This is a genomic window from Rhizobium sp. 10N414, assembly GCF_056394785.1.
The window spans coordinates 1-56,944 of record NZ_JBFTIN010000028.1 but is presented as its reverse complement, the minus strand read 5'-3'; the positions used below and the strand labels follow the sequence as shown (position 1 = coordinate 56,944).

Below are 56,944 nucleotides of genomic sequence, written 5' to 3'. Positions count from 1 at the left end.
CGCCAGATTGCTTAGACGGGCGCGACCAACGGAGGCGAGCATGGGCGAGAATCCTGAAGCCGTTCGGGTGAGGATATCCGGCCTCGTCCAGGGCGTCAGTTTTCGCGTTTGGACGCGGGCACGGGCTAAGGAGTTCGGCCTTGCGGGCTGGGTCCGCAACGAGACCGATGGATCCGTGACGGCGCTTATTGCGGGACCGGAGACGGCCGTCTCGGCGATGCTGAAGGAATTTTGGAAAGGGCCGCCCGGCGCGTCGGTGCAAGCTGTCGAGGCCGAACCGGTATCCCCGGACAGCGTCCCCTCAGGATTTCGGATAACGGCATAGCGCGGATTGGGAGGAACCGCGAGTTCCTCGCCGAACCGGAACGCGTCTATGGGCAACAGCCAATTGTTGTCCTCTTTCAACAGTCTCGCCTTAACGCGACCTCGTCCTGCATTTCTGATGACCGAAAACACATTTCAGCCACGGTATGAGCGAGTAGGGATGTCTTGCCTGACTGAAACATGAATCGGAATCTTTGAAATTGCATGCCACGTCCATGATCCGACCGCTGTTGGCAGCGGCCGGCGCCTTGCTTCTTGCGGCTTGTACGCAACTCCCCGCAGAACGAATTGTCGCAACTGCCGAAGCCCCTGCGATGGAGGCAGTCACGCCTGTGCCGGAGCCGGAGCCCCAGATCCCGCCGATGGAGCGGGCTTCCGAGAAGCCGGACTACTCCCTCGCTTATGCCGAAGTCGACGAGGGAGAGTTTCGCTGGCCGCCGATAAATTACACAGCGGTCCATCCCGACTATTTGCGCCAGGAAGTCGATTATGCGACGGACGAGCCGCCGGGCACCATCGTGGTTGAGACCGAGAAAAAATTTCTCTACCTGGTGCTGAAGGATGGACGAGCCATTCGCTACGGTGTGAGCCTCGGTGCCCAGGGCCGGGCATGGAAGGGGCGTGCAATCATTCAGTGGAAGCGAAAGTATCCGACATGGACACCGACACCGTCGATGATCAGTCGCAATCCGAAACTCGAACAGTGGAAGCAAGGCATGCAGCCCGGCGTGAACAATCCCCTCGGGGCACGCGCGCTATACATCTTTCAGGACGGCCAGGACACGCTCTATCGCATCCACGGCTCTCCGGAATGGCAAACGATCGGCAAGAACGCCTCGTCTGGCTGCGTACGGATGTTCAATCAGGACGTCATCGACCTCTACGAACGTGTGAGAGGCAAGGCGCCACTGCTTGTGAAGTGAACACCGCCTGACGCAGGCGGTGTTCGCCATTACGACGCTGGATCGCTCGAACGATCATGATCCCACCCGGCGCCGACAGCGGCGTCGACCTCGCAGATGACGCCGGCTGGGTCGTAGCTGATCGTTACGTCACCCTTCAACTCGGCCGCCAGCAGGTTTTCGATCAGGCGCGAGCCGAAGCCCTTTCGCGACGGAGGAGTAACGGCCGGCCCCCCCATTTCCTGCCAGCGCAACCTCAGCCTGTTATCGCCGCCAAGCGACCATTCAATCGTAACGTGGCCTTCCGGTGCGGACAAGGCACCATACTTGGCTGCATTCGTCGCCAATTCATGCAGAGCCAGCGAGATTGACACAACCGCCCGCGGCGCCAGTTGGATGCTCGGGCCCGAGATCGAAAACCTGTCACGCTGATAGTGAGACAGAGACTGCTTGATGACGGCTTCCAGTTCGGCCTGCTCCCAGTTGCCATGTGTCAGGAGATCATGTGCCTTGGCCATCGAGGCCAGTCTGGCCTCGAAAGCGTCCACGCCGGCCCGGGTTGCTTCCTCGCGTCCGAGCGTCTGTCGCGCAATCGCCATCACGGTCGCGAGCACGTTCTTCACACGATGGTTCAGTTCGCCCACGAGAACGGTCTGGAGCCGCTCGGCCTCCTTTCGGGCGCTGATGTCGTGCGCTATTTTTGAGGCCCCGACAATCCTGCCATAGGCGTCGAAAATAGGCGAAACACTGAGCAGGACGTCGACAAGCCCGCCATCCTTGCGGCGGCGCTTGGTCTCATAAGGCTCTACCTTCCGGCCGGCACTGACCTGCCTGATGATCGCAGGCTCCTCTTCAATCCTGTCATCCGGAACCAGAATGATGACCGAGCGACCGATCGCTTCCTCAGCTGAATAGCCATAGAGCTTCTCCGCTCCGATATTCCAGCTCGTGATCCTCATGTTCAGGTCGGTGCCGAGAATGGCATCGTCGGACGAAGCAATGATCGCGGCAAGCCGGCGTTCGACTTCCTGCGCCCGCTTGCGTTCAGTGATATCGACGACAACCGCTGCGGTTTGCCGTATGTCGCCGTTCTTGTCGCGAAGAGGCGAGACGGAACTCGCCACCCAAACGAGGCTGCCATCCTTGCGAACGTAGCGTTTCTCGATGTCGAAGCTTTCGCCTGTTTCCACCATCCTCCTGAACGATTGGACATAGTTGTCCAGATCCTTGGGAAAGGTGATGTCCTGCACTCGCATCTTCAGAAGCTCGGCTTCCGTGTATCCGACGATGTCGCAGAAACGGCTGTTGACCAAGAGCAGACGGCCCGCGAGATCAGACTGGCCTATGCCTGCGGCCGTTTGTGAGAATATGGCACGAAACCGCTCCTCGCTCTCCCGCAACGCGGTCTCGAACCTGACGCGTTCAGTGGTCTCGCTGACGATGCAGAAGACGCCGCCGACCTTTCCCGCTTCGTCCCTGATCGGTGAATAGGAGATGTCGAAGTGAACAGTCTCAGGATAGCCGTGTCGCTCGATATAGAATGGGCGGTCCTTGGCAACCACTGTCTCTCCGTGATCAAGAACACGTCGCAGGAGCGGTTCCAGATCGCTCCACAATTCGCTCCAGTGCTCGCGGGCGGGGCGGCCGAGCGCCTGAGGATGCTTGCGCCCGATTGTAGGGGCATAGGCGTCATTATAGAGAGCGATGAAATCCCGGCCCCAGAATATGACGATCTGCGCCTTGGCGGGCAGCATGATGTCGACGGCCGATTTCAGTCCGGCCGGCCACGAGGAAAAGGGGCCGATGCCGCTTGCTTCCCAGTCGCGGTCGTAAATGCGACCGGCCATCTCGCCTGATCCGGAATATGTGTCGCTGCTGCGCAGGAGTTTGTCCTCTCTAGAGTGCCCTTGTAATTCAAAGGTTTGGCGCGCAGACGTCAAGAGGCAATGCAAGAGGGCAGTCAGTTATCGTTCGACATGGCACCAGGCGGCCAGAAGCGGACGTGCGGTGCACCGCATCGCGACATTGTGCCCCGCTTCGTTGAAAAAAATCGAACCGATGGAACCGCGCTGCCAGCCCTTGTCATCGCAGGAGAACTCGCAGTCGGATAGCGCCAGAAAAACGCGGGAGCGATACTGTATGTGGTCAGGGAAACGGCTGTAAGGCGCCATGATGGTGAGGCCGAGAGCCACGTCGCTTCGCTCTTCCACGCCGGATATGCCGGCCACGACCGCATGCGCATGCGTATGTTCTATGTTGATACTGGCAAACGGGCCGGTTTTGCTCGCAACCCATTCGAGGCTCTTGGCGATGTCATTGATGGCCGCAGCGACCTCTGCGAAAGGTTCACCCCTCAAAGTCAAATTGCGCAGGGCAAACTGCAATTGCGGAGCCAGGGGCAGCGAGGTGGCCGGTTTGTTTGCGATGGCGCCCGGTTCCTGGAGCAGGTGGAATACTTTCCCCGCGACAAATTTCTCCATGAATGGAGCAGCGTCGGACAGCATGATGTTTCCCAACGCGCCGATCAGGCGTTGCACGGCGACAGGCCTACGGGCGCGGCTCACTGGATAGTCGCCGCTGGCAGCCCTGGTCCCACGATGCAGAAGGAGATCTGCTTCCCTTCTCAACCGGGATTTCGACATTGATATGGAACGCTCCTTGATCACATGAGGCGATCCTTATCCCGGCCGGATCAAAAAGCAAACTGTTCGAAGCGCCTTTTGCGACCATGCTGACCGCGGCTGGATGCGGTTGCCAGGGATCCTTTGCTCGAAGGCTTTGAGTTTCTGTTTGGCGGTTGACCGCCAAACAGAAACGACGCCGCGCCGATCCTTTATTCTGCCCGTTTCAGTGCATCTCCCAGAACCGAGACGATCTTCCAGATCTCGTCGCTCTCAATGATCAGCGGCGGAGAAAGTGCGATCGTATCCCCCGTGACACGGATCAACAGCCCCTTCTGGAAGCAGTCGACGAAGACGTCATAGGCACGCGCACCTGGCGCGCCGTCGCGTGAGGCAAGCTCGATTGCACCGACGAGCCCGAGGTTGCGGATGTCGATGACATGCCTCAGCCCCTTCAAGGAGTGAAGGGCGTCCTGCCAGGTGTCGGTCAAGGAGGCGGCACGGGTCAGCAAGCCTTCCTCCTCGTAGATCTCAAGCGTAGCAATGCCTGCAGCACTGGCAACCGGGTGGCCGGAATAGGTATAGCCGTGGAAGAGTTCGATCTGGCTCTCGGGTCCCGCCATCAAGGCGTCGTACACTTTACGGCGCGCAAAGACCGCTCCCATCGGAATGGCGCCGTTCGTCAGACCCTTGGCTGTCGTGACGAGATCGGGAACAACACCGAAATAGTCGGTCGCAAATGGCGTCCCAAGCCGGCCAAAGCCGGTGATGACCTCGTCGAAGATCAGGAGGATGCCATGCTTGTCGGCAATAGCGCGCAGACGCTCCAGATATCCCTTCGGCGGCAGGATGACGCCAGCGGATCCAGACATCGGCTCGACGATGACGGCGGCGATCGTTTCTGCGCCATGCAGCGCAACCAGCCGCTCCAGATCGTCGGCCAGCTCGACCCCATGCTGCGGGAGCCCCTTGGAGAAACCATTTCGCTCGATGTCGAGGGTATGGCGCATATGGTCGGCCGGTATCTGCGGGAAGACGCGCCGGTTGTTGACAAGACCGCCGACCGAAATGCCGCCGAAGCCGACGCCGTGATATCCCTTCTCGCGACCGATGATGCGGGTGCGGGTGCCCTGGCCGATGGCGCGCTGGTAGGCGATCGCAATCTTCAACGCCGTATCGACCGATTCCGAGCCGGAGCCGGTGAAGAACACGCGATCGAGTTTTGCGCTTAAGCCGCCCGGCGCGATCCTTGCGAGCCTTTCGGCAAAGTCGAAGGCGACGGAATGGCCCATCTGAAAGGTCGGGGCAAAGTCCATCGTCTGCAGCTGGCGAGCAACGGCATCCGCGATGCGCTGGCGACCGTGGCCGGCATTGACGCACCAGAGGCCAGCCGTGCCGTCCAGCACCTTGTTGCCGTCAATATCTCGGTAATACATGCCTTCGGCTGAGGCGAGCAGCCGGGGTGCGGCCTTGAATTGGCGGTTTGCCGTAAACGGCATCCAGAAATGATCGAGGGAAGGCCGGTTGGAAATGCTGATCTGGTCCACCGCTATAGTCTCCATTGTGCGTGGCGACATGTTGGGTGATTTGCGTCAAGGGACAAGTCCTTTTCTTTGCGTGTGTAAGCACTTGAAATGTATAGCCACGAGTTGAATATGTTCGATATTCGCAACAGGTGAAACGCGCCCCATGTCCGTCGATATCGGCAACCGCCTTCGTCATCTGAGGATGATGCACAATCTCTCTCAACGCGAACTGGCCAAGCGCGCCGGTGTCACGAATTCAACGATCTCGCTGATCGAGTCGAACACCTCCAACCCTTCCGTCGGGGCGCTGAAGCGCATACTTGACGGCATCCCCATCGGTCTTGCGGAATTCTTTGCCTTCGAACCGGAGCGGCCACGAAAGGCATTCTATGCAGCCGAGGAGCTCGTCGAGATCGGCAAGGGGCCAATCTCCTATCGGCAGGTTGGAGAAAGCCTGTTTGGGCGAAGCCTGCAGATCCTGAAGGAGTGCTACCAGCCAGGCTCCGACACCGGCAAGGTCCTCCTCGTTCACGAGGGAGAAGAGGGCGGTATCGTTCTCTCCGGGCGGCTCGAAGTGACGGTTGACGACGAGCGTCGGATCCTTGGGCCGGGCGATGCCTATTATTTCGAAAGCCGGCGACCGCACCGGTTCCGATGCGTCGGGCCGATTGCATGCGAGGTCATCAGCGCCTGCACACCGCCGACATTCTAGACCTTTCAGGCTTTGGCGCCCTGTATCCTCGCCAGGACGCGGTCAAGCGCCGAGATCAGGGCATCGCGCCCGCCGTTTTTCTCGAAGTCGGACAGCACCTGTTCGTTGAGGCCGCCCTTCGTCGCAAACTCGCTGCTGAGTTCTTTGAGCGGAACGGTTTTCGAGCGCAGCGCAGTCTGCGTGAGATTGGTAAACAGCGGCGCGATATAGGCGCGTCCCTTGCCTTTGGTGAGGCCACGTTGTTCCAGCCACGCAGCCGAAATGTCCATGATTCCCAGGACGGTCGACATCAGGGAGCTGGCCGCCGCCAAGAGGTCGTACTCCTCCTTGGTCTCGCATTCGACCGCGGTACCCATAACAGAAAAGAGCGCCGCAATGCGAGAATCCGGCGGAAAAACGGCCGTCACGCCTTCGCGGTCGGCCACAAAAGGCAGTGGAATGGCCTGGACGAGGTGAACATCAGCCCCGATCCATTCAAGAAGTGTCTTGCGATCGGTGGCTGCAATGACGCTGAGAACGGATTGACCCTTTCGGAACGTCAGTCCGCCGAGAACCTCCTTCGCAATTTGCGGGCGCACCGCCAGGACAATCACGTCGCTCGCGTCGATGACGGCCTGATTGTCGGCGGCAATCGAGACTTCCGCAAAGTCCGCAGCCAATTTTTGGGCGATCGCGGCGTTGCGAGGCGAAATGGTCACCTGCGCGACGGCGGCTGGCTTCGTCAACAGGCCCCTGACCATGGCGTCGCTGATTGCCCCGGTCCCGATGAAGCCGATTTTCTCTGTCTGCATGCCACTCTCCCCACGCTGCGCGGTCAAGCCGGACATCGCCCGCACCGCGAAATAGCGTTCCGCGCGCCATGTGGCAAGGCAGGCGGGCCGCTCGGACGATCGACCCGCAAACCGAAATGACTACTCCCGCGCCCGCATGGGTGCCAGCGACATGGAATGTGAATAGGCCTGCGGCGATCTGTTTCCGGGCATGTTTTCATCGAGTACGAGCGCCTGGAGATCGTCCGTCTTGACATCGAGCGTGACCGCACTTTGTCTTTTGTCCAATTGCCAGACGTGGTAGCCAAGCGCCGGCGAGTAACCGCAGTCACAGCCGCAATCGTCCCATGCGATCGTCTTTGGCATCTCCGGCAGCAGCATGATCACCGGTTTCGGCATCTTGTAGCAATGCCCTTCGTAAGCGTAGCCGTAGATAACGCCGATGCTCTTGAGATAGCCTTGGCATCCGTCTCCAAAGCCGCGCCACGGCAGCCCTATCGCTATCGGCAGGCATATTGTCTTTTGGCAATACTGCAGCGAAATGTTCACGCTCGGCGCGCTTTTGCTCTTGTCGGTGCAGTCCGTCCCCTCGTCAGGAGAAGGATCTTCAGGGACCTCTACTTTGGTGCAGTCGGTTGCAGGACGTCCGTATAGTCGCACCTCACTCGGGTCGTACGGGCCAGACTTTCCGACGTCTGGATTTCTGCAGCAGTCGCTCATTGCCCTCTCCTTTCGGGTTGCTTCAATAGATGATTTCACGCCATGCAAAATTTGCTCTGAGAGCTTCCGCAACGGCACCGTCGGCGGCGTCAACGATCGACCTTGCGGCTCGGTTGAATGTCAAATTCCGAGCGTCAAGTGTCTTTAGCGAAGCGCCGAGCGCACGTCCCACGTCGTCGCGTGCCTTCTCCAAGGCCAGCTGGAAGAACAGGGGTCTTGTACGAAAGGACTGCATCGTCAGCGCGCGGAAGCGATCAAATTCGTCGAGGGCCAGATTTCGCAAATCGTCGTGGAGAAGGCGCGGTTCGGCAGAACCGTTGGCCACAAGATTGCGATGATAAAGCTCAACGATGGTGTCGAACATGGCCCCGACGAAAGGTAGCGCCCGGTCATGCGGGTCGCGTGTGACTTCCGACATCCGCCTGAAGTTGGTCGCGAGGCGGATCTGGGTTTCCGGGCTGGTTTCGGCGAAACGATTGAGCTCGTTGTAGAGCAGCAAATTGCCCTGTGTCCTTCGCAAAAGACGGTCGATAGCGGAATCGAAGGAGAGAAAGGTGATCAGCGATACACAGTCGGAAAAGCCCTCAGAGAAGGGAAAGAAATCGCTCTCGCGGGAGGCTCCGACCGGAATGCCTATTTCCGAAAAGATGATCAGGTGGCCGACTTCATGGGCGATCGCATCGAAATTCAGCGCGTAGGGTCTGGGTGTTCCACCGGCATCAGAGCGTCCGAGTTCCAGAAAGCCATAGCCTGCCTGGGCGTTGTCCCAGTCGACCAAAGGGATGATCTCCAGTCTGGGAAGCGTGGCATCGAAAAACCATTGAACTGGATGGCCGAGGTAACTCTGCCAGATCTCGAGAACACGGTGAATGCAGGCATAGGCATGTACGCCGAGATAGGGCCGCGATAGTGGATCGAGACTGTCGAAATTACCGTCAGGGCCGGCATGCACTGGTGGACGCCTGATACCGTCAAACGGTGGCAGGCGCGAATAGCCGTAGGGCTGCTTGCTGTAGAGCGGATCGGCCACATACATGCGGGCATCGCTCGGCCCAGGGAAAATCTCGTTGGGTAGAATCGACAGCCAGACGCGATCTGGCTGCTCGTAGCCAGGGATGAACGGAGGCTGAGGAAAAATCCAGAATCGAGTTCCTGTGCCGGCCTCGGTAGAGGCCGCCATAACATGCGGGTGCAAATCCATGTTGGTCTCGCCCCATATGTAAAAGCAACTTTACGTTTATTTAGTAAATATTAATTAGATCAGTGTCAATATTGGTTGCTTCGAGATCGCGAATGAAAGTATTCGTTGCAACCCAGGCTTCAGCTGGGCGCCGGCCGGAAAATCTCTCAGACAACTCTGGCGCGAATTTGAGTGCCGCTAGTGCGTCAAGACCCTTCTGTCGGACGAATTGATGACGCAAGCGGCCGATTTCTTCTCGCGGCCACCCCTCTGCGCGAAGTATCTTCTCAATGGATCGATCGCGAAAATTCATTCGCCGGGCAGTTTCGGTAAGGCTGTCGCGTTGAGCGGCGCTTATATGGCCGAGCCGCATCAGATGGGAAAACGTTCTTTGCAGATCGATCAATGCATCTGTCACCGGCGGGAAGCCCAATTCGGCCGGCCCCGACTGAACGGCGACGGCATCGTCTGGGGTCAGCACCCAGCGCCTGTACCACCGGAAAATCAATCCGACGCCGATCATGCCGTATGGACCCAACTCCGCAGCCCGAAGCGCTCCCATGCTTGCTGCTCCGATCACGACGATCCCTTGCGCCAGCGCCCATAAAATCTCCTTGTGCCGGACCGATGGGCGGTCTTCGAACTGCCCGTCGATGATGACCATCGCTCTTGGACGAAATGCATGGGCGGCAAGCAAAATGTCGCCCTGTGCCACCGGCTGCAGGTAAACGGCGTCAAGTGCCGCCTGAGCCTCAGGCAGTCGCAGTGTCGGCCCCAGAAAAACCAGTATCGGTCCGGCTAGATCTGCCGCACTCATTTTGACCTCCTAGCGCACGACGTTGAACGGGCGGGCTCGGGGCATCAGCATCCTGACGCAACGAACGGGCCCGCCTGGATGTGATCCCAAGGGAACCGCAAGAACGGGTCCAAGCTCGGCGTCTTCGATGCGGTCGAGCAGATCCTGGAGGCTCGAAATAGGAGGGGCGTCAACGATTTGCGTGAAAGAAACTGGATTGAGGATGAGCTGCCGGGCCTTTGCAACAATGCTGTCGACTCGCTTGTGATAGTGTCGCGTCGTCTGATCGTCGCGAGCGCCTGAGATGGCTCCGGCACGGGCCGCCAGCGCCTCGCACAAGGCATTTTCTGCCGCCTGGGCGAGGTCTTGCCCAGCCGAATAACCTTCCGTCGGCAATGCGAGCAGGGGATGGCCGCCACCGAGCTCGATCGTCTGGCACCAGACGACGGTAACGCCAGTCGGGGAGGGGGCATGCCAGAACCCGGCCGATATATTGTGTTCCCCAAGAAGACCGGTCAGGTGATCGACGGCGGGACCGAGGCTCTCGGGGGAAAGCCGGTATCTGTCGAAGAAGCCGTGCGTGTCAAACGCCCGGGCAATTGCGTCGCGTTCTATACATTCGAAGAGCGCATGCACAGTCGCTTGATGCCAGGTTGAATGGCAGGCAAGCCCGGTGGTGGTACGCAGGAAGAGCCCGTCGAAATCCGGGGGCGGATCCGTATAGCGTGTGTGCACGAGTTCAAGAGGAACCATTTGGGTGTGTCGGAGGCAAAGGTCATAGCCCATGATCCAGAGGGTTGGTTTCGACCGCCAGGCCGATGTTGCGTGGTCGTCAAGCTGACGATCGAAGAGGCCCTCCGGGATGGCGAGCTCATCGGCGCTTCCAAGGACCGCGCTTGTGGCGGGAACCAACTCGGCGTAATGGCGCTCAAGTGTCTCCATGATCGCGCCGATGGCGGCATGAGCCATGGATCGGCCGCGGCCAAGCGAGGTCACCTCGGAAAGGGCAGCCGGACGGATTGCCTGGACTGTGGGAAGCCCCAACCGGTCAAGGCCGGTGAGGTCTGCGACGCGTGTTATTCCTGCATGCCGGCAGATTGGTAGGAGCCTTCGCAGGTAATCATCTGGCGGATCGACCTCGGCCGTGCCCAACGATGCCCCCCGATTGGCGGTGACCTCTGCCGCAAACTCGTCGAAGAGGTCGCCCCCTGAAATGGCGCCGTTGGGTTCATCGGTCGACAACAAGGCCAAGCTCCTCGAGCGACTGCCTTATTCTGTCCTGGAGTGCGGCCGCCCCCTGCGTTTGGGCGATCTCTGCAGCAAGACGCAAATCTTCCATGACGAGCTCGCGCATCGCGCCGGAGCGGGCGCGCAGCATGGCCCGAACGCGGTACAATTCCGCAAGCCAATAGGCGTGACCGGTTTCCCTTGCTTTGACGATCGCCTGGCTGGCGACCTCGATCGCGCGATCGACCTTGCCGTCAAGGCCGAGCATTGCGGCCTGCATCGAGAGATAGATCGGCAGATCGATGACCGTGCCGAGCTCTCCCAAAAGGTCAAATCCCTTGCAGAATCTCTCATAACCGCCTGCGACGTTTCCAAGATGCGCTTCGGCCCATCCGCCGAAAAGGAGCGAAAGTCCGGCCAAAGATTGCATTTCATTCTGTCTGGAAAACTCAGACATCTCTTCCGAGATGGCTGTCAAGCGTTTGTAATCATTGCGATAGAATGCCGCGACAGCCTCCACGTCGAGAGAGTGTGCTTTGCTCGGCAGGTGGGAAATGCCATTCACGAACTGGATCATCTCTTTTAGTACGCGGTCTGATTCATGCGTTTGGCCTGTCAGCCACAGCGAGTGGGCCAGTTGGCCCAGGCCACAAGCACAGGCATCGTGCCCACCGTAGATGGTTCGCGCTTCGGTCGCCCTTTGTGCGTCGTAGAGAGCCAGGCCTTCCCGCACAGCTCTCTGCGTTTCCCTGTGACGTCCGAGGTTGAAGTCGATCGCCCAGATGCAGTGGTTCATCTGCAGGCGTACCTCCGGGTCCCGGATGCCTGCCAGCATGACCTGAACCTCCATGGCGCGTTCGTGCATCGTCAAAAAATCGGAACCCGTCAGCCACCAACCCCAGTAGATTGGAAACCATCGCGACTTCTCTTCCAGCGGTTGTCGATTGGCGATTTCCACCCCATCTTCGTAAAGCTTTCGCGCTGGCGGCGAATTCAGGCCGATTGTCCCGGTAAGCACTGGTCCCAATGCAATGACGGCCGATAGCCGCAGCCGATCGACCCGCTCGTCCATGCCGAGCTCGTCGCAGATTGAGAGGCCATGCTCGAGATGATGGCGAGCTTCGACCAGGGCCGACCGACGGGCCGCCTCCTGGCCGGCCGTAATGAACAATTCCACGGCGGTCTCCTTGAGACCCGCACGTTCCGCATGCTCCGCACGCGCACCGCCATCGATCCACGGTGCGATCGCGGGGTCTTCGGTCAGTGCGTCGAAGAGGCGGCGGTGAAGCGCCTGGCTTTGTCGCCGCAGCAGCAGTTTGTATATCGTCTCCTGGATCAGTGAATGGCGAAAGCCATAGGTAACCGTTCCGCCGGCTCGCACATGCGTTACGAAGCCGGTGTTACACAGTGTATCCGCCGCGTTTGCCAGCGCCTTCCTGTCATAGTCCGGAAGCAGAGTCTGAAGAAGCGACAAGGTAAAGCGGGAGCCAGCAACGGCTCCGGCGCGTGCCACGTCTCTAATTGGGCCGAGATTGCCGAGCCGTGCTTCGAGGATCTCTTCAAATGTCGAGATATGCGCCGACGCTCCGCTTTCCGGGATCGTGACACCCGTAATCGTGGTCTCGGACATCCATTGGCATATCTGCTCGATGAAAAGCGGCACGCCGCCCGAAATCCGCTCGGTTACCTCAACCAGGTCTTCAAACTCCGCCGCTCTGTGCTGTGGCCAGTTGCGCTCGATCGCAAGCCTCGTCTGGTCTGCATCGAGAGGGTTTAGAGGCAGTCGCGATGGACGGGCGTCCTCTGGCCATTCCATGGTCGCCTCAGGGCGTGTGGTCGCAATCAGGAGGATCGGTAGCCCCAGGATGGCGCGGGCCGCCTCAATCAAAAACTCTCGAGAAGTCGGATCTATCCAGTGAACGTCCTCGACGACAAAGAGAAGGGGCCCGTTTTCACAGAGTGCCTGCATCGCTTTCGGGATTGCCTGTCGCGCTCTCTCCCGGATCAGTCTGGGATTGCTGCCGGCGAGGTTTTCGCTGCGCCCCTCGGCTCCGAGCAGATAGGAGAAGAGCTCGGCGATGTCATTGTCCCGTATGCCGTGGCGGCGAAACCGGCTGGCGACTGCGGATGCCGTCAATTTCGTCTGCCCACCCGTCTCGGGCATGCCGGTAAGGCTGTTGGCCAAAGGATGCAGCGTCGAGTGAAAGCCGCCGGGCACGCATTGGAAGAAGAAGGATTTCGATCGCTCTGCACGGGTCAGTCTGCGGAACTCATGCAGAAGGCGTGATTTTCCAATGCCGGCGTCCCCCTCGATAATGACCGTCTGTCCGTTCCCGGCAACGACGCTTTTCCACGCTTTCGATAGCGTGCCGAGCTCCTCTACGCGGCCCACGAAAGGATTGCCGAGCCTCCCGAAGGCATAGAACCTGTCCACTTCATTCTTATGACCGAGTGCGCGCCATGCTCGTTCCGGCGCCTCGAACCCCTTGAGGTTCCAGATGCCCTCGAAGGAGAACGCATGCGAGCGGCCCGCCAGCCTGCAGGTTTCGTCAGACACGAAGACTGTATTGGGAGCAGCGACGGTCTCAAGACGGGTGGCGAGCGCAAGTGCCACGCCGACAACAGGCTCATGGGTCCAGCTTTGCTTCTGAGGCTCCTGAACAAGGGCGACGGAGGTGGCAATGCCGACACGAACTTGCAGATCCGAACGACCGGCCGTCTCCCCGACGCGCCTGCAGGTCTCGATGATTTGCAAGCCCGCACGAATGGCAAGGGAAGCGGCATCCCGCGCTCCGATATCAATCGGAAACAAGGCGAGCCCGCCATCGCCAGCCTCCACCCGAACTACGCCCGATTGGGCGACGATTGATTTGTTGGCGGCTGCCTGAAACGCGGATATCAACTCGCGATAATCTTCGAGATCCATGCGGTGGAAGAGTTCCGTTGAATCGACAAGATCGTAGCAAAGCGCCGTCACAATCCGGCGCTCGATCGCGCTGGATACGACCTCTGGATTCCTCCGGACGTTTCCGGCCGGTGGTTTTCTGGCGCCATTCGGATCTTTGTCCTGCATCGCGCTTCCCCCAAGCCGCTAGGCCAAAGCCGCCTACTGACGAGGCTAACACATTCTTGGCGTGTTGCGTGAGTGTGTCGTTGTGCTCAGGGCAACTACTTTCGCAACAAACCGGGGAAATGGCAGCTTGGCGCTCTTCACGCCTCGCATACGCCTGCGGACGTTGCTGCACGACGCAATTCAGGGCAGATTACGGGTTGTTGGGCGGCCGGAGGCTAGGCATTGCTGGAGAGGCTGATTGGCGAGTACGGCGTCTTGGCCGTTTTTATCGGGGCCGGTGTTGAAGGGGAAACGGCAGCGTTTCTGGGTGGTGTCCTCGCTCATCGGCAGCTTGTTCCATATTGGCAGGTCGCTCTGGCAGCGTGTCTCGGATCCTTTGCTGCAGACCAGTTCTTCTTCTTGTCAGGTCGCTACGCCACCAAGTGGTCCTATGTTCAAAAGCTGCTGGAATCGGACCCGATCGCGAGAGTGACGAAGCTCCTCGAAGCACATCCGACAGGCTTTATCCTCGCCTTTCGCTTCATCTACGGCATGCGAACGATCAGCCCCGTTGCAATCGGCGTCTCGAACGTCTCGGCACGGAAGTTCATTATACTCAATGCGATCGCCGCGCTGATCTGGGGCGTTGCGATAACGGCGATTGGATTCCTGGCCGGACACGCCGTTGAGATATTGATCGGCCGGCTGGAACTTCATTTGCACGTGTTGATCGCGCTGGCTTTGGCTGCAATCCTCGTCGCGGTCAGTGCTTATGCGGTCAGGCGCGAAATGGCGCGACGCTCCGCGCGCTCGGGCACTTGGAGACGCGGGTGACGCTCTCAACCGAACCGCTCGGCTTCGTCGAGCCGCGTGGACCTTGTCTCGGCGTCGGATCTGTTGGCGATGCTTCATACCACAGATGAAAGCCAGCCTTGCTGGCCTCAGGGTTCTGTGGCCAACGAACCACCTTTTCCGCACCTGCGGACCGGCGATCGGGGATTCTCCAATCCAGCGATCCCGGAATAAGCGAAGAAACCATCATTACGCGTGGCTTGCAGCTGGTGTTCTGTGGGAGAATGCCTATGTTTCCCGTAGCTTCGAAAATTACAGGGTTCCTTTTTTGCTTCTCGAAATTTCAATTGTTGCCATTCTCACCATCTTGAATGGCGTCCTTGCCATGTCGGAGCTCGCGGTCGTATCCTCGCGTCCCGCACGCCTCAAAGTGCTGGCCGACCAGGGAAGCCGTGGGGCCGCCATTGCCATCCGACTGGGCGAGGAGCCAGGGCGGTTCCTGTCGACCGTGCAGATCGGCATTACCCTCGTCGGCGTGCTGTCCGGTGCGTTCTCAGGTGCGACGCTTGGTGCGAGACTTGCCGGCTGGCTCGGCACGCACGGCCTTTCACCGGCCGCTGCCGATGCGCTTGGGGTCGGCTCGGTCGTTGTCGCAATCACATACCTGTCGCTGATTGTCGGTGAGCTGGTGCCGAAGCAGATCGCGCTTCGCGCGCCGGAGACAGTGGCAAGCAAAGTCGCCCCGGCAATGATGTTCCTGTCTCGCCTGGCCGCCCCACTCGTCTGGTTCCTCGACGCTTCCGGTCGCCTCATCCTTCGTGTTCTTGGTCAATCGGGCAAGTCCGCCGATATGGTCACCGACGAGGAAATCAAGACCGTGCTGGCAGAAGCGCAGAGCGCCGGTGTGATTGAGACGGAAGAGTCGGCGATGATTTCCGGTGTCATGAGGCTGGCGGACCGAAGTGCCAGAGCCTTGATGACACCTCGCCGGGATGTCGAGGTGATCGACGTCGAGGACGGTTTCGATGAGATCCGAGATCAGCTCCGCAGGAGCGTTCAGGCGCGATTGCCGGTGCGCAGAAACAGCTCCGATGAGATCATCGGGGTGCTTTTGACCAAGGACTTCTACGACGCAATTGCCTCGTCCGGCTATGCCGACGTCGCCACCCTCACCAAGGAAGTGCCGATTGTGTCGGACTTGTCGGGCTCGCTTGATGTCATCCAGGCCATTCGTCGCTCACCCTGCCACATGGTGCTGGTCTACGACGAATACGGCCACTTCGAAGGCGTGATTACCTCTGGCGACATTCTGGAAGCAATCTTGGGCGCCGTTCAGGAGGACGCGTTTGGAGAGAAGGCCATCGTTCGCCGCCACGACGGCAGCTATCTCGTATCCGGCTGGACGCCGATCGACGAGTTTGCCGACTTCATGAGCTTCCAGGTCGAGAACGACCGGGAATATCAGACGGTTGCCGGACTCGTACTGGAGGAGATGAAGCACCTGCCGGAAGTGGGCGAAAGCTTTGTCATGAACGGCTGGCGATTCGAGGTCGTCGATCTTGACGGGCGCAGGATCGACAAGCTCCTCCTGACCGCCGAAGTGCCCCCAGGGGACGCCAGCCGAACGCTTCAATAAGGCCGATCGGCGCTGCTCGTCGTGAGGGAACCTTCACGTGAAAGGGGAGTTCCCCTTTTCACACATGGAGGTAGATATGAAAGCTCTCATGACAGCGGCAATCACAGGACTTTTGTTGGCCGGTCCCGCTTCGGCTCAGACCACGGTCGTGACCGTGCCTGGCGAGGTGAGGACCTACATAACCGAACAAGAGGTTCCCTCGGTCGTTTATGATGGCGACATCGTCGTCGGGACGGAATTGCCGTCTTCGGTAGAAATCCACACCATCCCCAGCAGCGATGCATACGGTTACACCGTGGTCAACAAGCGACGTGTCATTGTTGATCCGCATACCCATCGCGTGATCGAAGTCATCAGGTAATCAATCGGTTGGCGGCGACAGCTGACACCACACTTGCGCGCGGATGCATCGGGCCTGCCGTTACGGAATGTAGCCTTGGTCGATGTTGCCGTGTGCAATTGATCTTCTTGGCACAGTTGGAGCGCCGCGACGACTAGAGTGAGGCAAGCGGTTCCTTTCGACCGAGAAGCCAAAGAAGATATGGCCCTCCGATCAGCGCGGCGAACAGGCCGACGGGCACCTGGTAGGGGTATATGATGACGCGGGATAACCAGTCGGCCAGTACGAGTAGACCGGCGCCGACAAGCATGGCTGCGAGCAGATGGTCGCGGCTCCGGTGAAAGCCGATCAACCGCGACAAGTGGGGTGCGATCAGGCCGGTCAGACTGAGCGGTCCAATGAGGAAGGAAGAGATCGCCGTCATTGCCGCGGCGAGTGCGGCAAGCAGAAACCGTGTCGATGTGACGCGAAGTCCGACACTGCGCGCCAGCCCCGCGCCAAGCGGCAAGATGGCGAACCAGCGTGTCATCAGGAAAAGCGGTGCTGGCAGAACAGCCAGTGAGATGATCGCGGTCCAGGCTTCGAACGTGCCGGCGCGGTTGGTCGAGCCCGAAATCCAGGTCAGGAGAATGTAGCTTCGCATGTCGCCTTGCGAAAGCACCACGCTGATGATTGCAAGGCAAAAAGCGCTGATGGCGACGCCTGAAAGCAGGAGCACGTCCGCTGATAGGCCAGCGCGTCGCGCAATAGCGATCATGGCCAGGAACGAGACGAGTGCGCCAAGCGACATGCCGGCGATCATGATCGCCGGAGAAGGGAAGGCGAATACGAACAGCGTCACCGTCAGTCCAGCCCCGGCACCGGAAGAGACACCGAGCACTTCGGGGCTTGCGAGCGGGTTGCCGGTCACGCGCTGCATGACGAAGCCGGCCGCGCCGAGCATTGCGCCTGTTCCGGCGGCCACGACAATCCGCGGCAGCCTGAATGGCAAAAGATCTGAGAGTAGCGAGCCGACGGCAATTTGCCAGCCGCCATCGGTCGGTCCAACGACAAGAACAGCCAGGAAGACAACCAGAAGGGCGACGCCGAGGAGCAGAAGCGCCAATGCCGGACGCGACAGACGTCGCGCGGTCCCGTTCGACGTTGACGTGGGCACCGCCCGACCGTGCACGCGCGGCAGCAAAAACAGCAGCAGAGGGCCACCGATGAGGGCGGTAGCAGCTCCTGTCGGCGCAAGGTCGGAAAAGCCGGGACCAAGCAACTGCGAAACAGCACAGCAGCACCGGCAAGGGGCGCCGTCGTCATCACCTGACGCGTGGTGCGGGCGCCGCAGAGCCGCACAATCGCGGGTGCGGCAAGCCCGAGGAAACCGATGATGCCGACTGTGGCCGTAACGGAGGCCGAAAGCCATACGGCAATCATCAGGACCGCGAACCGTACGGCGTGCAGCGAAACGCCGAGACCCTTGGCGCTCGCATCGTCCAAGGCAAGCACATTGAGCGGCCTGAAGAGAAGCAGAGCGGCGAGAATGCCAGCAGCAAGCTGGGGTGCAAGCGAAGCCACGCCGTCCCAATCCTGCTGGTTGAGGGCACCGGCGCCCCAGATATGGATCGACATGGCATATTCGCCCCGCGCCAGTATCACCGTGACGCTGAGCGAGGCTGCAACCATGCTGACGATCATGCCGCAGATTGCAACGGTGACCGGATCGAGACCGCGGCGCCAGCTCAAGGCGAGCACAAGGCCAACGGCGCAAAGGCCACCGGCAAAGGCGACAAGTTCGCCGAGACACCGGCCAGGATGGGCGAGATGCTCAAACCAAGCGTCAGTGCCAGTTGTGCGCCAGAAGCGATACCGAGCGTCGAGGCGTCGGCTATCGGGTTGCGCAGAATGCGCTGCAGAAGTGCGCCTGCAAGGCCGAGTGCTGCGCCCGACACCAGCGCGATCGCAGCCCGCGGCATGAGGCTGCTCCAGAAAAGGATGGCATCAAGCGCCTTGGCTTGCTCGGGATCGCCAGGCACCTGAGGGCGCAAGATCAAAAGCAGGGCAAAAGCTGCAACGCATGCAAAGGCAAGCGCCAAGGCCGGGATGATCGCTTTGCGTGAACATATATGCGGTATGGAAAGGCTAGCCGTTTCGGACACGGGAAAATCCTTCGGCGAGAAAGTCAGCGAAGCGACCTGCGGCTGGAAGCGCGCCATAGGGGTTGACCGAACCGAGGGTCAGGACGCGGTTCTCCCGCACGGCCGGAAGAGCCTTCCAGAATGCACTTCCGGTGAGGGCTTCGAACGCGTCTTGCGGATGCGGCGGAATGAGGATGATCCATGCGTCCGGCATGGATGCCAAGGTCTCGATGCCGACAGGTGCCGTAGCGGAGTAGCTGGTGGCACCGGCCCAGGCATTGGCAATGCCGACGCGCTGCAAGACCTCGCCGAACATGCTGTCGGAACCGAACACCCGGTAGTGGCGGGCATCGCCGAGATTGATCGGCAGGACGGAACGTCCATCGCCGTTGGCGGCGAATTGAGACTTGTAGCGATGGAGTTTTGCCGCGAGACCTTCCACCAGCTTTCCGGCCGCCGGAAGCGCCAGACGCTCTCCGATCGCGAGCGTTGCCCGTTCGGCCAGCCTGTACGGGCTCTTTCCCGGCATGTATATCGCGTGGCTTTCGACCGTGGCGATACGGCTCATCAGCGCATCGGCCCAGGCGTAGAAGTTGGAATTGAAGATCACGTCGGGGCGCGCGAAGCGCAGGACCTCCAGGTTCGGCGTCCCGCGAAGTCCGAGATCGGCGACCGTATCAGGCACTTCAGGCGTTACGGCGACCTGTCGGAACTGGCGTAGTTCCGTTGCCGCGACCACATTGGCGCCGATCGCGAGCAGCGTTTCCAGGAGCGCCCAGTCGAGCGTGGCAACCCTCGGCTGGAACGGCTGACCTTGCGCTACGCCTCCGACAAGCGTGGCTGCTCCGGCCAGAAAGGTCCTGCGTGTGAGCCGTGCTGCGCTCAATTTCATCTCCAGTCAGTAAGGGAGGCCCAAGCCGGGCCTCCCTGAAAGCGATCATCAAAACAACGGGTTACCAGGTCTTGCTCAACTTGAACCATACGGTGCGCGCGTCGCCGTAGCCGCAAGTGAATTCGCCGCCGCAGCCCTTCACATATTCCTTGTCGAAAAGGTTGGTAACGTTGACGGAGCCTTCCCAGCCTTGCTTCTTGTATCGGATCGCCGCGTCAAACACGGTTGCATCAGGAACCTTCAACGTGTTCAGCCGATCTGCCCAGCTTTCGCCCTGGTAACGCACGCCGCCTCCGACGCTGACACCCTCCAGTGCGCCCTGCGTTACGGTATAGTCGACCCACAGTGCGGCGGTCGTATCGGGTACTAGATATGGCTTCTTGCCAACATAGGCTGCGACAATGTCCTCCTTCACTTCGAGATCGGTGTAGGAGATCGAGCCGAGAAGCTTCCAATTGTCGTTGAGGTTGACCTTGGCCTCCAGCTCGATACCGCGGGATTCGACTTCGCCGATCTGATTGGCAAGGAAAGTCGCCGGGTCAGTCACGACGACGTTGCGACGGTTCAACTGGAAGAGCGAGGCCGTGAATGTGCCGTCGATAAAGGTCGGGTCGTACTTCAGGCCAATTTCGTACTGCTCGCCTTCTTCCGGTTCATTGTTCGGGGTGGCGCTCGGAGCGACCGTTGGATTGAAGAAGGTGCCCACGCTGGCGTAAGGCGTGAGACCATTGTCGAATTCGTAGGCGATGCCGATGCGACCGCTGGCCGCCGAGTTGTCGTAGCTATAGCTGCTATAGGTCGAACTGTAGGCCGTCGGGCGGTTGTCGGTGTCGGTATTGACGAAATCGTAGCGCCCGTTGAGCGTAATGAGCCAGCCGTCGTCGAAGCGGATCTGGTCCTGGGCGTAGATGCCGAGCTGTTGCTGGGTGATCAGCTGGTTGCTGTAAATCCGGTTGATCGGCTGGGGGGCACCGTAGACGGGGTTGACCGGGTCAATAGACGTGGCGAGCGTGGATGCCTGCACGTTGTCGAGCTGATAGTACTTGTAGTCGAGGCCGACCGTGACCTCGTGATCGAGGGCGCCAGTCTGAAAGTCGCCTTCCAGATGGTTGTCGATTGCGAACGTGTCGACCTCGGAATGCCCTTCGAAGCCGAGACGATTGAGCTGGAAATAGCCCGGATCGAGAGGGTCCGTTGTATTGACATAGCCGTAGGCGTAGGGACCCACCTCGTATTTCTGCAGGTGGCCATAGCGGGCATTCGATGAGAACTTGATGCCGCTGTCGAACTCGTGTTCAAACTCGTAGCCCCCCATCTGCTGGTCATATCTGCCGGTATCGATGTCCGGTTCACCAGGGAAGAAGGCGCGATCGATCTTGCCAAATGGAGCATCGACCACGGTCCCGACATAGGGGAAAAATCCGTTGCCGACGTGAACCTGATTAAGCGCTCCCGCATAGGCCCAGGCCGTGAGCGTCGTGCCATCGTCGGGCGAGACGGTCACCTGCGGCATGACGAATCCGCGCAGGTCGTGGGAGAAGTCCGAATAGTTGTCGCCACCCGCGATCTTGCCGGTGAGGCGATAGGTTACCGTGTCACTTTGGCCAAGCTTGTCGGATATATCGAAGCCGGTGAAGGCATTTCCGTCGGTGTTGATGCCTGCCTCGGTGTAGTAGAACGGCTCGTCCGTGGGGCGTTTGCGGACATAATTCACGATGCCGCCAGCGTTGCCTCCGCCATAGAGCACCGATGCCGGACCCTTCAGTACCTCAACCCGCTCCAGCATGAAGGGATCGATCTGGAAGCCACCGAAGCCATAGGTAAAGAGCTGCAGTCCGTCGAGATAGACGCCAGTCTGCGTCGCGTCGAAACCGCGAATGTAAATCCAGTCGGTGTCGGCATCGACACCGAAAGGAGCAGCCGTGACACCGGGCGTATAGCGCAAGGCCTCGTCGACCTTGTTGACGACGCCGCGGTCGTCCATTTCCTGCCTTCCGATGACGGACACAGCCTGCGGGACTTCGTTGAGCGGCGTGTCGGTCTTGGATCCCGTCGTCGTTTCCTTGGCGACGTAGCCCTTTACCGGCCCGATAGCGCCGTTGCCGACGCTCTGGCCCTGAACGACGATCGGCGCAAGCGCTGTGTCGGCGCTCTCTGCCTGCGCCGCCGCTGCGGCGCAAAGACCAATCATCGCTACGCTCGCGCCCAGAGCGCGTCGCATGCGCTGTAAACCTTTTACTTCATGCATTCCAAAGACCCCACTCATGCTATTCGTCGGCGGCCGTTAGGCGTCGGCTTAATAAGATGAGCGATTAACTCAAATTTAATGGCCAGGCTTGGCGCGATCGGTGGCGATTGAATGATTTTGGGCGTTTCCAAAATTCGTGGGCAGATCTTTGCAAAAATGCATCACTTGCACTGCGATCTCTGCCAACGAGCCGGTGTCGTGCCGACATGTTTGCGAAAGACACGGGTGAAATGCGCCTGATCGGAAAAGCCGGTCTCTACGGCGATGGCTGTCAACGCCTGTGCCTCATTGCGGAGCAGCTGCTTGGCTCGCTCGAGCCTGGCGTTCATTTGCCAATCATGCGGGCTCGTGCCGGTTGAGGCCTTGAACGAATGGCTGAAATGCGACTGCGATAGCCCCGTCAGTTCCGCCAGCTCGTGGAGACGTATGTTGCGGGCGCAGTTGTCCTCGATGAACTCGGTGGCGCGCCGCAACTGCCACGAAGCAAGGGCACCGCGTTTGCGCGGCGGCGTCTTTGCCATCTTCAGGACGTCGATCAGCAGTGAAAGCGCCAGGCCGTCGCCATAGAGATCGTGGAGTGGAGCAGCGCTTGCAATCTCCGAAGCGATGAGCTCTGCGAGGGCCATGATCCGCTGGTCGAAAAAGAGCAACTGCGGATCCTTCAGCTTCTGCGGATCGATATCCTCCATCAGCCGCTGGCCGAGGACGTCGGCATCGAAATGGATATCGAGATGGCGCATCGATTGCACCTCTCTGATGTCTACCCAGAGCTCCATCTCCGCCGGGATATAGGAAATCGGGCTCGCCCGTCGGTCTTGGGGAGCGCCGGCGGCGGTCGAGGAAAGCTTGACGAAGGGGCGGCCGCGTCCGAGATGGTCGAGAAGGATGAAGAGGCGCGGATCGCGCGCCACGTAGTGACCACCCGCGTAAGCGCTGCACTCGACATCCCAGAGATCGGCGGTAATGCCGTTCCAGTTGCGACGCCTGAGCCCGCCAACGACCGAGAAACCCTCGATCGCGTTCTGCATGCGCGGCTGAAATGTCATGGCGATGTCCTGTAGGCGTAAAACATGTGCGTAATTATCAAGTTTATTGCATCGCATCAATCGCCACGTTTTTGTTTTTCAGTGGCTCCTCATCTGCGCGTCATGCAGACGGTTGTATGCGCCGCGTTTGGCGATGAGGTCCTGATGGGTGCCTTGCTCGACAATTCCGTTGGCGTCGACGACGACAATGCGATCCGCGCCCTGGATGGTGGCAAGCCGATGAGCGATGACCAGCGTCGTGCGTCCCTCAGACAATTCGCTCAGCGATCGCTGTATTGCTCGTTCCGTCTCCGTATCGAGAGCAGACGTCGCTTCGTCGAGGATCAGGATCGGAGGGTTCTTCAGGAACATGCGGGCAATCGCGACGCGCTGCTTCTGGCCGCCTGAAAGCTTGACGCCGCGCTCGCCGATGACCGTATCGAGACCGGCGGGAAGGCCCGCAAGCATCTCTTCCAGCCTCGCCCGCCTGGCGGCTTCGAGGATGTCCCTTTCGCTGGCGCCCAGACGGCCGTAGGCGATGTTCTCGCGAATCGTGCCGCCGAAGAGGAAAACGTCCTGCTGTACGATGCCGATCTGTTGGCGCAGCGACACCTTTGTCATGTCCCTGATGTCGACGCCGTCAATCGTGATGCGGCCACCGCCGACCTCGTAGAAACGCGGCAGCAGCGAACAGATAGTCGTCTTTCCGGCCCCCGAAGGGCCGACGAAGGCAATCGTTTCTCCGGCATCGATCGTCAGATCGACATGCTCGAACACGGGCGCTTCCGGATTGTATCCAAAAGAGACATCCTCATAGGCGATGGCGCCCTTGAGGTGATCAACCGCAATGGCGTCCGGCGCATCGGCGATATCCGGCTCGGTATCGATAAGCTCGGTGAACCGGCGAAAACCGGCGATTCCCTTTGGATAGGTTTCAATGACCGAGTTGATCTTTTCGACAGGACGGAAAAAGACGCCAACCAGAAGCAGGAAGCCGATGAAGCCGCCGGCCGTCAGCGTACCGGAAAGCACGAAATAGGCGCCGGCGATCATCACCACCATCTGCGTCAGCCGCATGCTCATGTAGCTCAGCGAACTGCTCGCTGCCATGAGCTTGTAGGCGTCGAGCTTGACGCGCCGGTAGCTCTGATTGTCTTTTTCGAAAAGTGTGCGCTCGTGGTTCTCGTTGGCGAAGGCCTGCACCACGCGGATACCGCCGACATTTTCCTCGATCCGCGTATTGAAGTCGCCAACCCGCTCAAAGAGGCGCCGGAAATTTTGGGTCATGCGGCTACCGAAGTGGCTCGTCACCCAGGCCGTCAGCGGCACGACGACAGCCGTTATCAGCGCCAGTTGCCAGTTGACCGAGAACATCAGCAGCAAGGCGCCGGCAAAGGTCATCAGTGCGATGAACAGATCCTCGGGCCCGTGATGGGCGACTTCGCCAATCTCCTCAAGATCCTTTGTCAGCCGCCCGACAATGTGCCCGGTCTTCTGGTTGTCGAAAAAGCTGAACGACAATTTCTGTATATGATTGAACGCCGCACGACGCATGTCGGTTTCGATATTGATGCCGAGCATATGGCCCCAATAGGTGACGACCGCCATCAGACCGGTGTTGATCACATAGATAACAAGAAGGGCCGCAGACGCTAGCAGGATCAGCAGCCATTCCTGGCTGAGCAAAAGCCGGTCGACGAACAACTTCACGGCCATGGGAAAGCCGAGTTCGAGCAGCCCCGAAACAATGGAACAGGAGAAATCGAGAATGAAAAGGCCTCGATAGGGCCGGTAATAGGAGAAGAAGCGACGCAGCATTCAAATACTCGCAAACGAATGGGGATTGGACTGGTCGGCCAAGAGCCCGCATCGTAAAAACATGACTGGATTTCTCCATATTGTGGAGCCGCCCGGCTGATAGAGCGTTGCGCGACCAAAAGCAATACGAAGCGGTTCGAGCCCACAAAAGGCCAGGTTACAGCGGATTGATGTAATTGGTGATCGCAACCTGGCGAAGCAAGACGCGGCGGATCACATGCGCTGCCTTGACATGATCGGTAAAGATTGCTGCGTCAGGGCGGCAGCAAGAGCCGGATCATCGAGACGAATGCGAACGACAAACGGCAGGCTCTGAATGGCCGTGGGTGCGATTGCCGTGCCTGACGTTCGGGCCTGGCCGCTGGCGACGGCCTGGATCACGCTTTCGACCTTGCCAGTATAGACCTTACCTGGCGCGAACTTGAAAGTTGCCTCCACAATCTGGCCAGGCTCGATATAGCGCGCGTTGATCTGCGGAATCTCAACCCCGATGATCGTGTCCGAGGTGTCAATGAACGCCATGACTGGAGACAACGGCAGGCTGGTAACACGCGCTCCCTTGCGAAGCGCAAGATTGGTGACGTAGCCGTCAGCCGGCGCACGCACCACCGTCTTGTCGAGATCCCATTGAGCGCCCGCTATTTGGGCCGTCAGCTGTTCGACCTCGGCCTGGCGCTGCTCGACGTCATAGGTTCTACCGGCACCGCTTGTCTGCAGCCGTGTCGTCTCTGCCAGTCGTTGCTTGTTGAGGTCCAGCTGTGCCTGAAAGGCGTCGAGCTTCGCTTGATAGGGCAATGGGTCGATCTTGAAGAGAATGTCGCCGGCCTTGAGCGGGGTATTGGCTACCACCGGCACCTCCGTGACCTCCCCGGCGACATCGGGGACGATTGCGACCGAATTGCGTACCACCAGCACCTTGCCCTGCGGCGCGCCCCAGCCCATTGGGACGAACAGGCCGATGAGGAGGAACAGAAGGACCAGGACCGGCGAGACTTTCCAGAACAGATTGAACGGTACGATCCGGAATTTCACCAGGCAAAAGAGAATAACAAGATAGACGTTGAGAAGGACGACGATCATCGCAGTGCCTCCGGCTTCGAGGCATGCGGAACGTCAACATGGGCCCAGATCAGGACGAGGGGCCAAAGCGCGAAGCCGAAAAAGAGCGTAACCCAGCCGCCGACGGTGACCGCATCCTTCCAGGGATGGTTCCGGCGCTTGGCGATGATGCTGGGAAGCATCGCCATAAAGACGATAACGAAAGCAGTGCTGGCCGTCAGCGCGACGAGCACGATCCAGGCGAAGATATCTATGATCATGATGTCATCTCTTCTTGATCCTGCGGAAGCCTGGTCTCGTTCAAGCCGTAACGGGAGTACACAACGGTAAACGCACTCGTAAACGCTGCTCGCCTGACTATTGAGATGGGCGTCTGGACAAACGCATTGGCTAGAGTCCTCGTGCGTCTGAAAAGCCGAACACGGCCTCGGATTTCGGAGCTGCTATTCGTGGCCTCGACGTCGTCGACGGCGGCCAAACCAAGATGGTCGCTAGCCGACGCTACAGCATACAACGGACGTTGCGGTGCCTGTTCGCCCTCGTCGTGGTAATATCCTTCGCTCCCCGTATCAAAAGGCGGGCAGAGGATGGAGAGGCGTCTCACCGCGATACTTTCCGCTGACGTGGTCGGCTATAGCCGTCTCATGGGGTTGGACGAGTCCGGCACGTTGGAACGGCTGAAGGCCTGCCGCCGGGAGCTGATCGATTCCACAATCGAAAAACACCATGGACGTATCATCAAGCTCATGGGCGATGGGGCACTCGTCGAATTCCCCAGCGTCGTGGACGCAGTCCAATGCGCAGCCGTTATCCAGCGCGAAATGCCCGATCGTGACCACGGCGTTCCGGAGGACAAACGCATTCGGTTTCGCATCGGTGTCAATCTTGGCGACATCATCGTAGAAGGTGACGACATTTATGGCGACGGCGTCAACATAGCCGCCCGTCTACAGGGAAAGGCAGAACCTGGTGGCATTCTCATATCAGGCACTGCGTTCGACCACGTGGCGCATAAGGTCGATGTCGGCTTCGCGGCTCTAGGCGAGCAGCGGTTGAGAAACATAGCAGACCCGGTTCGCGTCTATCGAGTTCTGCTTGACCCGGCCAAGACCGGCACGGTCATCCTCGCCCCTCGGCCGACGCGGGTCGTGATGTTGTCAGCACTCGCAGCGCTCGCAACGCTATTCATCGCTGTCGCTGCGGCTTTCGTCTGGCAATGGACCGCCTCAGCACAACGGCCATCTCTGGCAGTGCTGCCCTTTGCCAATTTGAGCGACGACCAGACTCAGGACTACTTCGCCGATGGCATCACGGACGATCTGATTACCGATCTCGCAACGCTTTCGAACCTTGACGTCATCTCCCAGAATTCCGTGTTTCCCTACAAAGGCAAGTCCCACGACCTGAAGCAGATACGGCATGACCTTGGCGTCCGCTTCGTCGTCGAGGGCAGCGTGCAGCGGAGCGGCGACCTGATCCGCGTCAACGCGCAACTGATCGATACCTTCAGCGGAAACCATCTGTGGGCGCATCGGTTTGACGGTGGCGCGGCGGACGTGTTTCAGGTGCAGGACGAGATGGGTCGGCAGATCGCCGATGCCCTCGGATTGAAGCTCACCCGCAGCGAGAGCGAACGCATCTCCCGTCCTCCGACCGCAAATCTCGAAGCCTATGACTACTATCTGCGTGCCGAGCAGGCGGCCCGTACCGGACGCCGTTCTCGGATGCTCGAGGCCCTGGCGCTTTTTGACAAGGCGGAAAAATTGGACGGCAGCTTCGCGGAAGCGTTCGCGGCCGATGCGCACGCAAGCGCCTTCGTTTGGCGCATGGCATACGACGACGTGCTTCAGAGCGCGCTGGCGCGCAAAAGGGCCTACGACAAGGCGAGCCGCGCTCTTGCGCTCGATCCCGAGCTTCCGTCACCGTATGCTGTCCTCGCCATCATGCAGGCTGTGGACCGACGATACGAGCAGGCGATCGCCTCGGCGCAGAAGGCCGTCGCCCTTGGATCGGCAAATTCCGAGGCCCATATGGCGGTCGCATATGTTCAATTGGTCTGGGGCAAGCACGCCGACGCCGCCGCTGCTGTCGAGACAGCTCTAAGGTACGATCCGAATCCCTCCGCCATCGACAGATACACATCCGGAATGGTGTATTTTCTCCAGCATGACTACGAGAAGGCGACCGACAGCTTCCAACGCGCCCGTGATAGCTCCGAGAACAACGGCGACTTCATCACTCCCCTCGTCATGGCATATGTCCGCGCTGGCCGCATCGAGGACGCCCGTGCGACTGTTAAGGAACTATCACGGCTACGGGGCGGCCGCGAGTGCCTCGCCGGATGGCGGCTCGCAAATGCCAATTTGAGAAGTGAGGATCTTTCGTTTACCCTGGACGCGCTGCGCGATGCTGGCCTGCCTGAGTGGCCGTTCGGCTTCCATGGAGACGAGCAATCGCGGCTGATGGGTGGAGAAATCGCTTCTACCGTCCTGGGCAAGGTCCTTCGCGGTAAGACCGAACCATCTAAAGGCCCTGCGATCATGCAGGTCCAGATGGACGGCAAGGCCGCATTCCGCTCGCCAACCCAGATGATGACCGAGACGGTTTCCGTCAAAGGCGACTTCCTTTGCGAGCAAAGCGAAAACGCCTTCGGCCAGCCCGACTGCGGTCCGGTCTATAGACACGCCAATCCCGCCGACGGAACGAGCTACGCCTACGTGAACTCGTCCAAGGTCTTTTACTTTTCGGCCGCTGATTAGCTGTCGCTCGGTATCAGTGATACTGATCCCGCTCGAGATCGGCGGCGACCTTCGGCCATGCGGCATCTGCCTTTGCCACGATATCCGCCGGATTGGCGGCAAAGCCCTCCGCGTCCGTCTTGTCATACATCAGGTAAAGCTTGCCGTCGACGATCTTAAAGGCTTCAGGGTCGACGTTGACTGTGACGGAGCCGTCGCTAACCTCGCCCGTGCAGTAGCCGCCGTACTGAGGTGCGTATTTAAGCGGCTCGCTCATGAACATCTCGCGGTGCTTTGAATTGGCGAAATGCCACGGTGTGCCCAGCCAGTCGTAGGTGAATTTATCCGAGCCTTTTGTCGCTTTGCCTTCGGTGAAGTAGGCGACCGTGTCGTAACCCATGATGGCAACGCCGCCGAAGTAGCCCGTGTTCACCGAGTCGTCCGCCATCGCCGGAGATCCTCCAACAGCCCATGCGGCGAGGCCGACGGCTGCTAAAAAACGAAGGCATTGTTTTCCGCTTCCAGAGTGCATCTTCGCCTCCTCTTCAATCATGGATTTCCATGCATTTCTCATAAAACTCTTTTTCCCGTAGAACGCTGAGCGGAGGACATTCCACGCCATGTCGTTTGAACAGCCTGACGATGTCGAAGTTGCCCTTCCATATGGCCCTGGCGATTGGTGTGTAACCGTGGGACTCGGCGTGGGCTGCATCGGCCCCCTTGGCCAACAGGAACTCGGCAAGGGCGACGTGGTTCTGTTCGCCAGCAATCATCAGCGGAGTAACCCCCGCTTTGTTGGACGCATCGTCGAGAACCGCTCCGTGGTCGAGCAGCAGCTTGCTGATCGGTACGCTTCCCGCGTACGCAGCAGCATGAAGAGCGGTGAAACCGCCAGCGTTCCGAGCCATGACGTCGGCGTGCTTGCCGATCAGCAAGCCCACGATAGCGAGCTGGTCGCCGAGCGCGGCATTGATAAGGGGTGTTGCCTGGTCTCTCGTTCGGCTGTCGACATTAGCCCCTGCGGCCAGTGACCGCTCGACGGCTATGGCGTTTCCTTCCGAGACGGCGTCGAACAAGGGATCGGTCGCGGCCGTTACTGTCGCTGCGAAAAACAACGCTACCGATGCAAGCAACCGGCGCATGGCTTCACCTCGGAGTTTCGCGAAACAATACCACAGCGCCCACTCATAGGATAGGCGGACGCTCGTCGTGGTCGACTTCGAGCGATCGCAAGCCGCACGCTGTGGTTACCGCGTTTGGAAGTTTGCGCTAGTATATCGTGGGCGGAGATGGATGCACATGAAGCGCCGGGCGTTTCTTCTAGAGACGGCGAGATACGTGGCCGGCATGGCAGCCATGGCAACGCTGCCCTCCCTTGATGCCGAGGGGTTTGCGAGAGCGGCCCAAATCCAAAGCGACGTCCGGCGACTGCACACCGAAAGACCGGCTCTTGATACGGATTGGGGCCAACTTGATTGTTATCTTGCCCGCCCCGACGACACCGCGCCTCACCCTGGTGTAGTGGTGGTTCATGACAAGTTGGGTCTGACGCCGCACCTCGAGGAAGTCACCAGGCGTCTGGCACTCGATGGTTTCGTTGCTTTGGCACCTGACTATGCGTCGCGTTTTGGGGGGACTCCGAGCGAGCGTGGTCCCGCCCTCGAAACGGTGGGCATGGAGACGAGGTCGGATATGCTCGCTGATACCCGATTGGCCTTAAGCTGGCTGAAATCCAACAGCGTTAGTAACGGGAAGATTGGCGCGGTCGGCTTTGGCCTCGGCGCGACGGCGATAGATGACCTTGTCACCAAAGGAACCGATCTCGACGGCGCGGTCATCTTCTACGGACACCCGCCGTCGATCACGAATGCTGGGACGATCAAGACGCCTCTCCTCCTCAACCTGGCGGGCAAAGACCAGTTCGTAGATCCCGAGATTCCGGCGTTTGTCGATCTTGTAAGGCGGAGGGGGCTGAAAGCTGAGATATTCAGCTATGAGAACACGGAGCGCGGCTTTGACGACGACAACGACAGCGCGCACTATTCAGCCGGAGCAGCAAAGCTAGCCTGGTCGCGTACGATCGAGTTTCTGAAGGTGACTTTGCATGTGTCTTGAGTAAGCCTCGCCAGCTGCGACGATCAGGCGGCAACGACGTGGACTGCTGTCTGCGCTTCTGCGGTGCGGGCGGAATTGGCACGTAGAACCTGCCGAACGTCTCGGCAGCACCCGATCGGCCACAGTGGAGCGATCGAGATCAATGCCCTGGCGGCTCATGAACACTGGTTACCAATAGTCCCGGAAACGTCTCTAATGCCGTAAGAAAGCCCGGCTCGTTTAGTGACGGCAAGTACCCGCCCTTTCTGAACTTCAAGACGAACCGCAAGCTCTGCACGAGTACAAGCTCGTTCCACTTTGCGAGCCGATCTGATTAGATTGGAACAATCTGCGGCCGCGAGGCGTATCTGTCCGATTTCACTATGCGCTCTTCGAGCACCATCTGGACGGAGAAGAAAAATGCCCGCGGAAAAAAAGACCACCACGAGACCTCTCGTTGCTGACGGCGCCAAGATCGGCGAGCCAGTGCCGCGCGCCGTCGTTGACGTAAACACGGCTTCCATCGGAATTCGCCCGCAACCCGAGTTCAATGCCGATGAGGAGATCGGCCTTCTCCGGTCGCAGGTGGAGATCCTTCGCAGGCAAGTGGCCGACGCTTCTGCGGCCGTCAAGACCGGCGCTAGTGTAGCTGTCCGACAGACAAAAGCGACCGTAAAGTTATATCCCGTATCCAGCCTGGTGACAGTTGCCGCCGTCGCTGCGATATTCGGTTTAACGATCGCCGGGCGATTGCAAGCCTCGGCGCGACAGTCCACTTATGACCGCGCGCTCGATGATATGCGCGACCTTTACGACAAAATACGCGGCCGGTTCTGAGTACGGTGTATCCGTCGCAGCGACGCTGCTGGCCGCCGCCGGCAGCGGGTGAAACCTTTGACGAGGACGGGACTATATCATCGGGCAAGGGTGATACTGCCACCTGCCCATGCCTTCTCGCAGCTCCAGGTTTTACCGGAAGTCCGCTGCGGGGGCGGACGGCGCCGCGGCGCTGTCCGGTCCGACATTTCTATGAGAACACCGTCGAAATGTGGGCCCGGTGCTATTTCTGGCGCGCCCACGCAGCTAGGGACGCACCTCTTCCTTCACGAGCGTCGCCGCGTTAGATTTGGCTCGACTAGATGAAAATGTGTCCGCCCGGCCAAGGAGGTGTGATGCCCGCGAGGACGACCGTGATGTTTGCGCTTGTTGCGCTTCCGGCTTTCGCGGCCAGTCCARGCCCGATCGAAGCGCACTACGAGTGCTCGACCGGTACGCGTCTCAGCGCAACTTTTTCCTCACCCACCGTTTCGCCGGGAAGTGTCATCCTTGTCTTTGCGGGCGCACGACGCTTGATCATACTGCCGCAGGTCGTTTCGGCCGATGGCGGCCGTTACGCCAATAGCGATATGGAATTCTGGATCAAGGGCAAGGAAGCCACATTGACGCGCGAAGGGAAGCGAGAAACATGTCACACCGACTGAGCCTGTTGCCAGGCGTCGGGGAAGGTCGCCGCATCGCACGGTGCAGGGTGAACTGAATATCCGGGAAAAGGAGGCAATCGTGAGTCTCAGGCCGCCACGATCAATCTCAGGACAGTCGAGCACCGGGTTGAGCCCCTTGGAATACGAACTCGCTTCCGCGCGGGCGGACGCATTGGGCCGCCAGGGCCGCAAGACGGAGGCCGCGTTGGCAAGGCTTGCCTCCTGGTCGCCGGAGACCAATTGCGGGACCGACAGGCAAACCCTCCTCGATGACGCTTCCGACGCCGTCTGGGCCTTGTTCATCCAGCGCGAGATGTGCGGCTTCCACAATGATAGGGATGTCATAAGGCTTTATCAGATACCCGGCGAGGTTCTTGCAAGGCTTGGCGCAGCCCACAAATGACAAGCATGCATCGCGGAACCTGGCGTTGCGCCCTCGCGAGTTCTGCAATGGCCGAGGCTGCCGACCATGTTCCCTGTGGTTGCGCCGTATCCTAACCTTCACAAGAATGTAACTGGCGGATTTCCCCGCTTTGCTGCTAGCTTGCCTGAGCTGCATGTGCGTTGGGGGACGGCTTTCAGCCGGTAGTTGTATGTCTTACGATCTCGAGGTGAATGGTAAGAAATACGCCGTCGATGTTGATGGCGATATCCCACTTCTATGGGTCCTTCGCGACAGCATAGGTCTCACCGGAACGAAATTCGGCTGTGGCATTGCCATGTGCGGTGCTTGCACGGTGCATGTCGATGGCGTGCCAGTCAGGTCGTGCGTGATGCCGGTGGCAGATGCGGTGTCCAAGTCGATCACCACCATCGAGGCGATTGGCGAGACTGCCGAAGGCGCACGGATCCAGAAAGCCTGGCTCGACATCGATGTCGTTCAATGCGGTTATTGTCAGTCTGGACAGATCATGTCCGCGACAGCGCTGCTGGCGGCAAATCCGTCGCCGACAGACGATGATATCGATGCGGTCATGGCCGGAAATATCTGTCGATGTGGCACGTATCCGCGCATTCGAGCCGCGATCAAGCTGGCTGCGGCGGGGTGATGCGATGTCTCTTCACGACAAAATCAACCTTTCCGTCTCACGCCGGCACTTTCTGATCGGCGCATCGCTAACGGGAGCGGGCCTTGTCATTGGCCTACGGCCTTCGCCCTCACATGCAGCAGAGGCGTTTGAGCCCAACGCCTTCATTCGGATCCCTGCCGAAGGCAAGATTGTCCTGGTCATGCCCTCCGTAGAGATGGGACAAGGGATCTACACTTCGGTTGCGATGCTGTTGGCGGAAGAGCTGGAAGTCCCTCTCGATCAGGTGGTTCTCGAGCATGCGCCTGCCGATCCCACGCGGTATTCGAACCCCTTGCTGGGCGATCAGATCACTGGCGGTTCCCTTGCCATTCGCGCCGTTTACGACCAGATGCGCAAGGCGGGAGCCGCTGCGCGCATCATGCTGGTGAATGCTGCAGCCCGTGGTTGGGGCGTGGAACCGGATAGCTGCAAAGCCGAGGCGGGACACGTCGTCCATACGGCGAGTGACCGCCGGACTACCTATGGCAGCCTGATTCAGGCTGCTGCGTCGGAGCCTGTTCCGCAGGAAATGCCGTTGAAGCCTGCGTCGAGCTTCAAGCTGATCGGCCAATCTATCAAGCGTCTGGACAGTCCGCAGAAGGTCAACGGTACGGCGAAGTTCGGTATCGATGCCCGTCCGGAAGGCGTGTCCTACGCCGCAATCACCATCTGTCCCCATTTTGGCGGCAAGCTGCGTTCGGTCGACGACGGACCGGCCATGGCGGTAAAGGGCGTCAAGCAGGTCGTGCGCATTGAGGATGCAGTCGCGGTCGTGGCCGACAACACGGGTGCCGCACGCAAGGGGCTGGCAGCACTTTCCCTTGAATGGGATCCAGGCGTCAGCGGGGATCTCTCGCTTGCCGATCTCGAGAAGCGCATGGAAGATGCCGTCAGCGGCAATGCTCTGCCACACATAAATGAAGGCGACGTCGCCAAGGCGGAGGCCGAGCACGGACCTCCCGTTGAGTTCATCTACCGCCTGCCGATCCTCACACATTCGGCGATGGAGCCAATGAACTGCACGCTCCACGTCCGAACCGACGGTTGCGACGTGTGGGTCGGAACCCAGGTCCTAGGACGTGCGCGGCAGGCGGTCGCCGATGTGACGGGGCTGCCCTTGGACAGGGTCATCGTACACAATCATCTGCTGGGCGGCGGCTTCGGGCGCCGGCTTGATGTCGACGGCGTCATTCTGGCGGCGAAGATCGCCAAGCAGGTGCAGGGCCCGGTCAAGGTCACCTGGAGCCGCGAGGAAGATATCCGCCACGACTGCTACCGCTATCTCAACTACAGCAGGCTCACGGCAACACTCGGTGCCGACGGCATGCCCGTTTCCTGGCGGCACCGGGTGATTGGGCCGTCCGTCATGGCGCGCTGGCTGCCGGCCTTCACCCGCGACGGTATTGACCTCGATAGTATGGGCGGCGCGGAGTCGCCCTATGCAATCCCTAACAAATATACGGAATTCGCCCGACACGAGGCGCCTGATGGAATGCTGACGGGCAACTGGCGCGGCGTCGGCGCAACACGCAACATCCCCGTCATTGAAGGCGGGATTGACGAGTTGGCCCACGCCGCGAACATGGATCCGCTCGAATACCGCAGGCGGCTGCTTCAGCATAAGCCGCGTCTCCTCGCAGCGCTCAATCTCGCGGCAGAGAAGGCCGGTTGGTCAACCACCCTTCCGCAGGGAAAGGGAAGAGGTATCGCCATTTCGGAGGATTTTGGTAGCTTTGCTGCCACGATCTCGGAGGTAAGCGTCGGAGAGGACGGCACGCTCAAGACCGACCGTATCGTTTGTGCCGTCGATTGCGGCCAGGTGATCAATCCTGACACGGTGGAAGCCCAGATACAGAGCGGCATCATCTACGGGCTGAGTGCAGCCCTCTATGGTCGCATCACGGTCCGCAATGGTGCTGTCGTGGAAAGCAACTTCGACGATTCTCCGGTTCTCAGAATATACGAGACGCCGAAGATCGAGGTCCACATCGTGCCGAGTTCCGAGGCCCCAGGTGGCATAGGGGAGGTCGGCACACCAGGTGTCGCGCCATCGCTTTTCAATGCGATCTTCATGGCAACCGGCAAGCGGTTGCGATCGCTGCCCATCGACCAGAACGACTTGCGGAGGGTGTGATGGTGAAGAAGCGGATCGTCGCTGTGCCGTTAGCCGCCATTCTCGGCACGGCTGCTATTGCTGCCCTTGTCGGCCCCCTGGACGGCTACGCCGAAACATCGGACGGCGGAGCCCTCAAGGCCGTCTCCGACTTTGACGCCATCGCGGACACCAGCGCGCGCTCGAAGGCCATCTTTCAAGAGGCGAGCCGGGTCCTGACGCATCCGCGCTGCATCAACTGCCACCCGGCGACGCGTAGCCCGACGCAAGGTGAAGACAAACATCCGCATGTGCCATTGATGAACGCCAGCCAAAGTCCGTTGGGCCCGGCGGGGCTTGCCTGCAGCACGTGCCACGGTGCTGAGAACCGTCCGATTGTTGGCAGCCGCCTGAAATCCATTCCGGGCAATGCGCACTGGTCGCTGGCACCGGCCAGTATGGCATGGCAAGGGCTAACGGTGGGTGAAATATGCAGGCAGGTGAAAGACACGAGCCGGAACGGCAATCGGTCTCATGCCGATCTCGTTCGCCACATGGGTGAAGACCATCTGGTAGGGTGGGCATGGCATCCGGGCGCGGGACGTAGCACACCTCCAGGCTCACAGGAGGCACTTGCCGCCCTGATCGCCGCGTGGACGAACACAGGTGCCGAATGTCCCGATTGATCTCTTGCCGCCTTCGGCAACAGGGCCCGTTTCGGCTCTCCAGTTGCAAGCAGTTTGCACCTGCTACTGGTTCCTGCGACAGCTTTCCTATGGAAGTTGTGCGATCGACCGCAGGTATTCTGCGCTCGTCGTGGGAAAGCCAAAGAACTCCAGATAGGCCGGTATTTGCTCGAACAGCATGTCCGTCCCGACCTGAAAGGCGCACCCCCGTTCGCGGGCTGCCGCGAGAAACGGCGTGATTTCCTCTTTCATGACGACTTCGCCGACGAAAGTGGTGGGTGAAAGGCGCGATACGTCAAGCGGCAGGGGATCGTCCTTGCGCATCCCGAGGGGGGTCGCGTTGACGACGATGTCGAAACCGGCTGGATCGGTTGAACCCATGCTCACCTCAGTCATTGGGTAGTGTGTCTTCAGCCGGTTGCCGAGTCCCGCTGACGTAGCCGGGTTGTCATCGTAAAGCGCAATCCGTCGCGCGCCGGCTCCTGCCAACGAGGCAGCGATCGCGGAGCCGACGCCGCCAGCACCCACGATCAGCACCTGGGCTCCCGCCACCCGTTGTCCCTTGCGCAACAAGCCGCGGACAAAGCCTTCACCATCGAACATATCGCCGATTAGCTTGCCATCCGGCTGAAGTCGTACGGCATTGCAGGAGCCGGCAACCTTGGCGTTAGTCGAGACCCCATCGAGCAATCCGATCGTCGTAATCTTGTGCGGCATGGTGATGAGGGCACCATGGATGTTCGAGAGCCTGAAGATAAGCTTGAGAAACGAAGGATAGTCTTCCGGCTTGCAGCCCATCGGTACGACGACAGCGTCGATGCCGCTCTTTTCGAAATAGGGATTGTAGATGAGGGGTGCCTTGAAGGATTCTGTCGGATAGCCGAGGTGCGCGATAAGCTTTGTGGTTCCGGTGATCATATCAGGGGCCTCACGCTGCGTTCACCCAGCTGGATCGTTTCGCCCGAGCGCGCGGATGACTTGATCGCCTCGATGACGCGCAAGGTGGCGAGACCTTCCGCTCCGCTAACAAGCGGTTCTGCCTCGCGGCGAATGACGTCGCAGAAGTGACGAAGCTGTATCGCCAGCGGGTCGGCAGGTTCAAATGGCACGCGCTCTTTGACAAGCGGCTCCAGCCAATCCGGTTTCGACGCATTGGTCCAAAGCGCAAGCTGGGGAATGGCGAGCGATCCCCCGGTCCCACCAATCTGGTAGCAAGATTGATCCTGCTGCGGAAAGGCGGGATTCTCTGCCGTCGTCATCTCAAAGCTCCAGGGAGACGGGACGGCGTCGGATGCATTTAACGTTCCAAGGACACCGCTCGCGAAACGAAGCAGGATAGCAATGCTATCCTCGACGGAGTGCATGCGGACCGAATTCGTTTCCATCGCATGGACAGCGTCCACCTCTCCGAAGAAATAACGGAAGAGATCAACGTCATGGATCAGGTTGATGAAGGCTGGCCCTGCACCTTCCTCCCGGCGCCAGGAGACATCGAAGTAACCGTCCGGCTTGGCAACCCAGAATGTTCCCTGAACGGTCAGGATCTTGCCGAGCCGACCACTGTCCAGGATTTGCTTTGCTTGTCGTATCATCGGGTTGTGGCGGCGATGGTGACCAACGAGGATAGGGACACCTGCCTTTGAACCTGCAGCGACAAGAGCCACCGCTGCTTGCGCCTTGTCAGCAATCGGCTTTTCGACAAGGACCGGAATTCCTGCGGCGATGACATTAAGGGCGTTGGTGACATGAAGCTGGTTCGGGGTGGCAACGATGACGCCGTCCGGTCGGTCGCGTGCTATGGCTTCGGCAAACGTTGAAAACCATGCAGCACCCTTGCTTGTCACAAAGTCGCGCCCGGCATCGGAGGGATCGATCACGGCCGATAGTGTCGTGCGCGGCTCGGCCAGAATGCCTTCGATATGGCGCCTTCCGATAAGACCGGCACCCATCACCGCGATCTTCAGGGGAGGCGTCTGCGATTGTGCTGACATGAAAATTCCCTCACAGATCCTAGTTGCGCAGGATTTCACCGAGGAATTTGCGTGTGCGCTCATGGCGGGGGTTGGTGAAGAATTCCCCCGGTGGCGCTTCCTCGACGATCGCGCCGCTCGCCATGAAAATGACGCGGTTTGCAACTTGCCGGGCGAAGCCCATTTCATGCGTCACGCAGACCATCGTCATGCCTTCGTCAGCAAGGCTGATCATGGTGTCGAGGACTTCCTTGACCATCTCCGGATCGAGTGCCGAGGTTGGCTCATCGAAGAGCATGATCTTCGGCCGCATGCAGAGCGCCCGCGCAATCGCGACACGCTGCTGTTGGCCGCCGGAAAGCTGCACAGGATATTTGCCGGCCTGTTCGAGGATCTTGACCCGGGCAAGCAGAGAACGTGCGCGGTCTTCGGCCTCCGCCTTTCCGACGCCAAGCGCCCGCATCGGGGCCAGCATGCAGTTTTGCAGCACGGTCAGATGCGGAAAGAGATTGAACTGCTGGAAGACCATGCCGACTTCGCGGCGGATCGCATCGATCGCCTTTGCCTGGTTTCCGAGCAGGATGCCGCCGACGCGGATTTCGCCCTTCTGATAGGTCTCCAGATGGTTGATGCAGCGGATGAGCGTCGATTTTCCACTGCCGGAGGGGCCGCAGAGCACGATTCTCTCGCCCTTGCGAACGGACAGGTTGATGTCGTGCAGGGCTTGAAAGGCGCCATACCATTTCTCCACGTGGCTCATGGTGATCATGGTCTCGGCGGTCGATGCGGGCGAAGGACTGTTCATGGTTCCGTCTCTTTCGTGGTCGGCGCCGGAGATCACCGCGATGCCGCGGCGAACTTCCGTTCAAGACGGGCACCGAAGATCGTCAGCGGGCAGCACATCAGGAAATACAGTGCGCCCACGATCCCGAAGACCGTCAGCGGCTCGAAGATCTGGTTGGAAATGATGTTGCCGGCGCGGGTAAGCTCCGTGAAGCCGACGATGGAGGCGAGCGAGGTTCCCTTGATCAACTGCACCAGGAAACCGATCGTTGCCGGCAGCGAGATGCGCAGTGCCTGCGGCAGGATCACGTCCCTCATGCGCGAGACATATTTGAGGCTGAGTGCTCTTGCGGCCTCGCTCTGGCCGCGCGGAACCGCTTCGATCGAGCCGCGCCAGATTTCGCCCAGATAGGCGCTGGCATGCAGGGTCAGACCGATGGCAACTGCCACCCAGGCATCGAGCTTGAAGCCGATGAGGGCAAGACCGTAATAAACCACGAAAAGCTGCATCAGGAGAGGAGTGCCTTGGAAGACCGCGATGTAGCCGGCCGTCACTCGCTCCAGCAGCGGAATTTCCGAAGTCCGGGCGAGCGCCACACCAAGCCCGGCAATGCATCCGCAGACAAAGCCAACCGCGGACAAGACGACGGTCCATTTCAGACCGATCAGAAGGAAGACGAATTCTTCGCTGCCCATCGATTGCTCCTACTTGACCGGATAGGTGAAGTAACGTGCCGAAAAGAACGCAAAGAGGCGCATCATCAGCCAGGAAATGACGAGGTAGAAAACCGTCACCGTGAAATAGACCTCGAAGCTGCGGAAGCTTTCGGACTCGATGCGCTGCGAAACCGAGGTGAGCTCATAGGCAGAAATTGCCGAGGCAATGCTGGTCGACAACGTCAGCAATACGAACTGGCTGGTCAGCGAGGGATAGATCGCCCTGAGCGCCGGCTTGAGGATGATCAGCCGGAAGACCTGCGTCTTGTGCAGACCAAGAGCGAGGCCGGCTTCCATCTGGCCCTTGGAGATCGACTGGACGCCGCCGCGGATAATCTCGATGGCGTAGGCGCCGCCGTTGATCCCAAGAGCAATGATCGCCGTTGGCGTCGGATCCAGCCTGATGCCTGCAAGTGGAAGGGCGAAATACAGGAAGAAGATCTGAACCAGGAACGGCGTGTTGCGGATGAGCTCGACAAAGCTGATCACCAGCCAGCGCAGCGGCTTGTAGCGAGAATCCCGCAAGGCCACACCGCCTATGCCGATCACGATTGCCAGCAGCATGCCACAGATTGCAAGCAGCAACGTGCCGAGACAGCCAAGCAGCAGGCTTGGCAGGCCGTCAATGACAGGCGTGAAATCCAGCGTGTAGTTCATCGCGTCTCCTCAATCGCGTCCGACCATGCCAGCCATGGCCTGGATCGCCAATTCATAACCAGCCGCTCCAAAGCCGATCATGATTGCCGTCGCGACGCGAGAGATAAGGGAATTATGGTAGATGCTCTCGCGCGCATGCACGTTCGAAATGTGGAGCTCGATCTTCGGGTGATCGAACGTCTTCAGCGCGTCGAGTAGCGCAATCGACGTGAACGTGTAGCCCGCCGGGTTGATGATGATGCCGCAGGCCTCGTTGCGGGCCTGATGCACGCTCTCCACCAGTTCGCCCTCGAAATTTGTCTGGCGAAAGTCGACGTCGAATCCCAGGTCGTTCGCCTTGACGAGGCATTTTTCCTTGATGTCCGCAAGCGTTGTCGTGCCGTAGATGGCGGGCTCCCGCTGTCCGAGCAGGTTCAGGTTTGGCCCGTTGAGCACAAAAATCGTCTTGTTCATGATTGCGCTCCTCGAAACGCGCAAAGCCGTGCGTTCGGCGTCGCGACACCGTCGGCGGGCATCGAAACGCCCGCCAGTCTGCTTTTGCTTACGCGCTGTGGCTCAGTTTGCGGTGAACGGAATGCCTTCGAGGCTCGCGGGGAATTCCGGAACCGGCACCTTCATCCACTTGTCGTAGATCTTCTTGAGCTCGCCATTGGCCTTGATCTTGTCGATGAAGGCATTGATCGAAGCGTTGATTTCCTTCTCGCCAAGCCGCGTGCAAGCGCCATTGTAGAGCTTCTGGAACTCAAGCTTGTTTTCGAACTCGCCCGGACGAGCCTTTTCGACACGGTCCATGTAGAAGATGTTGCCGCCAAGCGCCTGGACCTGGCCGGACACAAGCGCCTGGACGCTGGGCGCATCACCGTCGAAGCGGCGGATCGTGGCGCTCTGGGGTGCATTCTTGGTGACCTGGGTATCTTGAGCCGCACCCTTGGCAACGCCAATCGAAAGATTGGCCATGTCATCATTCGTCTTGACCGACATGGACTTCGGCGCAATCAGCACGATGGCGTTGGCAACGTAGGGCTTGCTGAACTGAACGGCTTTGGCACGCTCCGGCAGCATGGCCATCGTCGCGAAGAGAACATCGACACGACCGGTTGTCAGAGCGGGAATGCGGTTGTTGACTTCCAACGGCACGAACTCGACAGAGACGCCGAGTTCCTTTGCGTAAAGCGTTGCAATATCGGCATCGAGGCCGTCCTGCTTGCCGCCTGATGTCACGAAGCCCCATGGCGGGTTGTCGCCCTGAATGCCAACGACGAGCTTTCCTTTGGCCTTGATTTCTTCGGGGGTGACTGCGGCAGCGGGGGTGGCGAGCCCGATCGCAGCCACGACAGCAGCGACACCCAGCATCGCGTTTCGGCGCGTCAGCATCGACTTGAACATTGATTCCTCCTCCTTTGAACGGTCGCTTGGACCCAACAGTCTTCCTCTCCCGACTGCCTGTTCAGCTTTTTGCCAGAGGATCGTGCGCAAATCAACCGAGTTTTTGAAAATCATATGAGACTTTTGATTTGACCAATTGATTTGAAATGCTCACGACATTTGACATAATGCCATGATCGGGGCGGCGCGTGAGGCGCAATCGGCTGCTCGCAGCGCTCTCGTGGCACCAACGGAAAGGTATTGGGTTATGAAGACCTCGATTGCGACGGTGACGCTCAGCGGTGAACTGCCCGACAAGCTTGAGGCCATTGCACGAGCAGGGTTCGACGGCGTGGAAATTTTCGAAAACGACTTCCTTGCCTTTGATGGAAGCCCCGCCGATGTCGGCAAGATGGCGGGGGATCTGGGCCTCAAGATCACGCTCTTCCAGCCCTTTCGCGATTTCGAAGGCATGCCCGACACACTTCGAAGCCGCACCTTCGATCGGGCGGAGCGTAAGTTCGACGTCATGCAGGAGCTCGGAACCGACATGGTTCTTGTCTGCTCGAATGTCTCGCAGGCGGCCCTTGGCGGCATTGATCGCGCGGCCGCCGACTTTCACGAACTGGGTGAACGAGCGGCCAGGCGCGGCCTCAAGGTGGGCTATGAAGCGCTTGCCTGGGGGCGCTATGTCAATGACCACCGTGATGCCTGGGAAATCGTGCGACGCGCCGATCATCCGAATGTCGGGCTCATCCTCGACAGCTTCCATTCGCTCTCGCGCAAGATCGACATCAACTCGATCCGTTCCATTCCAAAGGAGAAGATCTTCATCGTCCAGCTGGCCGATGCGCCGCTGATCGACATGGATCTGCTCTATTGGAGCCGCCATTTTCGCAACATGCCAGGCGAGGGCGATCTGCCGGTGACAGCGTTCACCGAGGCGGTCGCCTCGACCGGGTATGACGGCTATTTCTCGCTCGAGATCTTCAACGATCAATTCCGCGGCGGCTCGACGCGGGCCATCGCTGCCGATGGCCATCGCTCCCTGATCTATCTGGCAGATCAGGTTCGTCGCAATGTCCATACCCCGATCGGCGCCGCCATGCCGGAGCGGGCAGTGGTCAAGGGCGTCGGCTTCGTCGAATTCGCCACGGACACAGACGAGTCCGTCGAACTGGTCTCCCTCTTGCGGACCCTCGGTTTCCGCAAGGCGGCAATCCATCGGTCCAAGAAGGTCACGCTGTTCGAACAGGGCAGCATTCGCATTCTGGTCAACACAGATCCGCTTGGCTTTGCCAGCGCAGCCTATGCGGTCCACGGCACATTTGCTTATGCGATCGCACTCAATGTCGAGGATGCCGCAAAGGCCTATCAGCGTGCCCTTGCTCTGGACGCAGAACCATTCCGACAGCCTGTTGTCGATGGGGAGCTCGAATTTCCCACTGTCCGGGGTGTCGGCGGCGGCCTGATCTACCTCATCGACGACACGAGCCCGCTTGGCCGGTTCCCGGAGATCGACTTCGAGGCGGTTTCGGATGAAAGCGGCATCGTTGGCGCCGGACTGCTGCAGTTCGACCACGTCGCCCAGACGGTTGCCTATGACGAAATGCTGACCTGGCTGCTCTTCTACACATCGATCTTCGAAACCAGAAAAACGCCGATGGTCGATATCATCGACCCGAGCGGCATCGTGCGTAGCCAGGTCGTCGAGAATGAGCCCGGTACGCTGCGGATTACCATGAATGGTGCCGAAAACCGCCGTACGCTGGCGGGGCACTTCATCGCCGAGAAATTCGGTTCGGGCATTCAGCATCTGGCGTTTTCCACCGATGACATTTTCGTCACCGCCAGATCACTCCGTAGCCAGGGCTTCAAGCCACTCCATATCTCACCCAACTATTATGATGATATTGAAGCCCGCTTCGGACTTGACCCCGATCTGACCGAGCGCCTGAAAGCAGAAAACATCCTCTATGACCGTGACGAGCACGGAGACTATTTTCAGCTCTACAGCGGCACCTATGGTGAGGGCTTCTTCTTCGAAATCGTCGAACGACGCGGCTATCGGGGCTATGGGGCACCAAATGCCATTTTCCGCATCGCAGCACTCAAGAAGCAGATGCGGCCCGAGGGCATTCCGAAGGACGCCGTCTGAGCGGCGCCTCGTCAGGCAATGCGCCCGCTCCTCAGAACGTGTGCCACGCCGCTCTCTATATGTCGGCGGATGACAGAACGGGCGCCTTCGACGTCACGCTTCAAGGCGAGTTCGAAGAGGAGCTTGTGGTCTTCGACAACCGCCCGGCCGCGAAAGCTCTGGGCAAGCATATGATAGCGCAGAAACCTGTCGAACACCGAAGATAGCGCCGCCATGAGCGTGGCCGAATTGCAGGCCGATACGATCGCCTGGTGAAACTCCCAGTCATAGCGAACCCAGTCGATGGTACGCGAGGCATCGCCCGCAAGCAGCTTCTTTTCCGCAGCCGCCAGCTTATGGTGGGCGGCAACGATGCGTCCCTCCCACTCGAGATTTCCAGCCGAAAAGGACAATCCGATCGCATGCGTCTCCAGCACGGTGCGAAGATCGGCAAGCTCCTCGAGTTCCTTGCGGGTCGCGGGACTGACTTCGAACCCGCGCTGGCCCTCGGCCAACACCAGGTTCTCCGTGGTCAGGCGGCTCAATATCTCGCGCAGTGACGAGACACTGATGGAATACCGCTCCTTGGCCTGCTCAAGCTTGATCTTTGCACCAGGCGCCAAGGTCCCCGAAATGATATCCTGACGGATCTGTCGAAAGACGATGTCGCTGACGGTCTCGGCTGTTTCAGCAGCAATTTTGAGCATGAGATCCTCTGCTTTGATCAAGCGCCAGGGTCGGCATCTATCACGTTTGTGACGGAAGGGCCGATAGCGATCCCTTCTCGAGCGCATGCTCGACGCCGCCTTGTATGTGACGCTGCAGGATTTTCTTTGCCGTCTTGCTGTCGCGTTGCAGGGCGGCTTCCAGGAGCTGCCTATGTTCCTGCTCGGCAACACGTCCACGGTAAGACAGCGCAACCATCTGGTAACGCAAGTACTTGTCGAAGACGGCCGAATGGGTCTCCATGAGCAGACGCGATCCACAGGCGGAAATCAGCGCTTGGTGAAACTCCCAGTCATAGCGCTTCCAGTCTTCCGCCCTGCTGGAATCGCCCGAGGCCATGACCTCTTCCATGCGTGCCAGCTTGTAGTGGGCAGACACCAGCCTCGCTTCCCACTCTACATCGCCCTGTTCGAACGACTGCTCAAGCGCATGCTCTTCGAGAAGCAAACGGAGAGCCGCAACCTCTTTCAGGTCAGCAACCGACACGCGGGCAACCTCAAAACCCCGCTGTCCTTCAGCCACGACGAGCCCCTCGGACGTCAGGCGGTTGAGAATTTCCCGCAGAGTGCTGACGCTCGTCTCGTAGGCACTCTTCAAATTATCAAGCTTGAGCTTCAGGCCGGGCGCAAGGCGGCCGAAGATTATGTCCGCCCGTATCTGCCTGTAGCTGCTTTCAGCGACAGTTTCGTCCGCAGTCTCTCTCCGCACGCCTATCTCCGATATTTTTCCTTTCGTCATATATATCCGCATGACTAGGTCGAAGACAATGCCGATCGTCTGGTGTCGGATCCGCCTAGAATGCGCAATCAGTTGGCCGGCACGCAGCGGTCAAGACATGGCTCGAAGGAAGAAACATTTCACATCGCCGGAACGGCAATCGCATCTTGCTGTAATTTAGCAACGCCTTAAAGAAAACAGTGTGGCATTGTCGAAATTCGCGCGCTGGTTGGTGGTGCGGCGCCATGCTGGATTCTACCTTTCTAGCAGGCTTCGGTTGAGGGAGTGAGATCGATCGAAGCTCGGCATACAGCAGGGGCATTCAACCGTGCCAAAAAAAGGTCCGGTCCCCTGGAAGTGTGTGAGGAGTTCGAAGGGTGGCCGGGAATGAGTGCTCGTAGACATCAACATTTCCACTCTTCGAAAGCGGTCTATCGAGTTGCTGCGTAAGCGCGATATCGCCTGGCGACAAAGGCATATCTTAGCCGAGTGAGCGCTTCAACGCAGCGCGGTCGAGGAGGGGATGATGAGCGATCGTGCAATGGGCTTCTTGGTTGCGACAGAAGTGTGTCTGCTATTTTGGATAGCCGTCGCAATGTTTGCGGTTGGAGGGCTCCCCGTCTAAAGCTGTCTTGGCGATGGTGGCGATCTTTTCATATACGCTTCGGGGGATGGAGAATTCTCCTGATGTGTGAGTAGAATTAACTCCCGTAACGCCCGGCACGAACACGCTTCTTTCTTGCAGGCGTTCGACTTGGCGAAGTGCCCGCTCGATCCGTCCGCCAGCTCCCGGACCGGGCATGATTGCAATCACGCTGAGCCCCACCGCGGGCGACGTGGTCCCCGACCTGAAATCCGGCGTGTCCAGAGACCAGGGGCCACCGGAAAGGCCAGCCGACAGCATCTCCACCAGCAGCGCTACATTGGCTCCTTTACGGCCGCCGAAGGGCAACAGAGCTCCCGTCAGCGCCTCTTCCGCATCCTCAGTCGCGTTGCCGCTTGCGTCGACTGCCCAACCCTTCGGGATTGGGTCTTTCTCTTCGGCCGCTCTGACGATGTTGACGAAGGCGGTGGCGCTCGACGCCTGATCGATGATCATGGGCGGCATGTGCTCGCCGAGCGGAAATCCGAATGCCATCGGATTTGTGCTGTAGACGACAGGTCCGCCGGCTTGCGCGACCATCATGGCATTTGCGTTGGTCGCCGCCAGTCCAATCACACCCTCATTGGAAAGTCTGCGGACGTAGTATCCGAGTTCGCCGGTGGTGTAGCTGTTGGTTTGCGTGAAGACAGCAACTCCAAAACTGCGAACCGCGTCGAGCAGATCGTTAAAAGCGAGATCGAAGCCTAGCTGAGCGATGCCGCGATCTGCATCGGAAACGAGAAATGCGGGGAAGGCGCGGTCCAATCGCGGCTTGGGCTCGCGATTTATTCGTCCCTCGCGAAATCCATCGAGATAATCCACGAAGTGCGGAAACCCGAGGGTAGGGGGACCGTAGCTTGCCGCCGAAATCGTGGCGTCCACGAGGGAGCGTGCGCTCGCGCGAGCCGCGCCGCAGGCCAGGCACGCCTTCATTGCAAGTTCCTCGGCGTCCTTCCTTTTGAGCACGATCTCCTCGGACATGTCAGATCTCCAATCCCGCTTTTCTGCCTTCGTAGAAGGCGTAAGGAGCTTGCCGCGGTGCCGCGCAATCGCCGATCTGTCGCGCGGGAACACCCAGTTCGAGCAGACCTGGCATCAGCCAGTCCATCGGATGATTTGTCGTTGCGGTGACCAGGCTGTCCGCCTCTACAAAGTTGCGCTCACCAGTGTTGTGATCCAGAAGCGTTGCACCGTTTCCGTACCATTCAGCGATGCTGACCTCCGTGATCCACTGCACGCCAAGCTTTTTCAAAGCCTGCCGCATCGGAACATCGGCAGCCGTTCTTTGAAGCTCCTTTCCGACGAACGGGTCGGGTGTGACGATCGTGACCTGATGGCCGTCCTCCGCCAGCTTCCAGGCCGTCCCGCAACCGCGCCAGCCGCCGCCCTCGTCCAGGAGAAGGACGTGCTTGCCTGGCCTTGCCTGCCTTGCCATGACTGCCTCGACGGTGAACACGCCGCCCTTGTCTAGCCCCGGCATCGCCGCAATCGTCGGCAAGGCCTTCTGGAACCCGGTCTCCGGAGAATAGGAGCCGGTCGCGACGATCACGACGTCCACCTTCGACGGGTCGATGTCATCTGCTTCCACATAGCTATTCAGTCTGACGTCAACGCCAAGCTTTTCCAGTTGGCCTTCATACCAGGCAAGCAGATCAAGGATCTGGGCACGCCTCGGCTGCAGGCCGGCGAGCAGAAAATTGCCACCGAGACGCGTTCCGGCTTCCGAGAGGACGACCCTGTGGCCGCGTTCAGCCGCTACCCTTGCCGCTTCGAGCCCCGCCGGGCCGCCACCGATGACAAATACGCGTTTTGGATTGGATGTCTTGGTGAAACGATCGCCTTTCCATTCGAATTCTCGGCCCGCCGAAGGATTGATCAGACAGCTTATCCAGTAGTCCCGGGAACGGCGCCCCCAGCACATCTGGTTGCAGGATATGCAGCCGCGGATGTCTTCGGGGCGGCCTTCACCGGCCTTGCGCGCCAGGTGAGGGTCGGCGATCTGTCCACGAACGATCGACACAAGGTCGCACGCGCCTTCGCCAAGAACTGTCTCCGCATTTTCAGGTGTTCGGATATGGCTTTCGGCAATGACGGCGGAATTTCTCACGACCTTCTTGAGGCAGGCGGCAAGATCGGCGCCGAGCTTTTCAGGATAAATGAATGTCGGCATGAGCTTGTAGAAGTCGAGGTATCCGCCAGACCCGCATGTGACATAGTCCATCAGGCCGAGCTCGTCGTGAAGCTTCACGATCTCCGCGAGCTCGTCTCGCTGCAGCGCGGCCTTCACATCCGGCTCGTCGCTGACTGCGAGGCCTATGATGAAATCTGGTCCGCATGTCTCTCTGATTCGGGAGAGAATCTCGCGAGACATGCGCGTGCGGTTTTCGAGCGAGCCTCCCCACTGGTCTTCGCGTCGATTGCTCCAAGGCGTCCAGAATTGGTCGACCATCCCCAGATAGGCTGCCCATACTTCGACACCGTCGAAGCCGGCCTCGCGACATCGGCGCGCCGCCTGAACAAACCCGTCGATCGTCTCCCAAATCTCGTCTTCCGTCATTGGATGCGAACCGTCACTATCGTGGTAGCTCGGCAGACCAGAAGGCGACCAATGGGGATGGAAGGAGTTGTCGGAGTCGCCATGCGCCCCGACGTGGTAGAGCTGCTGGATCGCGACGGCTCCATTCTCCTTGATGGCGCGAACAAGCCTGGCAAAGTGTGGAATCACGGTATCGTCGCAATGACGGAAGTTTCTTTGCGTCAGAACCGCGGCAGCATGGACCGGCATCGGTTCGACGACAATCATCCCGGCGCCGCCGATAGCACGCTCGGCGTAGTAGGCGACATGGCGCTCCGTCGGCAACCCGTCGACAGCCATGTTCGCGGTGTGAGCGCCAAACACGATGCGATTGCGGAGCGAGTGCCCACGAATCTGAAGCGGACTGAAGAGGCGGGGAAACTTTTCGGGCATGGCCGCTCCCGGATGTAGGTCGTTGCTAGGTTGTGGCTATGACGGTCTTATCGACGCCGTGGCCTTGGGCAGGATCCATTGACACCTGGCGGAGGGAGGCGCCACGCGTCTTTGTCTGGACTGAACTTGCTTTGAGGGGACCTGACGGGCCGAACGATTATCCCTTGGGGACGTGTGGGCACGGAACTCGCGATGAATTCCGCGCACGCGTTCAGCGGACATCAGGGCCGGACCTCTTCGCGGGAGCCTTACTGCGCGAGTGCAATGGCATCCTCGCGCGTTTGGACCGTATCCGAGTTGACCATCGCGGTGGCAAGCTGGCGGAAGGTGACCATCCCGACGGGACGAGATCCTTGCCCGATGACGGTCACATCGCCATCCGGAACCGACGCAAGCAGGCGAACGGCCTCCTCGACCGTCGTCGTAGCATCGACGGTGACGCCGCTGATGGCAGCTCCGGGTCGCATCGGACTCATGATGGCGCTGACCTGAACCACGCGGCCGCGGTTGACCTCCTTGACGAAGTTGGCGACGTATTCGTCTGCCGGTCGCAACACGATGTCCTGACTGCTGCCTTGCTGGATGATTTCGCCATCGCGCAGGATGGCGATCTGGTCTCCCAGTCTCAGCGCCTCGTCGAGATCATGCGTGATGAAGACGATGGTCTTCTTGATCTCCCGCTGGATGTCGAGCAGCACCGACTGCATATCCGTGCGGATCAGCGGATCGAGCGCGGAATAGGCCTCATCCATCAAGAGAACGGGTGCGTCATTCGAAAGGGCGCGCGCCAGGCCGACGCGCTGCTGCATGCCGCCCGAAAGCTGGTTCGGGTATTTCTCCTCGAAGCCCTTCAATCCGACGCGCTCCAGCCATCGCATCGCCACATCGACTGCCTTCGAACGCTCCACACCCTGTACTTCTAAGCCGAATAGCGTGTTGTCGAGAACGTTGCGATGCGGCAGGAGGGCGAACTTCTGAAACACCATCGCCGTCTGATGCCGGCGGAATGTGCGAAGCTCGGTCTCATCCATCTTGACCACGTCCACGCCGTCGACCAGCACTTCGCCAGCGGTCGGATCGATCAGTCGGTTGATGTGACGAATGAGCGTCGACTTCCCCGAGCCGGACAGGCCCATGATGACCTGGATGGAGCCCGACGGCATTTCGATATTGATATCGCGAAGCCCAAGTACGTGACCGTGCTTCCGGTTCAACTCGGCCTTTGTCAGTCCGTTCTGGACCGCCTCGATGTGCGATCTCGCGTTCGGACCGAAGATCTTGAAGAGATGGCGGATCTTGATGCCGCCGAAATCGTGATCACCCATGAACGATCTCCCGATGCTTCTGGAGCCGCTTGCCATATGCCTGGCTGACCCGATCGAAAATGATAGCAATGCCGACAATGGCAAGGCCGTTGAAAATGCCCAGCGTGAAGTACTGATTGGCGATCGCCTTCAGGACCGGTTGTCCAAGGCCCTGGACGCCGATCATCGAGGCTATCACGACCATTGCCAGCGCCATCATGATGGTCTGGTTGATCCCGGCCATGATGGTTGGCAGGGCAAGCGGCATCTGCACCTTGAAAAGCTTCTGGGAATTTGAAACCCCGAAGGCGTCAGCTGCCTCAAGCACGTCCTTGTCGACCAGTCGAATGCCGAGGTCGGTCAACCGGATCATCGGCGGAATTGCATAGATCACGACGGCGATCAGACCGGGAACACGGCCAATCCCGAGCAGCATGACGACGGGGATAAGATAGACGAAACTCGGCATGGTCTGCATCACGTCGAGGATCGGATGGACAACGCGCTGGAACCGGTCGGATCGCGCCATCACGATTCCGATGGGCAAGCCGAGCGCGATGGACAAGACCGTGCAGACGAAGATCATCGACACGGTCCGCATCGTGTCTTCCCACATGTCGAAGTAGCCGATGAGCAGCAACGTCACGAGACAGCCCAGCACGATCTTCAAGCTGCGGCTTCCGAGCCACGCAACAACGAGGACCATCAGCGTTATGATCGGCCACGGCGTTTGGGTCATGAAGCGGTCGACGGCGATCAGGAAGTGTTGCAAAGGAGAAAAGAAGCTCTCGATTGAATCGCCGTATGCCCTCGTGAAGGCGCGAAATCCGTCGTCAATCATCTTCTTGAGGTCGCGAAGACTGTCGTCATTCATGTGCGGAAATTTGTAAAACCATTCCATTCGGTTCCCCTTTCTCTGAAAGAGCCGTGACAAGTCTTCTGGTTGTTTTCCGGCTTCTGAAGTGGCGGCGCGTGTCAAAACGCGCCGCCCATTCAACAATCAAAGCGAGGCTTCGATTTTCTTTGCTGCGTCTTCCGACACCCACTTTGCCCAGATGTCTTTGTTTTCCTTCAGGAAGTGCTTGGCGCCGTCCTCGCCGCTCGCCTGATTGTCCGTCATCCATGCCATCAGCTTGTTGACGGTGTCATTGCTCCACGAGCGTTTCTCCAGGTAGGCCATCACATCGGGCCCGGCCTTTTCGGAGAATGGCTTTGCAACGAGCGTGACGATTGTATCGACCGGCCATGCGTTCGGCTTCGGATCGGCACAGTCAGCAACGGTATTGCAGCGTTTCCACTCGGCAGCGTCGGCTGGGACGCCGGCTTCGAGCTTCACCATTTCATACTTGCCAAGCAAAGCCGTCGGGGCCCAGTAGTAGCCGACCCAGCCCTGCTTGCGCTCGTATGCCTTTGCGATCGAGCCATCGAGGCCCGCGCCGGAACCAGTGTCCACGAGCTTGAAGCCCGCCTTTTCAGCATCGAACGCCTTGAAGAGCTGTGACGTGACCACCGTGCCGCCCCAGCCCTGCGGTCCGTTGTAAATTGCTCCCTTCGAGGCGTCTTCCGCGTCCGGGAACAATTCCGGGTGCTTGAGCATGTCAGGAATCGTTTTTACGTCAGGATGGGCGTCCGCCAGATATTTGGGGATCCACCAACCCTGGATGCCTCCATCGGGAAGTGGCGAACCGACCTTGATGATACGTCCCTCATCTGTGCCCTTCTTCACGACCTCAGGAAGAAGGTCTATCCAGGCTTCGGGAGCGATGTCGGGTTCGCCCTTCTCCGCCATCGACGTGATCGTTGGAACGGTATCACCCACAGTGATTTCCGCCTGGCAGCCATATCCCTCGTTCAGGATGATCTTATCCAGGTTCGACAGGACTTCGGCACTCTGCCAGTTCATGCTCGCGATTGTGACGCTGCCACACTCTGCTGCATTTGCGTAAGAGGCCACTCCCAGCAGCCCAAATACCATGCACGTAGAAGCCAATAACTTGGTCATTATCGTTCCCTTTTTTTAGCGGCATGTATTCCTGAGCGGGACGCCGCGAAAACCCGCTGCAACGGTCGTTAGGAAGCGTCTCCCATACTCACCGATTTCTTGAAGGCTGCGGACAAGCCATTGGAAACAGCATCGTCGAAGCCCGAAGCGCGCATCTCTTCAATGCCCGCCGCGGTCACGCCGCGATATTCGAGAAAGCGATTGACGATCTCGGCCGGGTCGTCCTGCTGTCGTTCCAGCAGGCGTCCGGTTCCCGTCAGCATCGTCAGGACAGCTCGCCGGGCAATCTCCCCAGGCAAACCTTGACTGATCGCGTGCTTCATCATTGCCGCGGCAAGGAGCGCGGGAAAGGCGGGGCCGGTGCCAGACATGCCCGTCAGGTAATCGATCTGCGTTTCGATGCCCACTTCGTCTTCGACACCACAGGCGCCAAAGATCTTTCGCACCAGACTGCGATCATCCGTATCGACACCGGCCGATGCCATCCAGGGTGTGTAAGAACATGAGACTTCGGCGGCAGCGTTGGGGAGGGCTCTGACAACTCTTTCGGTCGCATGTCTTTCGATGAGCGCCGAGACGCGAATACCAGCCATGACCGAGATCAGGAGCTTGCGCTCCAGCATCACAGGCACCGAACCCCAGTCTTCCGGGCGCACAGACAAGATCACCACATCCGAACGGTCTGCAAGGAGCTGATTGTCCGTTGTCCAGTGTGAGGCGGCGAAGCGGTCTGGCCGAGAGCGGCGATAGGAGAGCGTCAGATCGTCAGGATCGGCGAGGCCTGTGCGAAGGATCGCCTCTGCGATGGAACCGCCAAGCCAACCTGCGCCACCAATGATCCCGATCCTTGCTTTTCCGCTCATCTCATCCCTAGCCTGGCTTGTAGCTATGTCTAGCAAAGAACCGGTCAAGCTCGCGCTGTTGCGGAATTTCACCCGTGTAGATTGCGATATATTCGGGGATGCGCTTCATGCGGACGCTGATACTTTCGTTCGACTGCATTGAAATATAGCCGATCTGAACGAGGTAGGTTGTCCGTGCGCGAACATCCGCGCCGATTTCTGGATGGCCAAAGCGTTTGAACATGCTGGCAAGCGCGTCCATCCGCGTTCGATCGGCCTCTTGAACCTCCTGAAGGATCTCCTCCGACTGTAGCGCCCAGCTTCGCACGGCAAACTCGAACTTGCTGTCGAACAGCCGGCTGTCCAGCCAGCAGTCGAAGACGTTCAGCATCGCTTCCGCCAGGGTCTCCGCATAGGCCTCCGACTGCTTGACGATCGAACCTGTATTCTTCTCCCGCCAGCGCGAGACCAGCCCGTCCAGAAGCTCTTCGCGATCCTTGAAGAACCAATAGAAGCTGGTGCGCGACAGGTTGAGCTTCTTTGCCAGGGGCAGGATCTTCACGGAGTCTATCCCGGACTCCAGCAGGGAGTCATAGGCTGCCTCGAGCCATCCCTCCTGCGATCCACGCCAGCCACTGTCGCTCAAATTCTGGTCCATGTTCAATTCCTAGCAAATCGTTAAGCTCCGCACAATCAAAATGTACACGACTGTCCACAAAATTTGACTGTCGTGTTTTCGTCGTTGACACATGTGTACATTCCGCCTAGCGTTCGGACCACTTCCTAATTCGGAGCATGACAGATGTCGAACGATCCCCTGCTGCAGCCGTATCAACTCAAGCATCTGACGCTACGCAACCGCATCATCGTGACATCCCATGAGCCGGCCTATCCCGAGGATGGCATGCCCAAGGAGCGCTACCGGGCCTATACGGTCGAGCGGGCCAAAGGCGGCGTTGCCATGACAATGACTGCCGGATCCGCAGCCGTGTCCAAGGACAGTCCACCGGTCTTCAACAATCTCTTGGCGTACAAGGACGAGATCGTACCCTGGGTCAGGGAGATGACGGACGCCGTCCACGAAGAGGGCGCTGCGATCATGATCCAGCTCACGCACCTCGGCAGGCGAACGCGCTGGGACAAGGGCGACTGGCTTCCCGTCGTTGCTCCGTCTCACCACCGCGAAGCTGCCCATCGAGCATTTCCGAAGAAGCTGGAAGATTGGGATATCGAGCGCATCATCAAGGACTTTGCCGACGCCGCCGAACGCATGAAAGCCGGCGGGATGGACGGCGTTGAACTCGAGGCCTACGGCCATCTGATCGACCAGTTCGCTTCGCCATTGACCAACGAACTCGAGGGCCCTTACGGCGGATCGCTCGAAAACCGCATGCGCTTCTGTTTCGATGTCTTCAAGGCGATGCGCGAGAGAGTCGGCAACGACTTCATCCTCGGTGTTCGCTACACCGCTGACGAACGCCTTCCTGGCGGCACCGGCAAGGAAGAGGGCATTGAAATCTCCCGCAGGCTACGCGACAGCGGCCTCATCGACTATTTGAACGTCATCCGTGGCCATATCGACACGGATCCGGGGCTGACGGATGTCATTCCGATCCAGGGTATGGCCAACTCGCCGCACCTCGACTTTGCCGGGGAAATCAGGGCGGCGACCAACTTCCCAACCTTCCATGCCGCCAAGATCCCCGACGTCGCCACGGCTCGTCACGCAATTGCGGCCGGGAAGGTCGACATGGTCGGCATGACGCGTGCGCACATGACCGATCCTCATATCGTGCGCAAGATCATTGAGAAACGGGAAGAGGACATTCGGCCGTGCGTCGGCGCCAATTACTGTCTTGACCGCATTTATCAGGGCGGCATGGCGTTCTGTATCCACAACGCCGCCACCGGGCGAGAGGAGACGATGCCCCACATCGTCCCAAAGGCCGAAGTCCGCAGGAAAATTGTCGTGGTCGGGGCTGGCCCGGCCGGCCTCGAAGCCGCTCGCGTCGCCGCCGAGCGCGGTCACGAGGTGATCGTCTTCGAGGCGGCAAGCAATCCGGGCGGACAGATCCGGCTGACCGCCCAGAGCGAACGTCGCCGAGAGATGATCAGCATCATCGACTGGCGGATGGCCCAGTGCGAAAAATACGGCGTCGTCTTCCGTTTCAATACATGGGCCGAAGAAGACACGATCACCGCGGAGAAGCCCGACGTCGTCATCATCGCGACAGGCGGCCTTCCTCACACGGAGGTTCTGACCAAGGGCAACGATCTTGTCGTGTCCTCCTGGGATATCATCTCAGGAGACGTGAAGCCGGGTTCGAACGTTCTCGTCTTCGACGATGCCGGAGACCACGCGGGCCTGCAGGCCGCCGAATTTCTGGCCAAGGCCGGAGCAAAGGTCGAGATCATGACGCCCGATCGTTCCTTCGCGCCCGAGGTCATGGCCATGAACCTTGTTCCTTACATGCGATCTCTTCAGAAGCTGGATGTGACATTCACAGTTACATTCCGCCTCGAGGCCGCCGAAAGGAACGGAAACCAGATCGTTGCCAGCGTCGGAAGTGATTACGGCGGCGTATCGAAACAGCGCGTCGTCGACCAGATTGTCGTCAACCATGGCACGATCCCGCTCGACGACCTCTATTTCGACCTCAAGCCTCTGTCGAGCAATCTCGGCGAGACCTCGTACGACCAACTCCTGTCAGGCGAGCGGCAGTCCGTCGTCCGCAATGTGGAGGGAACGTTCCAGCTCTTCCGCATCGGCGATGCGGTCGCAGCGCGCAATACCCATGCGGCCATCTACGATGGCCTGCGCATCGCGAAGGATCTCTAGACCACGAAAGACGCGTCCTAGCAGACGGAGGTTTGTCAGTGGCAGAACGGGCCGAACAGCTACAGCTTCTAATCGACGCCGCCAATGTGGCATTCGATGAATATGCCAGGGATCCGGAAGCCCGCCGTTCGCTCGGTCAGGCATTTTCGGTGCTTCAGACGTCAGGCGGACAGCTGTCGGAAAACGGGCGACAGCTACCGGTGTGCCAGTTCTTGTCGAAGATTTCGGTCGACGTCGATTCGCCGGTGCTTGGGGAACTCCTCGCGCGCTTCCAGGCAGTTGAACCCCTCCTTATCTGGCGGCATCGTCAGGACATGTCCGGCACCGCAAGTGAAAACTTTCAGGACGGGCATGCGAACGCGATGATCGTCGGGCCGGGAGGCTTGGAGGAGCGCAACGACGTCTGGTTTGGTGCCACATTGATGGCGCCGAATGTGCGATATCCCGATCATGACCATGCCCCCGAAGAAATCTATCTGGTGATGTCCGAGGGAGAGTTCCGGCATGGGGACTCTGGCTGGTTCTCACCCGGTATCGGCGGATCCTTCTACAACCCGCCAGGGATAAGGCATGCCATGCGATCGACGGATCAGCCGCTGTTTGCGTTCTGGGTGCTCCTGCCCGAACGAGACGCTGGTTCGACCCCGAACTCTAACGGACAGGTGCAGCCATGAAAATTCTCGTCCCCGTCAAGCGGGTGGTTGATTACAACGTGAAGATCCGCGTGAAGCCGGATGGCACAGGCGTCGAACTCGCGAATGTGAAGATGTCGATGAACCCGTTCGACGAGATCTCGGTCGAGGAAGCGCTGCGGCTGAAGGAAGCCGGCAAGGCCGAGGAGGTGATCGTCGTGTCGATCGGTCCGGCCAAGGCCGAAGAGACGCTGCGCACAGCACTTGCCATGGGTGCCGACCGCGCCATCCTGGTGGAGACTGACGATGCCGTCGAGCCGCTCACTGTGGCCAAGATCCTCAAGGGCGTCGTCGACGCCGAACAGCCGGGCCTGATCATCACAGGCAAGCAGGCGATCGATGACGACAGCAACCAGACCGGCCAGATGCTGGCGGCGCTGCTCGGCACGGCGCAGGCGACCTTCGCCTCGAAGATCGAGATCGAAGTTGCTGGCCCTGGGGGCAAGGCCCAGGTAACCCGCGAGGTCGATGGCGGCCTGCAGACGATCGAAGTCAAGCTTCCGGCCGTCGTCACATCAGATCTGCGCTTGAACGAGCCGCGCTACGCCTCGCTGCCGAACATCATGAAGGCGAAGAAGAAGCCGCTCGACAAGAAGACGCCGGCCGACTTCGGCGTCTCCACCGCGCCGCGTCTGAAGGTCTTGAAGACCGAGGAGCC

The 56,944-nt window shown here is 59.5% G+C and carries 53 protein-coding genes and 1 pseudogene; 18 read left to right on the top strand and 36 right to left on the bottom strand.

Annotation, left to right across the window (positions count from 1 at the left end):
- Positions 1-40: 40 nt before the first annotated feature.
- The gene (locus AC1DE4_RS22245; RefSeq protein WP_477883092.1) at positions 41-325 is read left to right on the top strand and encodes an acylphosphatase; all 285 of its coding nucleotides are present in this window, start codon (positions 41-43) and stop codon (positions 323-325) included.
- 214 nt (positions 326-539) lie between these two features.
- Positions 540-1,247, top strand: coding sequence for a L,D-transpeptidase (locus AC1DE4_RS22240; protein ID WP_477883090.1), 708 nt, complete (start codon positions 540-542; stop codon positions 1,245-1,247).
- A gap of 29 nt (positions 1,248-1,276) precedes the next feature.
- On the opposite strand, the gene AC1DE4_RS22235 is transcribed toward AC1DE4_RS22240, so the two are convergent.
- From AC1DE4_RS22235 to aptA, 3 genes are all read right to left on the bottom strand, one after another.
- Positions 1,277-3,073: a PAS domain S-box protein gene (locus AC1DE4_RS22235; protein ID WP_477883088.1), complete on the bottom strand. Its 1,797-nt coding sequence runs from the start codon at positions 3,071-3,073 to the stop codon at positions 1,277-1,279.
- A gap of 117 nt (positions 3,074-3,190) precedes the next feature.
- Positions 3,191-3,763, bottom strand: coding sequence for a dimethylsulfonioproprionate lyase family protein (locus tag AC1DE4_RS22230; RefSeq protein WP_477883086.1), 573 nt, complete (start codon positions 3,761-3,763; stop codon positions 3,191-3,193).
- A 296-nt stretch (positions 3,764-4,059) separates the two neighbouring features.
- Positions 4,060-5,394: an omega-aminotransferase AptA gene (gene aptA, locus AC1DE4_RS22225; protein ID WP_477883084.1), complete on the bottom strand. Its 1,335-nt coding sequence runs from the start codon at positions 5,392-5,394 to the stop codon at positions 4,060-4,062.
- Between the two features lie 142 nt (positions 5,395-5,536).
- On the opposite strand from aptA, the gene AC1DE4_RS22220 reads away from it, so the two are divergent.
- Positions 5,537-6,085 carry a cupin domain-containing protein gene (locus AC1DE4_RS22220; protein WP_169680464.1) on the top strand — a complete coding sequence of 183 codons (549 nt, stop codon included), beginning with the start codon at positions 5,537-5,539 and terminating at the stop codon, positions 6,083-6,085.
- 5 nt (positions 6,086-6,090) lie between these two features.
- Here AC1DE4_RS22220 and AC1DE4_RS22215 read toward each other — a convergent pair whose 3' ends face one another.
- The 6 genes from AC1DE4_RS22215 to AC1DE4_RS22190 form a co-directional block, all read right to left on the bottom strand.
- The gene (locus AC1DE4_RS22215; RefSeq protein ID WP_477883082.1) at positions 6,091-6,912 is read right to left on the bottom strand and encodes a pyrroline-5-carboxylate reductase; all 822 of its coding nucleotides are present in this window, start codon (positions 6,910-6,912) and stop codon (positions 6,091-6,093) included.
- A gap of 84 nt (positions 6,913-6,996) precedes the next feature.
- Positions 6,997-7,575 carry a hypothetical protein gene (locus tag AC1DE4_RS22210; RefSeq protein WP_192240915.1) on the bottom strand — a complete coding sequence of 193 codons (579 nt, stop codon included), beginning with the start codon at positions 7,573-7,575 and terminating at the stop codon, positions 6,997-6,999.
- A 22-nt stretch (positions 7,576-7,597) separates the two neighbouring features.
- A complete protein-coding gene (locus tag AC1DE4_RS22205; protein WP_192240914.1) occupies positions 7,598-8,776 on the bottom strand; it encodes a gluzincin family metallopeptidase in 1,179 nt (392 codons plus the stop codon).
- Positions 8,777-8,816: 40 nt separating this feature from the next.
- Entirely contained in the window at positions 8,817-9,572 is a 756-nt protein-coding gene (locus AC1DE4_RS22200; protein ID WP_169680460.1) for a TfuA-like protein, read from the bottom strand.
- Between the two features lie 9 nt (positions 9,573-9,581).
- The gene (locus tag AC1DE4_RS22195; RefSeq protein ID WP_477883079.1) at positions 9,582-10,796 is read right to left on the bottom strand and encodes a YcaO-like family protein; all 1,215 of its coding nucleotides are present in this window, start codon (positions 10,794-10,796) and stop codon (positions 9,582-9,584) included.
- Complete coding sequence (locus tag AC1DE4_RS22190) at positions 10,780-13,851, bottom strand: AAA family ATPase (protein WP_477883077.1); 3,072 nt, start codon at positions 13,849-13,851, stop codon at positions 10,780-10,782. Before AC1DE4_RS22190 ends, AC1DE4_RS22195 begins: the two co-directional genes overlap by 17 nt.
- 222 nt (positions 13,852-14,073) lie before the next feature.
- Here AC1DE4_RS22190 and AC1DE4_RS22185 point away from each other — a divergent pair, with 222 nt between their 5' ends.
- The 3 genes from AC1DE4_RS22185 to AC1DE4_RS22175 all read left to right on the top strand — a co-directional run bounded on the left by AC1DE4_RS22185 (position 14,074) and on the right by AC1DE4_RS22175 (position 16,619).
- Entirely contained in the window at positions 14,074-14,664 is a 591-nt protein-coding gene (locus AC1DE4_RS22185) for a DedA family protein (protein WP_192240911.1), read from the top strand.
- A 286-nt stretch (positions 14,665-14,950) separates the two neighbouring features.
- Positions 14,951-16,258 (top strand): hemolysin family protein, encoded by a 1,308-nt coding sequence (locus tag AC1DE4_RS22180; protein WP_477883075.1) that lies wholly within the window; start codon positions 14,951-14,953, stop codon positions 16,256-16,258.
- 76 nt (positions 16,259-16,334) lie between these two features.
- Positions 16,335-16,619, top strand: coding sequence for a DUF1236 domain-containing protein (locus AC1DE4_RS22175; RefSeq protein WP_018856096.1), 285 nt, complete (start codon positions 16,335-16,337; stop codon positions 16,617-16,619).
- Between the two features lie 133 nt (positions 16,620-16,752).
- Here AC1DE4_RS22175 and AC1DE4_RS22170 read toward each other — a convergent pair whose 3' ends face one another.
- From AC1DE4_RS22170 to AC1DE4_RS22130, 9 genes and pseudogenes are all read right to left on the bottom strand, one after another.
- Entirely contained in the window at positions 16,753-17,619 is an 867-nt protein-coding gene (locus tag AC1DE4_RS22170; RefSeq protein WP_477883122.1) for an iron chelate uptake ABC transporter family permease subunit, read from the bottom strand.
- Positions 17,505-18,329 (bottom strand): iron chelate uptake ABC transporter family permease subunit, encoded by an 825-nt coding sequence (locus tag AC1DE4_RS22165; protein WP_477883073.1) that lies wholly within the window; start codon positions 18,327-18,329, stop codon positions 17,505-17,507. The genes AC1DE4_RS22170 and AC1DE4_RS22165 overlap by 115 nt, the downstream gene beginning before the upstream one ends.
- The gene (locus AC1DE4_RS22160; RefSeq protein WP_477883071.1) at positions 18,326-18,742 is read right to left on the bottom strand and encodes an iron chelate uptake ABC transporter family permease subunit; all 417 of its coding nucleotides are present in this window, start codon (positions 18,740-18,742) and stop codon (positions 18,326-18,328) included. Before AC1DE4_RS22160 ends, AC1DE4_RS22165 begins: the two co-directional genes overlap by 4 nt.
- Positions 18,726-19,613 carry an ABC transporter substrate-binding protein gene (locus AC1DE4_RS22155; protein ID WP_477883069.1) on the bottom strand — a complete coding sequence of 296 codons (888 nt, stop codon included), beginning with the start codon at positions 19,611-19,613 and terminating at the stop codon, positions 18,726-18,728. Before AC1DE4_RS22155 ends, AC1DE4_RS22160 begins: the two co-directional genes overlap by 17 nt.
- 61 nt (positions 19,614-19,674) lie before the next feature.
- Positions 19,675-21,834 (bottom strand): TonB-dependent siderophore receptor, encoded by a 2,160-nt coding sequence (locus tag AC1DE4_RS22150; protein ID WP_477883067.1) that lies wholly within the window; start codon positions 21,832-21,834, stop codon positions 19,675-19,677.
- Positions 21,835-22,022: 188 nt separating this feature from the next.
- Positions 22,023-22,907: a helix-turn-helix domain-containing protein gene (locus AC1DE4_RS22145; RefSeq protein ID WP_477883064.1), complete on the bottom strand. Its 885-nt coding sequence runs from the start codon at positions 22,905-22,907 to the stop codon at positions 22,023-22,025.
- Positions 22,908-22,985: 78 nt separating this feature from the next.
- Positions 22,986-24,704 carry an ABC transporter ATP-binding protein gene (locus tag AC1DE4_RS22140; RefSeq protein ID WP_477883062.1) on the bottom strand — a complete coding sequence of 573 codons (1,719 nt, stop codon included), beginning with the start codon at positions 24,702-24,704 and terminating at the stop codon, positions 22,986-22,988.
- 157 nt (positions 24,705-24,861) lie between these two features.
- A pseudogene (locus AC1DE4_RS22135) lies at positions 24,862-25,784 on the bottom strand (HlyD family secretion protein).
- Positions 25,781-26,023: a DUF3302 domain-containing protein gene (locus AC1DE4_RS22130; RefSeq protein ID WP_477883060.1), complete on the bottom strand. Its 243-nt coding sequence runs from the start codon at positions 26,021-26,023 to the stop codon at positions 25,781-25,783. The pseudogene AC1DE4_RS22135 and the gene AC1DE4_RS22130 overlap by 4 nt, the downstream one beginning before the upstream one ends.
- Before the next feature lie 327 nt (positions 26,024-26,350).
- On the opposite strand from AC1DE4_RS22130, the gene AC1DE4_RS22125 reads away from it, so the two are divergent.
- Positions 26,351-28,522: an adenylate/guanylate cyclase domain-containing protein gene (locus AC1DE4_RS22125; RefSeq protein ID WP_477883057.1), complete on the top strand. Its 2,172-nt coding sequence runs from the start codon at positions 26,351-26,353 to the stop codon at positions 28,520-28,522.
- 13 nt (positions 28,523-28,535) lie between these two features.
- Here the strand turns inward: AC1DE4_RS22125 and AC1DE4_RS22120 are convergent, their stop codons facing one another.
- The gene (locus tag AC1DE4_RS22120) at positions 28,536-29,054 is read right to left on the bottom strand and encodes a YHS domain-containing (seleno)protein (RefSeq protein WP_477883055.1); all 519 of its coding nucleotides are present in this window, start codon (positions 29,052-29,054) and stop codon (positions 28,536-28,538) included.
- Positions 29,047-29,643 carry an ankyrin repeat domain-containing protein gene (locus AC1DE4_RS22115; RefSeq protein WP_477883053.1) on the bottom strand — a complete coding sequence of 199 codons (597 nt, stop codon included), beginning with the start codon at positions 29,641-29,643 and terminating at the stop codon, positions 29,047-29,049. Before AC1DE4_RS22115 ends, AC1DE4_RS22120 begins: the two co-directional genes overlap by 8 nt.
- Positions 29,644-29,848: 205 nt before the next feature.
- On the opposite strand from AC1DE4_RS22115, the gene AC1DE4_RS22110 reads away from it, so the two are divergent.
- From AC1DE4_RS22110 to AC1DE4_RS22080, 7 genes are all read left to right on the top strand, one after another.
- Positions 29,849-30,616, top strand: coding sequence for a dienelactone hydrolase family protein (locus AC1DE4_RS22110; RefSeq protein WP_477883120.1), 768 nt, complete (start codon positions 29,849-29,851; stop codon positions 30,614-30,616).
- Positions 30,617-31,015: 399 nt separating this feature from the next.
- Positions 31,016-31,432 carry a hypothetical protein gene (locus AC1DE4_RS22105; protein WP_477883051.1) on the top strand — a complete coding sequence of 139 codons (417 nt, stop codon included), beginning with the start codon at positions 31,016-31,018 and terminating at the stop codon, positions 31,430-31,432.
- Between the two features lie 335 nt (positions 31,433-31,767).
- The gene (locus AC1DE4_RS22100; protein WP_477883049.1) at positions 31,768-32,076 is read left to right on the top strand and encodes an MliC family protein; all 309 of its coding nucleotides are present in this window, start codon (positions 31,768-31,770) and stop codon (positions 32,074-32,076) included.
- 79 nt (positions 32,077-32,155) lie between these two features.
- Positions 32,156-32,479 carry a DUF6665 family protein gene (locus tag AC1DE4_RS22095; RefSeq protein ID WP_062369113.1) on the top strand — a complete coding sequence of 108 codons (324 nt, stop codon included), beginning with the start codon at positions 32,156-32,158 and terminating at the stop codon, positions 32,477-32,479.
- A gap of 190 nt (positions 32,480-32,669) precedes the next feature.
- Complete coding sequence (locus tag AC1DE4_RS22090; RefSeq protein ID WP_025661608.1) at positions 32,670-33,125, top strand: (2Fe-2S)-binding protein; 456 nt, start codon at positions 32,670-32,672, stop codon at positions 33,123-33,125.
- 4 nt (positions 33,126-33,129) lie between these two features.
- Positions 33,130-35,280 carry a xanthine dehydrogenase family protein molybdopterin-binding subunit gene (locus tag AC1DE4_RS22085; RefSeq protein ID WP_477883047.1) on the top strand — a complete coding sequence of 717 codons (2,151 nt, stop codon included), beginning with the start codon at positions 33,130-33,132 and terminating at the stop codon, positions 35,278-35,280.
- Entirely contained in the window at positions 35,280-35,924 is a 645-nt protein-coding gene (locus tag AC1DE4_RS22080) for an Isoquinoline 1-oxidoreductase subunit (RefSeq protein WP_477883045.1), read from the top strand. The genes AC1DE4_RS22085 and AC1DE4_RS22080 overlap by 1 nt, the downstream gene beginning before the upstream one ends.
- A gap of 87 nt (positions 35,925-36,011) precedes the next feature.
- Here AC1DE4_RS22080 and AC1DE4_RS22075 read toward each other — a convergent pair whose 3' ends face one another.
- From AC1DE4_RS22075 to AC1DE4_RS22045, 7 genes are all read right to left on the bottom strand, one after another.
- Positions 36,012-36,842 (bottom strand): shikimate dehydrogenase family protein, encoded by an 831-nt coding sequence (locus AC1DE4_RS22075; RefSeq protein WP_477883043.1) that lies wholly within the window; start codon positions 36,840-36,842, stop codon positions 36,012-36,014.
- The gene (locus AC1DE4_RS22070; protein ID WP_477883041.1) at positions 36,839-37,915 is read right to left on the bottom strand and encodes a Gfo/Idh/MocA family protein; all 1,077 of its coding nucleotides are present in this window, start codon (positions 37,913-37,915) and stop codon (positions 36,839-36,841) included. Before AC1DE4_RS22070 ends, AC1DE4_RS22075 begins: the two co-directional genes overlap by 4 nt.
- A gap of 19 nt (positions 37,916-37,934) precedes the next feature.
- On the bottom strand, positions 37,935-38,699 hold the full coding sequence (locus AC1DE4_RS22065; protein WP_477883039.1) for an amino acid ABC transporter ATP-binding protein: 765 nt from the start codon (positions 38,697-38,699) through the stop codon (positions 37,935-37,937).
- A 32-nt stretch (positions 38,700-38,731) separates the two neighbouring features.
- Positions 38,732-39,373, bottom strand: a complete 642-nt coding sequence (locus tag AC1DE4_RS22060; protein ID WP_062369081.1) for an amino acid ABC transporter permease — start codon at positions 39,371-39,373, stop codon at positions 38,732-38,734.
- Positions 39,374-39,382: 9 nt separating this feature from the next.
- Positions 39,383-40,051, bottom strand: coding sequence for an amino acid ABC transporter permease (locus AC1DE4_RS22055; RefSeq protein ID WP_477883037.1), 669 nt, complete (start codon positions 40,049-40,051; stop codon positions 39,383-39,385).
- A 9-nt stretch (positions 40,052-40,060) separates the two neighbouring features.
- Positions 40,061-40,504: a type II 3-dehydroquinate dehydratase gene (aroQ, locus tag AC1DE4_RS22050; protein WP_477883035.1), complete on the bottom strand. Its 444-nt coding sequence runs from the start codon at positions 40,502-40,504 to the stop codon at positions 40,061-40,063.
- A gap of 102 nt (positions 40,505-40,606) precedes the next feature.
- A complete protein-coding gene (locus AC1DE4_RS22045; RefSeq protein WP_025661617.1) occupies positions 40,607-41,437 on the bottom strand; it encodes a transporter substrate-binding domain-containing protein in 831 nt (276 codons plus the stop codon).
- A gap of 247 nt (positions 41,438-41,684) precedes the next feature.
- Between AC1DE4_RS22045 and AC1DE4_RS22040 the strand changes: the two genes are divergently transcribed.
- On the top strand, positions 41,685-43,574 hold the full coding sequence (locus AC1DE4_RS22040; RefSeq protein ID WP_477883033.1) for a bifunctional sugar phosphate isomerase/epimerase/4-hydroxyphenylpyruvate dioxygenase family protein: 1,890 nt from the start codon (positions 41,685-41,687) through the stop codon (positions 43,572-43,574).
- 11 nt (positions 43,575-43,585) lie between these two features.
- Here the strand turns inward: AC1DE4_RS22040 and AC1DE4_RS22035 are convergent, their stop codons facing one another.
- The 9 genes from AC1DE4_RS22035 to AC1DE4_RS21995 all read right to left on the bottom strand — a co-directional run bounded on the left by AC1DE4_RS22035 (position 43,586) and on the right by AC1DE4_RS21995 (position 53,413).
- A complete protein-coding gene (locus tag AC1DE4_RS22035) occupies positions 43,586-44,260 on the bottom strand; it encodes a GntR family transcriptional regulator (RefSeq protein WP_477883031.1) in 675 nt (224 codons plus the stop codon).
- 40 nt (positions 44,261-44,300) lie between these two features.
- Entirely contained in the window at positions 44,301-45,017 is a 717-nt protein-coding gene (locus AC1DE4_RS22030) for a GntR family transcriptional regulator (protein WP_051420092.1), read from the bottom strand.
- A gap of 553 nt (positions 45,018-45,570) precedes the next feature.
- A complete protein-coding gene (locus tag AC1DE4_RS22025; protein ID WP_477883029.1) occupies positions 45,571-46,620 on the bottom strand; it encodes an Ldh family oxidoreductase in 1,050 nt (349 codons plus the stop codon).
- A 1-nt stretch (position 46,621) separates the two neighbouring features.
- Positions 46,622-48,607 carry an oxidoreductase gene (locus AC1DE4_RS22020; protein WP_477883027.1) on the bottom strand — a complete coding sequence of 662 codons (1,986 nt, stop codon included), beginning with the start codon at positions 48,605-48,607 and terminating at the stop codon, positions 46,622-46,624.
- 248 nt (positions 48,608-48,855) lie between these two features.
- Positions 48,856-49,932 carry a quaternary amine ABC transporter ATP-binding protein gene (locus tag AC1DE4_RS22015; protein WP_477883025.1) on the bottom strand — a complete coding sequence of 359 codons (1,077 nt, stop codon included), beginning with the start codon at positions 49,930-49,932 and terminating at the stop codon, positions 48,856-48,858.
- Positions 49,925-50,812, bottom strand: a complete 888-nt coding sequence (locus tag AC1DE4_RS22010; RefSeq protein ID WP_018856124.1) for an ABC transporter permease — start codon at positions 50,810-50,812, stop codon at positions 49,925-49,927. The genes AC1DE4_RS22015 and AC1DE4_RS22010 overlap by 8 nt, the downstream gene beginning before the upstream one ends.
- A 99-nt stretch (positions 50,813-50,911) precedes the next feature.
- On the bottom strand, positions 50,912-51,913 hold the full coding sequence (locus tag AC1DE4_RS22005) for an ABC transporter substrate-binding protein (RefSeq protein WP_169680435.1): 1,002 nt from the start codon (positions 51,911-51,913) through the stop codon (positions 50,912-50,914).
- A gap of 68 nt (positions 51,914-51,981) precedes the next feature.
- The gene (locus AC1DE4_RS22000; protein WP_477883022.1) at positions 51,982-52,776 is read right to left on the bottom strand and encodes a pyrroline-5-carboxylate reductase family protein; all 795 of its coding nucleotides are present in this window, start codon (positions 52,774-52,776) and stop codon (positions 51,982-51,984) included.
- 7 nt (positions 52,777-52,783) lie between these two features.
- On the bottom strand, positions 52,784-53,413 hold the full coding sequence (locus AC1DE4_RS21995) for a TetR/AcrR family transcriptional regulator (RefSeq protein WP_169680433.1): 630 nt from the start codon (positions 53,411-53,413) through the stop codon (positions 52,784-52,786).
- 144 nt (positions 53,414-53,557) lie between these two features.
- Between AC1DE4_RS21995 and AC1DE4_RS21990 the strand changes: the two genes are divergently transcribed.
- The 3 genes from AC1DE4_RS21990 to AC1DE4_RS21980 form a co-directional block, all read left to right on the top strand.
- Complete coding sequence (locus AC1DE4_RS21990) at positions 53,558-55,594, top strand: oxidoreductase (RefSeq protein ID WP_477883020.1); 2,037 nt, start codon at positions 53,558-53,560, stop codon at positions 55,592-55,594.
- Positions 55,595-55,632: 38 nt separating this feature from the next.
- Complete coding sequence (locus tag AC1DE4_RS21985; RefSeq protein ID WP_477883018.1) at positions 55,633-56,268, top strand: dimethylsulfonioproprionate lyase family protein; 636 nt, start codon at positions 55,633-55,635, stop codon at positions 56,266-56,268.
- Positions 56,265-56,944: electron transfer flavoprotein subunit beta/FixA family protein (locus AC1DE4_RS21980; RefSeq protein ID WP_477883016.1), on the top strand; the 680-nt coding region annotated here is incomplete at its 3' end. The genes AC1DE4_RS21985 and AC1DE4_RS21980, both read left to right, overlap by 4 nt.

Excerpts from the sequence above, each read along its gene's own strand:
- AC1DE4_RS22245 (WP_477883092.1), top strand. The coding sequence starts at position 41 with ATGGGCGAGAATCCTGAAGCCGTTCGGGTGAGGATATCCGGCCTCGTC.
- AC1DE4_RS22240 (WP_477883090.1), top strand. The coding sequence starts at position 540 with ATGATCCGACCGCTGTTGGCAGCGGCCGGCGCCTTGCTTCTTGCGGCT.
- AC1DE4_RS22235 (WP_477883088.1), bottom strand. The coding sequence starts at position 3,073 with ATGGCCGGTCGCATTTACGACCGCGACTGGGAAGCAAGCGGCATCGGC.
- AC1DE4_RS22220 (WP_169680464.1), top strand. The coding sequence starts at position 5,537 with ATGTCCGTCGATATCGGCAACCGCCTTCGTCATCTGAGGATGATGCAC.
- AC1DE4_RS22215 (WP_477883082.1), bottom strand. The coding sequence starts at position 6,912 with ATGTCCGGCTTGACCGCGCAGCGTGGGGAGAGTGGCATGCAGACAGAG.
- AC1DE4_RS22210 (WP_192240915.1), bottom strand. The coding sequence starts at position 7,575 with ATGAGCGACTGCTGCAGAAATCCAGACGTCGGAAAGTCTGGCCCGTAC.
- AC1DE4_RS22205 (WP_192240914.1), bottom strand. The coding sequence starts at position 8,776 with ATGGATTTGCACCCGCATGTTATGGCGGCCTCTACCGAGGCCGGCACA.
- AC1DE4_RS22200 (WP_169680460.1), bottom strand. The coding sequence starts at position 9,572 with ATGAGTGCGGCAGATCTAGCCGGACCGATACTGGTTTTTCTGGGGCCG.
- AC1DE4_RS22190 (WP_477883077.1), bottom strand. The coding sequence starts at position 13,851 with ATGCAGGACAAAGATCCGAATGGCGCCAGAAAACCACCGGCCGGAAAC.
- AC1DE4_RS22175 (WP_018856096.1), top strand. The coding sequence starts at position 16,335 with ATGAAAGCTCTCATGACAGCGGCAATCACAGGACTTTTGTTGGCCGGT.
- AC1DE4_RS22155 (WP_477883069.1), bottom strand. The coding sequence starts at position 19,613 with ATGAAATTGAGCGCAGCACGGCTCACACGCAGGACCTTTCTGGCCGGA.
- AC1DE4_RS22150 (WP_477883067.1), bottom strand. The coding sequence starts at position 21,834 with ATGCGACGCGCTCTGGGCGCGAGCGTAGCGATGATTGGTCTTTGCGCC.
- AC1DE4_RS22145 (WP_477883064.1), bottom strand. The coding sequence starts at position 22,907 with ATGACATTTCAGCCGCGCATGCAGAACGCGATCGAGGGTTTCTCGGTC.
- AC1DE4_RS22140 (WP_477883062.1), bottom strand. The coding sequence starts at position 24,704 with ATGCTGCGTCGCTTCTTCTCCTATTACCGGCCCTATCGAGGCCTTTTC.
- AC1DE4_RS22130 (WP_477883060.1), bottom strand. The coding sequence starts at position 26,023 with ATGATCATAGATATCTTCGCCTGGATCGTGCTCGTCGCGCTGACGGCC.
- AC1DE4_RS22125 (WP_477883057.1), top strand. The coding sequence starts at position 26,351 with ATGGAGAGGCGTCTCACCGCGATACTTTCCGCTGACGTGGTCGGCTAT.
- AC1DE4_RS22120 (WP_477883055.1), bottom strand. The coding sequence starts at position 29,054 with ATGATTGAAGAGGAGGCGAAGATGCACTCTGGAAGCGGAAAACAATGC.
- AC1DE4_RS22115 (WP_477883053.1), bottom strand. The coding sequence starts at position 29,643 with ATGCGCCGGTTGCTTGCATCGGTAGCGTTGTTTTTCGCAGCGACAGTA.
- AC1DE4_RS22110 (WP_477883120.1), top strand. The coding sequence starts at position 29,849 with ATGGCAGCCATGGCAACGCTGCCCTCCCTTGATGCCGAGGGGTTTGCG.
- AC1DE4_RS22105 (WP_477883051.1), top strand. The coding sequence starts at position 31,016 with ATGCCCGCGGAAAAAAAGACCACCACGAGACCTCTCGTTGCTGACGGC.
- AC1DE4_RS22090 (WP_025661608.1), top strand. The coding sequence starts at position 32,670 with ATGTCTTACGATCTCGAGGTGAATGGTAAGAAATACGCCGTCGATGTT.
- AC1DE4_RS22085 (WP_477883047.1), top strand. The coding sequence starts at position 33,130 with ATGTCTCTTCACGACAAAATCAACCTTTCCGTCTCACGCCGGCACTTT.
- AC1DE4_RS22080 (WP_477883045.1), top strand. The coding sequence starts at position 35,280 with ATGGTGAAGAAGCGGATCGTCGCTGTGCCGTTAGCCGCCATTCTCGGC.
- AC1DE4_RS22075 (WP_477883043.1), bottom strand. The coding sequence starts at position 36,842 with ATGATCACCGGAACCACAAAGCTTATCGCGCACCTCGGCTATCCGACA.
- AC1DE4_RS22070 (WP_477883041.1), bottom strand. The coding sequence starts at position 37,915 with ATGTCAGCACAATCGCAGACGCCTCCCCTGAAGATCGCGGTGATGGGT.
- AC1DE4_RS22065 (WP_477883039.1), bottom strand. The coding sequence starts at position 38,699 with ATGAACAGTCCTTCGCCCGCATCGACCGCCGAGACCATGATCACCATG.
- AC1DE4_RS22060 (WP_062369081.1), bottom strand. The coding sequence starts at position 39,373 with ATGGGCAGCGAAGAATTCGTCTTCCTTCTGATCGGTCTGAAATGGACC.
- AC1DE4_RS22055 (WP_477883037.1), bottom strand. The coding sequence starts at position 40,051 with ATGAACTACACGCTGGATTTCACGCCTGTCATTGACGGCCTGCCAAGC.
- aroQ (WP_477883035.1), bottom strand. The coding sequence starts at position 40,504 with ATGAACAAGACGATTTTTGTGCTCAACGGGCCAAACCTGAACCTGCTC.
- AC1DE4_RS22045 (WP_025661617.1), bottom strand. The coding sequence starts at position 41,437 with ATGTTCAAGTCGATGCTGACGCGCCGAAACGCGATGCTGGGTGTCGCT.
- AC1DE4_RS22040 (WP_477883033.1), top strand. The coding sequence starts at position 41,685 with ATGAAGACCTCGATTGCGACGGTGACGCTCAGCGGTGAACTGCCCGAC.
- AC1DE4_RS22035 (WP_477883031.1), bottom strand. The coding sequence starts at position 44,260 with ATGCTCAAAATTGCTGCTGAAACAGCCGAGACCGTCAGCGACATCGTC.
- AC1DE4_RS22030 (WP_051420092.1), bottom strand. The coding sequence starts at position 45,017 with ATGACGAAAGGAAAAATATCGGAGATAGGCGTGCGGAGAGAGACTGCG.
- AC1DE4_RS22025 (WP_477883029.1), bottom strand. The coding sequence starts at position 46,620 with ATGTCCGAGGAGATCGTGCTCAAAAGGAAGGACGCCGAGGAACTTGCA.
- AC1DE4_RS22020 (WP_477883027.1), bottom strand. The coding sequence starts at position 48,607 with ATGCCCGAAAAGTTTCCCCGCCTCTTCAGTCCGCTTCAGATTCGTGGG.
- AC1DE4_RS22015 (WP_477883025.1), bottom strand. The coding sequence starts at position 49,932 with ATGGGTGATCACGATTTCGGCGGCATCAAGATCCGCCATCTCTTCAAG.
- AC1DE4_RS22010 (WP_018856124.1), bottom strand. The coding sequence starts at position 50,812 with ATGGAATGGTTTTACAAATTTCCGCACATGAATGACGACAGTCTTCGC.
- AC1DE4_RS22005 (WP_169680435.1), bottom strand. The coding sequence starts at position 51,913 with ATGACCAAGTTATTGGCTTCTACGTGCATGGTATTTGGGCTGCTGGGA.
- AC1DE4_RS22000 (WP_477883022.1), bottom strand. The coding sequence starts at position 52,776 with ATGAGCGGAAAAGCAAGGATCGGGATCATTGGTGGCGCAGGTTGGCTT.
- AC1DE4_RS21995 (WP_169680433.1), bottom strand. The coding sequence starts at position 53,413 with ATGGACCAGAATTTGAGCGACAGTGGCTGGCGTGGATCGCAGGAGGGA.
- AC1DE4_RS21990 (WP_477883020.1), top strand. The coding sequence starts at position 53,558 with ATGTCGAACGATCCCCTGCTGCAGCCGTATCAACTCAAGCATCTGACG.